Raw genomic sequence first — 57671 nt, 5'->3', positions numbered from 1 at the left:
GGGCGAGCCCAACCTTGTCCAGAATACACCGATGACCATGTCGCAGGTTGTTACTATTTGGTTGTTGATTACACCCTGAGCTCTATCTCCAAGTAGCGGCGCTGCGTGCGTTTCCCATTTCACAGGAAGCAGTACCACATGACTTGTCTCTGCATTGTTGTTATTCCAACGAGAGATGACCTCTGGGATGGCTTCTCGCTCTTCGTCAACATCACCCGGACTTGCAATCAATATTTTAAACACTTTAGCTTCAAAGGACATACTTTCCACTCTCTCAAGACGACGGCCAAACTTCAAATACTTAATCAACAAATATCAAAACGCTCCGCTTGTGGTAACCCACGGAGCGTTATGCACTGACGGAGTGCAAAGCAGCCAAGTGCAAACCTCAAATTAGGAGATCAGCTTAAAGCTTTACCGAAGCCCGTCGAACAGATGCCGAGCTGTCAAAGGAACTCGATCTATTTGACCAGCCTCAAGCACCCTGACAATAGAATGTTCTTCATCACCCTCTACCAGACCGTAGAACAGGTAATAACGATCTCTTTCGAAGGTCTGCCATCTACGGGATTCAAAAATATCCAACTCGCAGTGACCACTAAGTTCATGTTCCGGAGATTTGAAGTTGAAAAAAACTCTGCCGTATGCCCCTTTCACAATAGATGTAGGCTTACCGAAGAACAGGAAACTTTTCCCCAGATAGGGCTTTATATTTCGCTGAGCTTTTTCAATAGAAACGATAAGATCATGCAACCGAATGGCATCCTCCTGACCAAACTGAACAGCAATGTTCAGGTTTACTTGAGCCAGTTGCACCAGTCGTTTAACGGTCTTGAAGCGCCCCGGATTTAAAAGATTTCCGTCTGCATCGAAGTAATTTTCGAACCCTCCTCTACCACTTACCGCAGAGCCGTTCTGAGCCTCTTTCCTTTTTGGCTGGAGATAATCATCGTCGTCATCTTCAGGCTCGTCATCGTCCGCCAAGCTCTTCCAGCCAGCGAATGTGACAAGGTTGATGGCTCTTCTCTGCTTAGCATCACCGTCCTCGCCGCCTCCAGCCCCCCCTTTTTTCCGATGTGGGCACTCGACCATATCGAAGCCTGGCAGGTGGAAGTAAAAGGCAGAAACTCCATCTTTTCTCTTGGGGGTCTTGCGAGGTCGCCTACTGCAGATGACACCGCAGTCTGGGCAGTAGACTCGGCCATGATGCTCATCATCTAAGTAACGCTCCGGAGGAAGCCTAAGCGAATCGGCGAGAGCCGTGGGAGCTACAAATTCTGGCTGCGGATCGAGCGGATGATAAGCAACGTGAGGGATCGATATCTGAGACATACATTCCTTTGCATAACTGAAAACTAGGTCAACAAAGCTGATCACCAATTCATTACCGCGTGCTCACTGCAAGCAACGGAGAGATAAATGAAGCGATGAAGCAATCGCACCATCTTGGCAACGGAACTCTTTAACGATGCCGTCATGCCCATAGTAGCTTATTGCCACATTAAACTTGTCAAGTCAAATAGGTCGCGAACGAAAGACGCTTAAGCTTGGGGCGGGCGATCAGAGAGTAGAATCCAGCACACAGTGCACCGCTCAGGTGTACCTACACGCTGTCAAACTTCGAGTTTTTAACTGAAAAATCGTTGCATAATCAATAAGTTAGAGATAGCAGGCAACCCCACCAGCCACACCCCGGCACACAATGTTCCCGCTGTGGCTGCTCCCTTCCGGGCCTGACCGGGTGGCATGCAAGCATGCTCGGCAATCGTTGCGGGCCTTACGGGGCAAGGGTTTCAGGCTGATCAGGTTGCGAGATATCTACCGTGCGAACTCACTGTACGAACAGTCAAAGGACGAGGTGTGACCAGAATTGTTCCACTCAATTGGTCCACTTTATTGGTCCACTCTGGTGCCCCATCATGGCCTACATCGTCCGTCGCCAGTCCATTTACTACCTCAACCTTCGACTACCGAAGCACTTGTTCCCGAAGCGTCAGACCCTACGCATATGCTTGCGCATTCGAGAACGTCAGGCTGCACTGTTCCTAGCCAGCTCATTGGCCCAGCAGGTGCACAGTCACTTAAACGAGCACCCACTGACAGCTCCTGAGGTACTTCGTGAGTTATGCGTGCAGTGGCGAGATTCAGCCCCCTTACCAACCATCCAAACTGCTCCAAGGAGAGCACCAACGATTACCGTGAAGCCCAGCAAAGATGGCCCCACCCTCGCCACCTTATCGAAGCTATATATAGAAGAAGGAAAACGGGGTGGTACATGGCGTGAGGTCAGCACCTTCGAGGTGGAACGTGCTCTGCGTGATCTGTTCGAGTTGATGGGTGACATGCCCGTTGAAGCATTTGGCGTCCAGCAAGCCCGACTGCTGAAAGATCGTTTGAGTCGTTGCCCGCAATACTTCGGCCTACGCCCGGAGTACGAGGGCAAGACCCTAAAGCAGGTCGTTGAATCTGGTGCCACTTACAAGACCATCACCGCCGTTACCGTTAACAATCGCTTACGCAAACTCTCTGCCTTCCTGAACTGGTGCAAGACAAATGGATATGTAGCGGATAATCCTCTGATGGGCATGAAGGTGATGACTGGATCGGCCAAGGAGGCACGGTTGTCCTTTGATCGACACGATCTGACCACTCTGCTCAATCTGGATGCACTCAAAACAGAAGCCCGAAAGCATCCATGGCGCTACTGGTTGCCGCTCCTAGGGCGAGCCACTGGGGCACGATTGGAAGAACTCTGCCAATTGCGGGTGGATGACTTTATCGAGCAACAGGGCATACAGTGCATCCGCATCGATGACAGCCGTGAAGGCCAGAACCTCAAGAACGCCAGCAGCCGTCGTGTTCTTCCCCTGCACTCTTCTCTGATCGAGCAGGGCTTGTTGCAATACGCTGACTCAGTCAGGGCAAATGGGGATGATCGCCTATTCCCCAAACTGGAAGCAGTGCGAGGAAAGCTCGGGCACGCAGCCTCGAAATGGTTTGGACGCTATAAGGCAAAACTGGGTATCACCGATCCACGCAAAACCTTCCATAGTTTCCGTCATACCTTCATTGATGATCTGCGGGATGCTGGCGTGCAAGACTCACTGATCAAACGAATGGTGGGACATGAAGACAGCTCCGTCACCTTCGGCATCTATGGCAGCAGAATCCCGGTCAAAGCGATGGCCGAGGCGTTGACGCACATTCAATAACCCCGAATAACCGTCGATAAACCCGAGCGTAATCAGCACTGGATTCTTTATGCTTTGAGCAAAAACTGTCGTTCCACCCAGCATTCACAGTTTAAATCGCTGTTAGGACTAAGCGGGACGTTTTCTCTCCCACCGGAAACCAGTTTCTGGTGGACTGGATATAGAGGCGGTAAACCTCGCTAGTGCGACACGCCTACATCATTCCATCGGCATATGCAACAACTAACGCTTGACAAGTTGGGGCAACTTGAGCGACAATTCATAAATCAGACAAACATACCGAACACGTCTTGCATCCATACAGTGCCAGATGATCGGTACAGTGTTGTCTGCGATCTACCAAACTAACCGGCACAACCCGAGAGGATTGCCTATGCACTAAACTTGAACAGGAGAATGAACAATGGCGATCGAACGCCCAGCTTTAACCGCAACATCCTTTCTTCACGTCGATGGACTGTTGATCAGTCCAGCAACCGGCGAAATCTTCGGCTATGACGACAAGCCTTCTGTGTTCAGCGAACGTTCTGATCACTGCCCCGAACTAAGCAAGTGCCGGAGTGCTGACGACCTGTGTGCGTTCCTGAAGCATATTGACCGTCGCAAGTTGCCTGCACATATGCTGCACTCACTGCTCGACACACAAGATATTGCCCATGGCGTTTGGCGCCGTACAGGCGTGGATTGTCGTATCACCCTGCCGATGATGAACACCCTTCGCACGCTGCACGGGTTGGTTCAGTACCATAACGTCATCATCATGCCTCAAGCTGATCTGGCGAATGCACTGAACACGATAGAATCGAATCTGATGAAGAAGCTGAACATGCTGGCCAGTGCCAACATGGTACGGATCAGCACATCGAGAAACGGTGATATTCGCAAGGGCGAGATCAAGCTAGTGCTAAATCCTCGGCTGATCTTCCGGGGTGATAAATACGCGCAGGAACGGTACGTGAAAGACTGGTATTTGAACCCAGCAAGCGACAGGCTGCCTACAGCCAAAGTCACACGAGTTGCCGCATAGCCTCACGTAACTTTTTCGAAAAAATTACGCGATAATCCCGCTGGAAGCCTTGTAATACAAGGGCTTTAGCAAATTCCTATTATTAAATAAAGACCTTTCGACCGGAAAGTCGAACAGCCTCAATCAGAAAGAAGAGGAATACCACCAACAACAAAACAAGGAGCACAACATGTTCATGATTTACGAAACACAAGAAACAGAAATCCTTCCCTCTCGCGGCAAGGGTTCGAAATCACATACCCCAGACTACGCACCGATAGAATTTACGATACCAAAACTAGTCACCGACAATTTGAAAAGTGATTTGTTGTTCGGTGTGGGCATTGACGACTTCACAGACACTTCTGGTGCAGACGACTGGTCATACAATGTTTGGCAGAGAATGTTCGACTGTTGCTACAACGCAAACTCAACAAGGTCTCGTGCAACCTACTCTGATTGCACCGTAGCTCCATGCTGGTATAGATACTCCGACTTTAAGGTCTGGTTTGACCAGAACGCCATCGGCGACTACCAGTTGGACAAAGATATTCTTGTACCGGGTAACAGAATCTACAGCCCTGATACCTGCTGCTTCGTACCTGCGAGCATTAATATGGCAGTGCGATGGAGAAGGAAAACACCTCGATCAGGGTATCCGGGAGTATCCATGTTTGGCGGCGGATTCCAAGCCGATATTATGCACAAGCTATCAAGCCAAATCGGAGAATGGAGAACGGATGCTTTGGAAGCCCACTGCGACTGGCAGAGATTGAAAGCTGATGTGATTGACGATCATCTTCGTGATTACCTGCGAGAGGTTGCACCTGATCTCCGCGTCGTACGAGCACTGATTAAGTACGCTGATCGGCTGCGGTCCAATGCTGACGCGATGACTCCTACATTCCAGTATCAACACTAGTAAGAAAAGGAGCGATAGCCTGTACAGCTTTCAGCTTTCGCTCCCATTCGCGGGCACAACAGATTGGATTTTAGTGAGTTCCAGCCTTACCGCTTGCTCATTAACTGCTTGATCTTTTTGTCGATCTTGCGATTGTGCCAGTCATTCGCACGCATCGTCATACCCCACACGAACACCCCAAAGACCGCACGTCACGACGCACATCAGCAGGTGCAGGATGTGATTGGTTTCTTCTTCTGGGTGCTCAGGTAATAGAGCTTATCGTTCATGATTTGTCCTTGTTCGACTGGAGATCAGAGCGATAGCAGTTCCTCGCACAACTCCCTTGCTGTGCAGAAATCACCGTAACCAACCATTTGCTGTATGAGCAGTCTTGCCACTTGGAAGTTGGACCATTGAAGACTTGTCATTGATGCTGGGTTCGATGACGCTCACCTTGATAGGACTTGAAATCGTTCGGCACTTTCCAGACTCCACCAAACGGGTAGCTGCGTCCCCGTCTTGATCGATTGAAGCCTCCACCATGTCGCTCCAGTCTCCAGCCTTGAAACAAACCATCGAACCAGCCTTCAATGTTCGCTGAGGGTAGGTGTCCGCCATGGCAGCAGATGCGAGAAGGGGCAGCAGGCACAGCAAGCGAGAAACGGTGTTCATCAAGCGATTCCTTTGATGTAAATCCATAGGTCGTAGAACGCCATGATGCCATTGCTTGCGAGAAATGTAACGATTAGTGTGTCTCTAGTTGGTGTGTTCACGATCAGGGCACATGCCACCATCATGCATGGATGCAGATTAACCAGAACCTCAGAAAAGGCTTCGGCCAACGAATCCGGGAGCTACGGAAGGCTCAAGGCTTTAGCCAAGAAGCATTCGCCGACAAATGTGGCTTCATGCGTACCTACATGTCACGCATAGAGACAGGCACTGCCAATCCCAGTCTAGAAGCGGCCAAGGTGCTTGCTGATGGGTTGGGGGTATCGCTATCGGAGCTGCTACAGGGTCTTTGATGGCTACTGCCCAGTAATCCGTCAGAGCTATGCACCATCTCGCTGGGGAGCTTTGGACAAGTACCAACTGGTGGAGAGCTGGGCTAGGATGATTCGATCCCATGGAGCATTCCCATGCACAAGATCGACCTGTACCCGCCCCCTTTTAAATGGTGCCATTCCGTCGTGATCGGAATTGCCATTGCCTTGAGCGGGTGCTCTACATCAGTTGTCAGCTCTAACCCTCGCAACGTGGTTGTCGAGTCGCAGTCTTTGAATGCATCAGAGGCACAGAGATTGGCTGATGCTGAATGCCTGAAGCATAAGCGTTATGCCAAGATGACGATCAAGGGTGACTACTGGGATCGTAATTACACCTTTGAGTGTGTTGAGTGATTGCCATATCCAAGGACGAACAGACATGCCAGACGATCCAGATGCCAATATCGCTACAGCAGATGTGTTAACCCTCCTCCTTCACAACCAGCACGCTTTGGCTGCTGCAATCGAAGAAGTGGCCCTATGGGCAAAAGCCAGTGGTTCAAGCGAAACCCATGAAAACGCCGTCACCGCACTGGAAACTCTCGATGCGAACGCGGCCGCTATCACCGCTGGAATTCTCAAGCTCCGGCAATAATCGCTATCAAAGAACTCTAGTTGTCTGGTAGCGCGATAACCGTCTGTCCACCACTATCAGATAGCTATTCCAGATAGTTAACTGATCGTATTATCATAGGTCTATCGTAAACTACTCTAACGGATAGCCTGCCATGAACGCCCACCTGTACCTGCGAGCCAGCACCAAGGATCAAGACGCCAACCGTGCAAAGACTTCCCTAGAGAAGTTCGCTGGTGATAACGGTTTGACGATTGCAGGCATCTACAGCGAGAACATCAGCGGGACCAAGCTGGAGCGTCCTGAGCTGATGAAGCTGTTGAATATTGCTGAAGCTGGAGACGTGTTGTTGTGCGAATCCGTAGACAGGTTGAGCCGTCTGCCTCAAACAGATTGGGAAACCCTAAAGACCACAATCAAGGCCAAGGGGCTGCGTTTGGTAATCGCTGACCTTCCAACCAGTTGGCAGATGGCTACAAGTGGCATTGCAGGTGAAGTGATGCGCGTCATCAACGATATGCTCATCGAACTCATGGCAACCATGGCCCGCCTCGACCAAGACAAACGTGTTGAACGTATTATGGAAGGTTTGAAGAACAAGCGGATTGCTGAACCACATTGGAAGCCAGCAGGGAAAGGCAAGGACACTACCAAGTGGGCCAAAGTAAAGGAAACCATTGCCAAGCACCCAACCATGTCTGCTGATGACATCGCCAAGGTGGCTGGCTGTGGTGTTGCTACGGTGTACAGGATCAAGCGCGAGATAGCTTGAGGCTTTCCACAGATAGCGTTGTGCTACGTGGCTCTCAGGGGGCCGCAACTTATATCTAAATTACGACAGCTTTTGATTAGGCAGGTCGCACAGCGTCAAGCCCCCCTCGCACAAACCTGCTTTTCCAATTCCCTTTCCAACTTATATTTCCCAGCCAGAAATCAGGACAGCATCAAAATTGCTCACTTCCCGCGGCGCGGGGGATGGGATTCGAGTCAGAAAACGGTCTTCCAAACCTCGACAGCAAAGTACCCCAACAGCAGCAGTCCTGCCCCTATCCCAAATGTGAGGGTGGGCACCAAGAACCACAACCACAGCTTGTTGATCCTGACATTGTGTGAGGATGCAGCGGCATCAATGATCTGCAAGACATTCGGCCCACGCACTGTCTTGAGAATCATTTTGTTGATGCGGTTGAGGTGCACTGTGCCCCACGTCATTTTGATCACTTCCCAAGAGATGAAAAGCAGTAGGGACAGGAGAGCCAGCAGACCGCAGAGAGCGTACAGCCAGTTGGGGAGTCTGGTTACCAGTGTTGACCAGAACGCAAAGTATCCTGCGTACCCTGCCACCAAGATCAGGTTCGTGTAGCTGGTAGCCTGCGTCATCTGCTTTTCAGCCATCTGCATCATCATTGCGATGTCTTTGTCGCGCTCGCAGTCCTGCTGAAACTTCTTAATCTCCTTGATTTCTTCCGCCAAAGAGTTCACTGCATATGCAACTTGTTCGCTCCAATTCCCCTCGCCTTGTCTCATAACGTCCTCCTTTTATCATTTAGGAATCAGTAGATAGGCAAGATAGCTATTTACCAAAGCCCCTACAATAGTTGCCAGCCATGACACTACTGACACACCGTACTTAGAATGGAGAGATTGTTTGCCCTTGCTCATTCTGATAGTGGCATTGGGTATGTACGACATGTGCAACCATTCTATAATCCTTATAGTAATTACAAACACCACCACGAAGCCTGCCCTTTTCCAGAATGACTGGATATCCACAATCACAACCAGCATGGCAAAGAATGCTAGCTGAGTCAGGCTAACGCCATGTTTTTTAAAATTTGTTACCAGATTCCTCTTTCTCTTATTAAGTTCATCCAGCAAAACCCTAGCTTTTCCCTCAACCCAAATCTCACGCACACCTTGAACAACAATCTTGCTTACACCATGCTCAACCAGTTCAACAATGACCATCTTGTTCACACCAAACTCATCTGGTTCCTGTATGAACAACTTTAGATAATTCAGCTCATTAAGACCATCAATTGCAGCTTCAAAATCAGCACCATACTTAGTGACCTCTGATCCACCATTGCGGTATGTGATGATCAACCGCCCACCTGAATTGAAATCTTTCTTCACCAACTCTATCAGTGAAAGCACAGCCTCTCTATCTAAATTCAACGCACCTAAAGTATGGGTGCGTGTATAAAACTGCTCGATTTCTACGTCTGAGGTCGAGGCATTGAGCGTTTTAGACCCACCATGAGGGTGTGCGATAAATGGCCCGCCAGAACCTAATGTAGTAGTCCATTCGCCTTTTAGGCTACCCTCTGGAGTAAGTACTGCGTCAACCGTCAAATCACCAAAAACGACGCCCTCAATTACAGTGGCTGTCTTTCCTGTTATATGAACTCCGTCTTTAAACGTCCCTGTCACGTTGTACACGACGACGCCATACTGCTCATCTTGAAATCGAACTACACCCTCAAGCTCTTCCTCATCCCTAATAAAGGAGATAGCAAGATTTCCTGTGTTCGTGCCAAATGCTCTACCTGCCCAGCTTTTCCCTAAATGTGCCATAGCTCGCCCCCCAGCCTTTATTATTGTTTAACTGTAGCCCTTTCTACCATCTTAGCAACTCTGGCTCTACTCTTATCCGGCGCATCTGTTTTATCTTTCCTTGGCATGCATATAGCCCGCACTGATGAGTTCACACCAACAATCGCACACCGTCCGATGTTCGCTCTCACCGTGTCCTTCTGAGGTTCTAGGAGCTTACAGGGAGCACAGAATTATTAATATTTCGACAGCTTTTCATTAGGTCAGTCGCTTGCGACTAAACAGTGCAGTTACAAACCAAATTTTCCAAACGTTACTCTCTCCGCTCTACTCTTTCAGACTCAGGATCAGACCAGCCTCAAAGTTGCTCACATCTCGCGGCGCTGGTCGGGTTATGGTGTACCTTTCTGGTAGTCTACAAATTTTTTCATATCTTCATAGGGCACTCGCATTTGCCCATGAAAGAATAGTTTCTCTACTGCTTGATAAAATTCCCGAGGGTCTTTAAGGAATTTCTTGATTTTCACTCTGCTTTTCCGAATCATCTGACGGTTGGAATAGCCCGCCTTGGCCACTTCATTATCTATCATCTGATTCATGATCTCTTCCTTGTCTTTCAAACTGTAGTTGTGCGTATAGAAGGAAGCGATTATTGAATAAAACCATTCGCCTGCAATAAAGCGTTGGAATTTACTATCAAGATGTGTGAGTGCCCTGCTCAGCTCTCCGGTTGATATGACCTCTTTATAGAATGGAAGAAGAGAATCATGAATGGCTCCTGCACTAATCTCTTGATTAGGAGCAATCATATATTGGAAAGGGCAAGGCGTTTTGATGTTAACTGATCGCCACAGAGTGAAACCGTGGCAAGTTGCAAGCACTACGGCTACGTTATTCCGGCTGGCAGCGTTAAGAGGAGCAATCAGAGCTGCAAGGTCTGGCCATGGTATGTACTCGTCACTGGCCGCAATCCACAACCCTTTCTCAGCATCCCCGTGACATTCAAAGTGTAAGGCTGGGAGCAGTACGCCAGCTTTGCACTCGCTGTCCATGGCTTTCAAGTAGCCCACCAACATGATCCTGTTTTTGATCACGTAACGTGTGCAGTAGTTCGGACGCCCGATGCCGTTGGCGAAGTCGGTAACGTCTTCATGTAAGCGCCGCCCTGTCTGGCTTTCGTCTTCTCTGAGGGCATCGAAAATGAATAGCTGGTTGTTACGGCATATTGCGGTGTAGGTGAGTTCAACAGCCATTCCCAAGCCCCAAGTGAAGAATGGCAGGATGTTAACAGGCAGCGCCTTCTGCTGGGAGACTGCGAGGAGGTCGAAGCCTCTGATACAATAGCCGTTTGCCATGCTCGGGTTTAGCTGATGGACGTCAAGGGTAGCTTAGGGAAGGTGCGAACGTGGTTCTGGTTAGCTCTGGTTGGCTCAGTAGCTACGGTCTTCCACTATACCCTTGAAAACAGCAAGCCGCCTGACTGGCTCGCATCTTTGATTCAATGGGTCTTCGGTCTGTCTGCTGATGCGTTTGACGCCTTTGCTGCCGTGACGCTTCCTCTATGGTCTGCCGTGTCCTTGGGATTATTGTTGACGCTGTTTTTCAGCGCCCTAATCGGTATGCTCATTGAGAACAATTATCGTGCAAAGAAGAAGCTTGGTCAGGCCACCTTTGCTAATGGCGAGCTAGAGCATCATAACGCTACTTTGAAAGATTCGAATAGCGCCCTAAATCAAAAGCTCTTGGAGCTTTCTAATTCATTGTCGGATTCACAGAAGCTTACCGTTCAGTTGAGAGCAGAGCTGGATACGGCACAAAAAGAGTTGAAGCAAGTTAAAATCAACGCCAAAACAGTCCCCTTTACCATGGACGCATTGATTGGGGCTAACGCTTTTCTTCCGCCAAGATACCCAAGCTCTCATCCCAAGACAGCTAGGCGTTTATCTCCTCACGAAATTGCTTCTCGAACTAAGACGGAGATTCTTAAAGCGGTTATGTTATGCGGAAAAGCTGACGAATATGCTCGAATTGATAGTATCCACGAGCTGGTTAGTGTGGGCAAAAGTGAGCTTGAAGCTTTGTTGGAATCGCTTTCGTATGATGGATATGTGACTAAGGTTAAGTATGGGTATAATTCAACTTATCAGCTAACTCCTAAGTCTAAAATGCATTTCAAGTCCATTGAGAATAATGTTCCCTCTGAGTTGAAATTTAGCTGATCATTTGAGCGGAGTTTGCCATGGGGGATTTCACCAAGCGCTTAACCGAGCGACGCATGCACACTGAGATTGCCCAAGGCTACTGCTTGATTTGCGGCAACTACGGCAGGCTCAGTTGGGATCATGTTCCGCCACAGGGAAGCATCAAAATTAGCAAGGTTGAACAAGTGCATCTAACTGAAGTGATGGGCGTTGACCCGATCCCAGTTAAAGGCGTGAAGTCACCTAATGGCAGTAAATTCAAGACCATTTGCAAAGCCTGCAATAGTAATCATCTGGGTGCAAATGACCAAGAGGTGGCGAGGGTTTATAAGGAACTCACCACGCTTGTAGCTAATCACTTTGCTTATGCCAGTAATCATCTCAATTACGTCTCGCTACCTTTCGATGCTGTGAGATTCTGTCGTGCAATAATAGGACACATACTGTCAGCTACGTCTGTCGACGAGTGTAAACGCGAGCCAGTAGAGACGCCGTATTTCACACCGCTACAGAACTTTGTAATGGGTGACAATTCCGCCATAGGTAATACTCACGATTTGTATTGTTGGTTCTATCCTCATCGTCATCATCTGAGTGCAAAGATGTTTGCATTCAAAAATCGTAGAAACATTTGCACCATCAGTGTGCTTTCATTCTTCCCCTTGGCATTTTCTATTACTGAAAAAGGCAAAGGAATCTACCCCTCTGGAGCAACTAAGGTAGAACTTACTGATGACCGACTTTATGTAAATTTATCATCGGGACATTTCCCATATTCTGGATTCCCTTTTACTGGCTTGTCAGATGATCAGATGATTTTGATGTCAACTGCTCAGGCGATCGTGAGCTACCCAATCAAAGATTAGTAGGCTTGTATGATGCGGGTAGAAGTCCTGAACTGCTGGCTGAACTCCAACAAGCCTTTCTGCCAGAGGATGCTCAGCTGGTTGTTAGCTCCTGTCAGTACGTCGATAGCGTCGTACAGGACGCCATAAAGGCGGGATCATCTATGAGGTATGGATGACCCAGAAGCCTTCACAGAGGCTGCAAACGCCCTTCAATTCGCATTAGATGCTGCACAGCTACCTGCCGACAGACATGCGAAGAAATAAGCGTCTCGAGACCGTAAGCTTCATAATTTGAGTAGTACAACGGAGTAGTACAATCCCAAAACAAAAAAAACCGCAGACCTTGATCTACGGGGCTTTTCTATTGTATGGCGGAGAGATAGGGATTCGAATCCTAGGTACCGGTGAACATACAACGGATTTCGAATCCGTCTCATTCGACCACTCTGGCATCTCTCCAACGGCGCGGACGATGGGAAATACCACAGAAACCTTGAGTAAGTTACGGTTATGTAGCTAGGTTTCAAGTAGCTCCAGCTTCTGCTGGCTCGAAGCCATGCGTATCTCTGTGCCATTGAAAGTACTTCTTCGTTTTTTGGCTCCAAGCAGGTACGACATTACCCAACACACCATCAATGTAACTCGATATAGCCGCAGGCGCTTCGAGGGATGGATGCCTAACAACCGCCCCGTTCTTTACCGAAATGTATCCGAACTCAAAAAGTGGGTCACACCCCATACGGCACATAGGGGCCGCGATATTTTCGATATCCAGCTTTTCCTTCCTGTCGCAGGATGCCCGTTTTTTGATGTGTGCAGCAACCAGCATGTTGCGAGGATAGTCGTTTAAGCAGATGCAGCATGTACCAGTGGCCAAGCCTTTAAAGAGATGTTTCACGATGAAGCGGTGCTCGTTTCTAGTCTGTATCGTAGCAGAACCATCCGTTTCCATCTGGAGACTAATTTCAACGCGAGCCTCTTCGAGACTTATAGGCTCATCAGCAAGCTCGTACAGTAGCTTCTCGTAGCGATCAATAATCGCTGCACTGTCTGCTTCGGAGAAGCGATTGAAAGACATACGAGGCTGGCTTTCGGTGCAGAGCAGGATGTCAGGATATGGAATAGACACATGGCGTACATCCGAAACGAAGTAAACGTTCTCCCAAGTGATCCCCTCACTGACGTCTTTAAAACCCCACAGATGAAGAGCAAGGGCTCGATTACGGGTGCGATGAGTAAACCTCGACGCAACTGTAACCACTCCTTTGACGTTGAAGATGACCACGTCGTTTCGAGCCATTCTCAGCCAAGCAGCTTCGGTATTGCTGGGCGATAGCCCCCAGATATAAAGCTTGCCCGAGGGATTCTCTGCTCGCAGTATCGCACCAAGCGCAGGATCAAGAAGGTGCACGATATCGTCAAGAAAGATGGGGTTGAGTATGGTGTTCTGAAGGTTTTGCCTCGCAACCGGATCAGAGCAAGGCTGGTACACAACTGCGACAGTCATTTCTCTCTCCTTGAGTACTTCACAGCATTGCCCTTGGACTTATCAACGGGATACTTCTCTGCATTTAGCTTGATTTTGGCTTGGGCCGCCGCTGCAACGTCGATCTGTAGCCTATCTCCCAGTCTGAGCAGGTAAAGCAGAACATCGGCCATCTCTTCTTCAACGGCCTTTACTGCCTCATCGCTAAGGACAGCACGCTCACTCTGTTCAGCAGTGAGCCACTGAAAGAGCTCTGTAAGCTCCCCCACCTCACCGGACAATGCCATCACTAGATTCTTGGGGGTATGGAACTGATCCCAGTCCCTCTCGTTAGCAAACGCAGCCAGATCGGACTGCAGTTGTTTCAGTACGTCCATTCCGATTCCATGCACCATGATCAAGATAGCGTGGACGCTAACGACTCCGACAAAGCCTGTCTAGCCGTCAACACCTCACACGCTCACCAAGACCAAAATGTAGAAGAATCACAGCTCAGAACATGTCTTCTAGGCGTTCACATTGCTCGGTGTGAACGAAGCCTATATTTTGTGAACGCTCTGCAAGAAATCCGAGACAACAAAAAAGGGCTCACCTTTCGGTGAGCCCTTCCAGACCGCCCAGCAGAGCGGATTTTGTTTGGTAGGCGCGATTGGACTCGAACCAACGACCCCCACCATGTCAAGGTGGTGCTCTAACCAACTGAGCTACGTGCCTGCTGTGAGGCGGCATTCTACGGAATTCCGGAGGGGTGTCAACACCTTTTTTTCACCTAACCCTATGAATATGCAAAATATTTAATTTCGGCTCAGCAAAGAACATTTTCCGGTGGCTGGCGGAGGTTTTTCAACTCGGGTAGGATCGGCGCACTCGTAAAATATATTAAACAGAGGCGGCAGGATGGCGAACACCCAATACCCAGAGTCTTATTACGCTGCGTCGGCCAATGCCGTGCCGCCACGTCCTGTGCTGCAGGATGATGTGGAGACGGACGTCTGTGTGATCGGTGCCGGGTATACCGGGCTGTCCTCCGCTTTGTTTCTGCTGGAGAACGGTTTTCGCGTAACGGTACTGGAAGCGGCCAAGGTCGGTTTTGGTGCGTCGGGGCGCAATGGTGGGCAGATCGTCAATAGCTATAGCCGCGACATTGATGTAATCGAACGCACCGTGGGGCCCAAACAAGCGCGACTGCTGGGTGAAATGGCCTTTGAAGGCGGCCGCATCATTCGCGAGCGCGTTGCCAAATACGATATACAGTGCGACCTGAAAGACGGTGGCGTGTTCGCCGCCCTTTCCGCCAAACAAATGGGTCACCTTGAATCGCAGAAACGGCTGTGGGAACGCTTTGGCCACACGCAACTGGAGCTCATGGACGAGCGGCGCATCCGTGAAGTCGTTGGCTGCGAACAATACGTCGGTGGCATGCTCGATATGAGCGGCGGCCATATCCATCCGCTGAATCTGGCGCTCGGTGAAGCGGCGGCAGTCGAGTCTCTCGGCGGCACCCTCTACGAGCAATCACCTGCCGTGCGCATCGAGCGCGGCGCCAATCCGGTTGTGCATACACCGCAAGGCAAGGTCAGGGCCAAGTTCATCATCGTCGCCGGCAATGCCTATCTCGGCAATCTGGTACCGGAACTGGCGGCCAAGTCGATGCCGTGTGGCACTCAAGTGATCACCACCGAGCCAATGGGCGATGAGCTGGCGAAGGCGTTATTGCCGCAGGATTACTGCGTGGAGGACTGCAACTATCTCCTCGACTACTACCGCCTGACCGCCGACAAGCGCTTGATCTTCGGCGGCGGCGTGGTTTATGGCGCGCGCGATCCGGCGAACATCGAAGCGATCATCCGCCCGAAGATGCTTAAAGCCTTCCCGCAACTCAAGGATGTGAAGATCGACTACGCCTGGACCGGCAACTTCCTGCTGACTCTGTCGCGGTTACCGCAGGTCGGGCGCCTGGGCGACAACATCTATTACTCGCAGGGCTGCAGCGGTCACGGCGTCACCTACACGCACTTGGCGGGCAAGGTCCTCGCCGAAGCGTTGCGAGGTCAGGCAGAGCGTTTCGATGCCTTTGCCGACCTGCCGCACTACCCCTTCCCCGGCGGGCAGTTGCTGCGCACACCGTTCGCCGCGCTGGGCGCCTGGTATTACGGCCTGCGCGATAAATTCGGGATGTAAAAAAGGGCCGCAAGTAGCGGCCCTTTTCATTTTACGTACACACTTCAAAGCTGATCCCGAGCGATCCCGCTGCGAATCCGCAGGATATCTGCCAGCACCGCCAGCGCAATTTCCGCCGGCGTCTTGCTGCCGAGATTGAGACCGATCGGCGCATGAATCCGCGCCAGCTCAGCCTCACTCAATCCACCAATGCGCTTTAAGCGCTCGAAACGTTTTTGCGACGTCTGCTGCGATCCCATCACACCGATGTAAAACGCCTCGGTGCGCACCGCCTCCATCATCGCCAGATCGTCGATACGCGGATCGTGGGTCAGCGCCACCACGGCTGTATCGCGATGGCAACCACCGTCGGCAATGAACACCGAAGGCAACTGCCGACGGATTTCCACGCCATTGAGCACCACACCTTCGAGGACTTCATCGCGCGGATCGCAGAGAATCACTTCGAAGCCGAGCCCAACTGCGAACTCGGCACACGCCTGCGCCACACTGGAGTAGCCGGCCAACAACAAACGCTGCGCTGCGCCAATACGAATGCGCACCCGGTCGATCTCACGCTTGATCCGTGCGCCCTGCTCGCGATCAGCAAAAATAGCGCGCGCACCGCTGGCCAAACCGACCTCGCGAATCACACGACGCTGCCCCTGCAGCGCCGACTCCAGTTCACGCAGATGCGCCTGCACCTCGCAGTCGGCGTCAAGTTTCTCCACCAGCACGTCGAGAATGCCACCGCAAGGCAAACTGACCCGCGAGCGCGGATCATCGCCTTCGCCGTAACGCACAACGCAGATCGTTTCGAGGAACACACCTTCGGCGACGCGCTCAAGAAAATCCTCCTCGACGCAACCGCCCGACAGCGAACCGATCCACTGCCCGCCCTCGTTTACCGCCAGCAGCGAACCCGGCGCGCGCGGTGCCGAGCCATAGGTGCTCAGCACCGTGCACAGCCAGATGCGCTGTCCCGCTACTGACCACTGCAGCGCCCGGCGCACCACTTGCAGATCGAGATACTGCATATCAGTGGGCCTTGTGCTCGGCGCTCGGCGCGTCGGCTTGCAGCTTCTGCACGTCACTCACCGCCAGCTCAGCACTCTGGCCACCCCAACCCTGACGCAGGTAGTTGAGCAGATCAGTCAATTGCTCAGGACTGAGCTTGTCGGCGAAACCCGGCATCGGTTGCATGCGCTCGAACCCGGAGAATTTCTGTTCGCCGATGCCGTCTTCGATCACTCGCAACAGGTTGCGTGGATCTTCCAGGCGCAACGTGGTGTTGCCGCGCATGGCCACGGCGATGTGCGGCTTGCCTTCACCGCCAGCGGCGTGGCAACCGGCGCAGACGTTCAGGTATTCCTGGCGGCCGCGCTGAGCGCTTGCGCTGAGCTTGTCCAAGGACACCTCGACGAGCTCCTTGGCTGGCGGCGGTTGCTCGCCGAGCAGGAACGTCGCCATGGCCGCCAGATCAGCATCGCTCAGACCTTGAGTGCTGTTGTGAAACACCGGGAACATTTCGTTGAACATCGTCCCTTGCGCGCTCATGCCATGCTTCAGAAACGTGCTCAAATCCTGCTGATTCCAGCCGCGCGCGGCCAGGTCGGTGGCCAGCAGGCTCGGCGCCAGATAACCATTGAGGATGCCGCCGGTCATCCGCTTGTCCATCTGCATCGCGCCCGGCAGGCCGCGTGGCGTATGGCATTCGCCGCAGTGACCGAGGACGTCGACCATGTATTGGCCGCGCTTCCACGCCTCACTTTTGCCCTCGGCGGGTTCCAGCTTGACGTCTTTGCCGTAGAGCATGTTCCAGCCGGTCAGGCCCAGACGCACGTTGAACGGAAAGCTCAGGCTGGTCACCGGCGCGGCGCGTTCGATCGGCTCGATGGTTTTCAGATACGTGTGAATCGCATCGGAATCAGCGCGCGGCATCAGGTGATACGAGGTGTACGGCATCGCCGGGTACAAATTCGCACCGTCGCGCCGTTTGCCTTCGGTCAACGCAGCAAAGAACTCGTCATCGCTGTACAGGCCGATGCCATGCTCTTTGCTCGGGGTGATGTTCGTGCCGTAGATCGTGCCGAATGGCGAGACGATCGGCAGGCCGCCGGCATACGGCGCGCCACCCGGTGCGGTGTGGCAGGCCATGCAGTCGGCGGCGCGGGCGAGGTATTCGCCGCGCTTGACCTGATCGTCGGCGTGCGCCCCCAACAGCGGCGCAGCCATTGCGACAGCAAAAGCCAGGCGGGTCAGTAAATGCTTCATGCTCAATCCTCCTTGACCAGGCCGAGATCGGTCAGCACGTTGCGCGTCGCGTTGTAATAACGCACGTAGCCGGTGCAGCGGCAGACGTGATGGCCAAGACTGTCCTCGATGACTTGCTCCAGCTGACTTTTGACGATCGGCTGACGCTGCAGCTTCTCGACCAGCACGGTCGCAGCGTTGACGAAACCCGGTGCGCAGTAGCTGCACTGGAAGGCAAACTCGTCGACGAAGCGCTGCTGGATCGGGTTCAGCTCGGTGACCTGGCCTTGCTCGTCGCGAGTGGCGTGACCTTCGATGGTGCGGACTTTCTTGCCCTCGAAGTAATGCGCGCCGGTAATGCAGGTGCGCACCTCCTCGCTGGTGCCGTCCGGGTTGTCGACGATCACTACGCAGGCGTGGCAGATGCCCTGGCCACAGCCCAGACGCGAGCCGGTGAGGTTTTTGTATTCGTGCAGGTAGTCGATCATCGGCAGGTCATCAGGGATGTCCACTGGGCCGACGGATTGACCGTTGAGGGTCAGTTGAAGCGGACGGTTAGCCATTGAGGGCCTCCTTGATGCGCGCAGCAGTGATGGGCAGATCGCGAACACGTTTACCGATGGCGTGCGCCACGGCGTTTCCAATGGCGCCGACAATCGGGATCATCACCACTTCGGCGATGCCTTTGGACGGATCGCTCGGTGACAGCGGCGGCAGAATTTCCGCGGTCTGCTTCCACACCGCAACGTGACGGGCCATCGGCAAGCGATAACGGTTGAAGTTCCAGTCACCCTCCCCCGGCCCGCCTTCATAAAGCGGCATCTCTTCCATCAGCGCGTGACCGATACCCATGGCGATGCCACCTTCGAGCTGGCCCTTGACCAGCTCTTCAACCAGCACACGACCGCACTCGATCCATGAGTGGTGGTTGAGCACCTGAACTTCCGCCGAACCCTTGTTGACCTTCAGCTCGACCAGGGTGGCGACAGGGCTGTAATAGGTCACCGCTGCGTTGTTCAACTGCACAACCGGGTAACTGACGTTCTGCCGATCAAGCAAATGGAAGCCTGCGCTGTTCATTTGCGCTTTCTTGGCTTGCGGCGCGCCATCGCCGTATTTCACTGCCAGACCGTCGAGCGGCAGGCGCTCGCGCACGCCGTCGATGCTGTACTCGGCCTCGGCCCAGCTCCAGCGGTTAAAACCGTGCACCGTGGCGCCGGTCACCAGACCGCGCTCGTGGGCGCGCTTGGCCAACTCTTCGAAGCTCAGCGGTTGCATACCGTTGGCAGTGAGTTTGCCATCGACCCAATGCGCATCTTCGCGACGGACCACATAAGGGTTGGCCTGGCCGCCATACGGGCCCTGACGCCAGATCTCCAACGCCGCCGGCCACAGACCGTGATTGAACAGCACACGCGCCGCTTCACGGGTCGCATGGCTGAAGTAATAGGCGGAGTTGGTCGCCGACGAGGCCGAAGCCAGCTTGCCCACCCAGCGCGGATTGCGCAGCAGATTGTCCTGCTCGGACTGGCTCATGATGTACGGGTTGCCGCTGGTGATCAGCTGCATTTCCTTCCATTCGGTTTCGCCAGTCTTCACATCATGCGCCGGGCTGCCGAGAAAATCGGCGACGACCAAGGCTTGCGAGGTGGACATGCCGGTGCCAATTTCGATGCCGATGTGACGCAGGGTGATACGGCCGTCAGCGGTGAATTGGATGCTGGCCATCGGCGCTTCGGAACCGGTGCCGAAGTCTTTCTGGCAGATGGCGAAACCAACGCCGTACCAGTTATCCGGATCTGCCGCTTCACGTTGCTGCTTGATCGCGTCGCGGTTTTTCCAGACCTCATGCACCGAGGCCTTGTCGAGAATTTCGTGCAGGCGCAGTGCACCGGCCGGGATCGCGCCCTGGGTATTTTTCATCCCCGAACGCAAGGCGTTCCGACGGCGCAAATCGATGGCGTCGACACCCAGGCGATTGGCGATCTCGTCGACCATCATTTCGGTCGCTGCCATGCTTTGCAGGGTGCCGTAACCGCGCATCGAACCCGCCTCGACCGCGCGCGAGTGATACGCCGTAACCTGCAGATCGTTCTGCGGCATGTAGTAGATCGACTGCGCCGCAGTGGCACCAACTGCTGCCACAGATGGGCTGTAGTTGACCCGACCGCCACCGTCGACGCTCATTTCAGCGCGGAAAATCTTGAAGGTGTAATCGTTCTTGTCCACCGCCAACTGGTAGCGGATATCGAACGGGTGACGCTTGATGCCGCTCTGGAACTGCTCGTAGCGGTCGTTGGCCAGACGCACCGGCACACCGGCGCCGTACAGCGCGGCCAAGGCTGCGTAGTAGACAAAGATGTTGTGGTCTTTGGAGCCGTACCCGACGGTGTAGCCCGGGTGCATGTTCAGATTGGCCAGGCCAAAACGCGACGGCCCGATCATCTTCGCGGTTTCGATCGCGACTTCTAGCGGGCACTGGGTCGCCACAACGAAATGCAGTGTCTTGGTCTTCGGGTCGTACCAGCCGTTGCCGTTGTCCGGCTCGAGGGCAGCCGGTTCGATCGACGGGGTTTTGTAGCGCTCGTCGAACACCAGCCAGTTGTCCGGCGGCGTGTCGATTTCCTGCTTCATGCGGTCGGCGTAAAACAGCCCGCGCTCGGTGAGATTACCGTGCAGGTTCGGCGATGCATTCCACACCGGACGGCGGTTCTTCAGCATCGGGAACAGGATCGAGTCCTTGAGACTGGCGAACTCGTCCTCATCCGCAGAAGTCGCACCGCCGACGCGCACGTAGCGGAAACTGCCGTAGGGATCACCTTCGTAAAACGGCACCTTGGCACCGTAACGAATCGCTTTGTCGTTGAATTTGAGTTGATTCTTGGCCTGACGGAAACGCTCGAAATCGTTCCAGATCAGAATCGCCACCGGGTGACCGATGAACATCGGCACTTTGCCTTGCGGCAGCAATGGATCGGGAGCGTGCTCTTCAGGAAAGACGATACCGTCCTTGTCCAGGTCGGCAGCGGTGACGACGCGGTCCGGCTGCAGATCAGCGCCGAGCCACGACAAGTCGTAGCCTGCGTAAATGCGGTCGGCCTTGATGGTTTTCAGCAGCATGGCGTGGCCTTGTTGCTCAGGCCAGCCGGGCATGTCCTTGGCGCGGATGTCGCGAGCGAAGACTTTGCTCCCGCAGACCTTGGAAAGGGCGTCGTTGCGTTGACGCGCCTTGCCGTTATTGCCGAGCCATTTCTCGGACGGCACGGTGACGCTGTTTTCCATCAAGGCAGCCAGCGCCTGACTGCTGAGCGGCGTAAGCGTAACGCTCACACCCGCCACCAGCCCGCCCTGAAGGAACGAGCGCCGGGATATTTCACGGTTGGACATGGATCATCCTCTGGACGGTTATAGGTCCGCCCTTGTGGTTATGTACTGGGGATCTCGAGTCGTGCAGAAGCTCTTTCTGGCGAAGCAAAGAGCTGTGTTGACAGTGCAAAGCTGACCGAAAGGTTAACTTTAAAGCTTTCTGCGTCCGCAGCAAACAACCAGTTACAAAAACCTGACTAATTAATCAAAAAAATCAATGCGACGTGGTAGCGCAGAAGGCTTGCCGAGATTCTTGTAGGAGCTGTCGAGTGAAACGAGGCTGCGGTCTTTTGATCTTGCTTTTTTTAACCAAGATTAAAAGATCGCAGCGTACCGCAGCTCCTACAGGGCGATGTGCGCAGGAGTTAGGGAGAGGATTAGCCAGATTTCAGACACAAAAAACCCCGGTCTTTCGACCAGGGTCTTTGCTATCGATCCGATTCAGCCGGTGGCTGGTTTCGGCGCTTCAAGGCGTTCAGTGGTCCTTGAAGCAGATATGGCGCAGCGGACGGGACTCGAACCCGCGACCCCCGGCGTGACAGGCCGGTATTCTAACCGACTGAACTACCGCTGCGTATCGCTTTGAGCTTGCACTCAAGTAACTCGTTTTGATTGCAGGCTTCGGTGCCTTGCAATCGCGAACCAGATAAATCTGACTCGTAAAATATGGCGCAGCGGACGGGACTCGAACCCGCGACCCCCGGCGTGACAGGCCGGTATTCTAACCGACTGAACTACCGCTGCGCGTCGGTGCAGGCACTTTCAGCCTACTCTCTTGCTTGCGCAAGCTTCTCGGGAGTGGTGGGTGATGACGGGATCGAACCGCCGACATTCTGCTTGTAAGGCAGACGCTCTCCCAGCTGAGCTAATCACCCGTTTGCATCTCCGAGGCCGCGAAATTTACGCAGGTGGCGAAGCTAAGTCAATAGCAGGATTGGAGTTTTTCTGAAAAAGACGAAATTGCTTCATTCCTGAACAAGCCATCGACCGATGGACCGCATTCGCGAGCAGGCTCGCTCCTACAGAACGCGGCTTCGCTTGTTATTCGGTGTAGATCATCTTCTTGGTCATGCCGCCATCGACAACGAATTCCTGCCCGGTGACAAACCCGGCGTTGCGCGACAGCAACCACGCCACCATCGCCGCCACGTCCTCGACCGTGCCCACCCTGCCCGCCGGATGCTGGGTGTGATCGGCATCGGCCAAAGGTTCAGCGCGACGCACCGAGGGATCACGCGCATCGATCCAGCCTGGACTGACGGCGTTGACCCGGATTTCCGGCCCCAGACTGATCGCCAGCGCATGGGTCAGCGCCAACAACCCGCCCTTGCTTGCGGCGTAAGCCTCGGTATCCGGTTCCGACTGCCCGGCGCGAGTCGAAGCCAGGTTGACGATCGAGCCGTTATGCGCACGCAGGTACGGGGCACAGTGCTTGGCCAGCAACATCGGCCCGCTCAGATTCACTGCCAGCACCCGATTCCAATAAGCCAGATCGAGGCTTTCCAGGGTGATGTTGTGCGGATCGGCCACCGCCGCGTTGCAGACCAGCGCATCGAGGCGACCAAACTGCCCCAACACCTCGGCCACGCCCAACGCGACCTGATTTTCATCGGCGACGTCCATGGCGATGAACCAGGCATTCTCGCCCAGCACTTTGGCCACTTTCGATCCGCGCACCCGATCGAGATCGGTGAGCACTACCTGCCAGCCTTCGCTGATCAACCAGGCCGCAATGCCCAGACCGATACCGCGTGCGGCGCCGGTGACCAGCGCCACGCGACCATGGGTATTGGCCACCGGTGTGGACAATTCGATCACAATGCCGCCAGACCGCGCGTCAGGTCAGCTTGCAGGTCAGCCACATCTTCCAGACCGACCGCCACGCGGATCAGGCTGTCACGAATGCCTGCCGCTTCACGCTCCTGCGGCGCCAGACGGCCATGGGAGGTGGTGCTCGGATGGGTGATCGTGGTTTTGCTGTCACCGAGGTTGGCGGTGATCGAAATCAACCGTGTGGCATCGATAAAGCGCCAGGCGCCCTCTTTGCCGCCCTTGACCTCGAAGCTGACTACCGCACCGAAGCCCTTCTGCTGACGCTGAGCCAACTCGTGCTGTGGATGGCTCTTGAGGCCGGCGTAATGGACTTTCTCGATTCCGTCCTGCTGCTCCAGCCATTCGGCCAGCGCCTGGGCATTGGCACAATGCGCCTTCATGCGCAGGTTGAGGGTCTCGAGGCCTTTGAGGAAGATCCACGCATTGAACGGGCTGAGGGTCGGCCCGGCGGTACGCAGGAAACCCACAACCTCCTTCATTTGTTCGCCGCGACCGGCAACAACGCCACCCATGCAGCGGCCCTGACCGTCGATGAATTTGGTCGCCGAATGCACGACAATGTCCGCGCCGAGCTTCAGCGGCTGTTGCAGCGCCGGGGTGCAGAAGCAATTGTCGACCACCAGCTGCGCGCCCTTGGCGTGGGCGATTTCTGCCAGCTCGGCGATGTCCACCAGTTCGGCCAACGGATTGGACGGCGATTCGACAAAAAGCAGCTTGGTGCTGGATTTGATCGCCGCGTTCCAGGCCGACAGATCGGCGAGCGGCACGTAATCGACTTCAACGCCGAAGCGCTTGAAGTATTTCTCGAACAGGCTGATGGTCGAGCCGAACACGCTACGCGACACCAGCACATGATCGCCGGCACTGCAAAGGCTCATCACCACGGCCATGATTGCAGCCATGCCGGTTGCCGTGGCGACGGCCTGCTCCGCGCCTTCCAGCGCGGCAATACGCTCTTCGAACGCACGCACGGTCGGGTTGGTGTAGCGCGAATAGACGTTGCCTGGCACTTCGCCGGCAAACCGTGCCGCAGCGTCGGCAGCGGTGCGGAACACGTAGCTGGAGGTGAAGAACATCGGATCACCGTGTTCACCTTCCGGCGTGCGGTGCTGACCCGCACGAACGGCCAGGGTATCGAACGCTACGCCTTCGAGGTCGCTGTCCAGCCGACCGGCATCCCATTCCTGACTCATGCTGTCTCTCCTTGCTGTGTTCTTGAAAAAATGTCAGATACAAAACCGGCCCCTCAGGGCCGGTGGAAACTCAGTTGTTGTACAGATCGATGATCGCACTGACCGCCTGGGTCTTGACCTTCGAGGCATCGTTGCGCGCCTGTTCGATCTTGTCCAGATAAGCCTCGTCGACGTCACCGGTCACGTACTTGCCATCGAAGACGGCACAATCGAAGTTTTCGATTTTGATCTTGCCGCCGCCGACTGCTTCGATCAAGTCAGGCAGGTCCTGATAGATCAGCCAGTCAGCGCCGATCAGATCAGCTACGTCCTGGGTCGAACGGTTGTGTGCGATCAGTTCGTGAGCGCTCGGCATGTCGATGCCGTATACGTTCGGGAAGCGCACCGCAGGGGCCGCCGAGCAGAAGTAGACGTTTTTCGCGCCAGCTTCGCGGGCCATCTGGATGATCTGCTTGCAGGTGGTGCCACGCACGATCGAGTCATCGACCAACATGACGTTCTTGCCGCGGAACTCCAGCTCAATGGCGTTGAGCTTCTGGCGTACCGACTTTTTGCGCGCCGCCTGGCCCGGCATGATGAAAGTGCGGCCGATGTAACGGTTCTTGACGAAGCCTTCGCGAAACTTCACTCCAAGGTGATTCGCCAGCTCCAGCGCTGCGGTGCGGCTGGTGTCCGGAATCGGGATGACCACATCGATATCGTGCTCAGGGCGCTCGCGCAGGATCTTCTCGGCGAGCTTCTCACCCATGCGCAGACGCGCCTTGTACACCGACACACCGTCGATGATCGAGTCCGGCCGCGCCAGGTAGACGTGCTCGAAAATGCACGGCGTCAGCGACGGATTGATTGCGCACTGACGGGTGTGCAGCTTGCCGTCTTCAGTGATATAGACCGCTTCGCCCGGCGCGAGGTCGCGAATCAGGGTGAAACCCAGCACGTCCAGCGAAACGCTTTCCGAAGCGATCATGTACTCGACGCCTTCGTCGGTGTGACGCTGGCCAAACACGATCGGGCGGATGCCGTGCGGATCGCGGAAACCGACGATGCCGTAACCCGTGATCATCGCCACAACAGCGTAACCACCGACGCAGCGGTTATGCACGTCGGTCACGGCGGCGAACACGTCTTCTTCGGTTGGCTGCAGCTTGCCGCGCTGAGCCAACTCGTGGGCGAACACGTTGAGCAGCACTTCCGAGTCGGAACTGGTGTTGACGTGACGCAGATCGGATTCGTAGATCTCTTTGGCCAACTGTTCAACGTTGGTCAGGTTACCGTTGTGCGCCAGGGTGATGCCGTATGGCGAGTTGACGTAGAACGGCTGGGCTTCGGCCGACGTCGAGCTGCCGGCAGTCGGGTAACGGACGTGGCCGATCCCCATGTGGCCGACCAGACGCTGCATGTGACGCTGCTGAAACACGTCACGTACCAGGCCATTATCCTTGCGCAGGAATAACCGGCCATCATGGCTGGTCACGATACCGGCAGCGTCCTGGCCGCGGTGCTGGAGCACGGTTAGCGCGTCATACAGCGCCTGATTGACGTTCGACTTACCGACGATACCGACGATGCCACACATGCGACGCAACCCCTACTTAATGGATCTGAACTGAACAACACTCACTGAGGCGTTTTCGCCGTCGGCAAGAGTTGCTCCTTGAACGGAATCTCAGCGGGTACGCTGATTCCGCTGGCAAGCCACTGACTGCTCCACCCGAGTATCAGGTTTTTGGACCAGTCGGCAACCAATAGAAACTTGGGCACGAGCTGTGATTCTTTCCACCACCCGTCCTGCTGTACCGGCCCCAGGCTCAACAGCCCGACCGCCACGACCACCAGCAACACGCCACGCGCTGCGCCGAAGGCCATGCCGAGGAATCGATCGGTCCCGGACAACCCGGTGACGCGAACCAACTCGCCGATAAGATAATTGATCATTGCGCCCACGATCAGTGTGGCGACAAACATGATGGCACAGCCCGCGATGACGCGAGCCGATGGGGTTTCGATGTATCCGGCGAGGTACTCGGACAGTGAGCCACCAAACATCCAGGCAACCGCTCCTGCGATGATCCAGGTCAGCAGCGATAACGCTTCCTTTACGAAGCCGCGGCTCAGACTGATCAAAGCGGAGATGGCGATGATTGCAACGATCGCCCAGTCAACCCAGGTAAATGGCACAGTGCAGCCTACAGACGGATAAGGCGGCGCATTTTAGCAGAGCGCATGGCTGTCGGTAAGCTGCGATTGTCAGTGCTTTTCAATCGAGGTGATAGATTTCAGCCACGTTCAGGCTGGAAACGGACAACAAAGCCCTTGAGGTTCTGCTGTCGGCTCAGCAGATCGCGCAGACGATCGGCTTCGGCGCGCTCGATCAGCGGCCCGACGAACACCCGATTCTTGCCATCGGCCGAGCGAATGTAGGCGTTATAGCCTTGGCTGCGCAGGTTTTTCTGCAGGCTTTCGGCGCTGGCACGACTCGACAGGCTGGCCAGTTGCACCGACCAGCTCACCGACAGACCGTTGGCATCGACGCGGCTTTGCGTAGCGTCAGGCTTGTTCGCGGCTGAGGTGATCGGCTGGGCCGGCGCAGGTATAGGCTTGGCCACTGGCGGCGGCGTTGCCGGCCGGGCAATTTGAGCAGGGATGGTCGGCGCCGGAGCAGCCGGAGCAGCAGGCGCCGCTTCTTCAGCGACTTCTTCGTCAGTCGGCACAGGCTCTTGCGGCAAAGCCTGCGGCTCAGGAACGGCAACCGGGTCCATTTGCACTTGGGGCATGGCCGAAGGCTGAGGCGCAGCCGGGGCCTCGACGGTCACCTGACGCTGCTCGTCCTGACGGGAAAACAGCATCGGCAGGAAGATCACCGCCAGCGCCACCAGCACCAGCGCACCAACCATGCGCTGCTTGTACGCTTTATCCAGCAAAGCCATTTGCCGCTTCCTCCGTGGAGCACCGAGCCAGCCATTCAAGGGCTTCGGCGACACAATAAAATGATCCGAACAAAAGAATCTCGTCGTCGCTGGTAGCTACCGCACACTGCCCTTCCAGAGCCGCCGCGACGCTGTCGTAAGACGCAACCGAAGCACCAAGGTTCTGCAGCGCTGCCTCAAGCTCAGCCACGGGGCGCGCGCGTGGCGAATCCAGCGGCGCGACAGCCCAGTGCGCGACACTAGCATTCAACTCGCCAACAACACCATCGAGATCCTTGTCCGCCAGTAGCCCGAACACCGCCAGGCGCCTGCCAGCTGGCGGCCGCGCCGCCAGACGCCGAGCGAGGTATTCAGCGGCGTGCGGGTTGTGGCCAACATCCAGCAGGATATTCAGGCGCTTGCCGTGCCATTCGAACGAACGACGATCGAGGCGCCCGACCACGCGAGTCGCCTGCAACGCCGCGACAATCTGTTCGGCATTCCAGGGCAAACCTGTCAGCAGATAGGCCTGCAACGCCAGCGCGGCGTTCTCCATCGGCAGATCAAGCAGTGGCAAATCACGCAATTCGACCGCCTTGCCCTGCGCGTCGGTACCGCGCCACTGCCAGTGCCGCTCGGTGATGCCGAGGTCGAAATCGCGCCCACGCAGGAAAAACGGACACGCCAGTTCACGTGCCTTGTCGAGCAATGGTTGCGGCGGGTTCAGGTCGCCACACAGAGCAGGCTTGCCCTGGCGGAAAATTCCAGCCTTCTCGTAGGCTACGGATTCGCGGGTATCGCCCAGGTAATCGGCATGATCGACGCCAATACTGGTGACCAGCGCGATATCGGCATCAACCACATTGACCGTGTCCAGGCGCCCGCCCAGACCAACCTCAAGCACCACAGCGTCCAGCGCAGACTGCTGAAACAGCCAGAACGCCGCCAGGGTGCCCATTTCGAAATAAGTCAGGGAAGTGTCGCCACGGCCAGCCTCAACCGCAGCAAAGGCTTCACACAGCTGGGAGTCAGTGGCTTCGACGCCATTGAGCTGCACCCGCTCGTTGTAACGCAGCAGGTGCGGAGAATTGTAGACACCAACGCTCAGGCCCTGCGCACGCAGCAAAGAAGCCACGAAAGCGCAGGTTGACCCCTTGCCGTTGGTGCCGGTGACCGTGATCACCCGAGGCGCCGGCTGGCCCAGCCCCATGCGGGACGCTACCTGTTGCGAACGCTCCAGGCCCATGTCGATGGCCGACGGATGCAACTGCTCGAGGTAGGCGAGCCATTCACCAAGGGTGCGCTGGGTCATACGTTGGCAGGCACCGGCGGCACCACGATCGGCTCGATTGGCGCGGCGACGAATTTCGGCGTCGGTTTGCCGGTCATCTGTGCCAGCAGGTTACCCAGACGCGGGCGCAGCTCCTGACGGTGAATGATCATGTCGATCGCGCCGTGCTCCAGAAGGAACTCGCTACGCTGGAAGCCTTCCGGCAGTTTTTCGCGCACGGTCTGCTCAATGACACGCGGACCGGCGAAGCCGATCAGGGCTTTCGGCTCGCCGACGATGACGTCGCCGAGCATCGCCAGACTGGCGGAAACACCGCCGTATACCGGATCGGTCAGCACGGAAATGAACGGAATGCCTTCTTCACGCAGACGTGCCAGCACTGCCGAAGTCTTGGCCATCTGCATCAGCGAGATCAGCGCTTCCTGCATGCGCGCGCCACCGGAAGCGGCGAAGCAGATCATCGGGCAGCGGTTTTCCAGCGCGTAGTTGGCAGCACGAACGAAGCGCTCACCGACGATGGCACCCATGGAACCGCCCATGAAATTGAATTCGAACGCCGAAACCACTACAGGCATGCCCAGCAACGTACCGCTCACCGAGATCAGCGCGTCTTTTTCGCCGGTCTGCTTTTGCGCGGCAACCAGGCGATCCTTGTACTTCTTGCCGTCGCGGAATTTCAGACGGTCAACCGGTTCCAGGTCAGCACCCAGTTCGTTGCGGCCTTCCGGGTCGAGGAAGATGTCGATGCGCGCACGTGCGCCGATACGCATGTGATGGTTGCACTTGGGGCAAACGTCCAGGGTCTTTTCCAGCTCCGGCCGGTACAACACCGCCTCGCAGGATGGGCATTTGTGCCATAGACCTTCAGGCACCGAGCTCTTCTTGACCTCCGAGCGCATGATCGAAGGGATCAGTTTGTCTACTAACCAGTTGCTCATGCTTTCTTTCTCCAGTACCGGCGGCCCGAACGCTCTGGTTCGCAGCCCCGTGTATGCCCTTGAGCTAAATTCATGTGTTGGCGATGGTTGATAAAGGGTCGCGGTCAGCGCGAAACATGACCTGCGTACGCTTCAGCAACCCTCAGCCGCGCCTGCTTTGTGCAAGTGCATTGATGGACGGCGGCAGACTGCCAGCCGTCACATCGGCGATGTATTGCCGCGCACCGCGTTGATGAATGCGCGAATCTTGTGGTGATCCTTGATGCCTTTGCTCGCCTCTACCCCGCCGCTGACATCCACTGCGTAAGGCTTGACCCGCGCTACCGCGTCGGCAACGTTCTCCGGGGTCAGACCACCGGCCAGAATCAGCGGCTTGCTCAGGTGTTGCGGAATCAGTGACCAGTCAAACGCCTCGCCGGTTCCGCCGGGCACCCCTTCGACAAACGTGTCGAGCAGCACGCCACTGGCGCCGGGAAAGGCATCGCAGGCAGCGGCAATGTCATCACCCGCTTTCACACGCAGCGCTTTGATGTAGGGACGGTGCCAGCCTTCGCACTCCTGCGCGCTTTCGTCGCCATGGAACTGCAGCAGATCCAGCGGCACGGCATCGAGAATTTCTCCAAGCTCACAACGACTGGCATTGACGAACAATCCCACGGTGGTGACGAACGGCGGCAACGCCTTGATGATCGCCCGCGCCTGCTGCACATTCACCGCTCGCGGGCTCTTGGCGTAAAACACCAGACCGATCGCATCGGCACCGGCTTCGACGGCGGCCAGCGCATCTTCGATGCGGGTAATGCCGCAGATCTTGCTGCGAACGGCTGACATGTCAGGAAAACCTCAAGGCAAAATCGAAAACGTCCCGGATGGTAACAAAAGCGTTCAAGGGCGTCAGCCGTCAAGTTCGGAGAAACCCGTAAGGAAATGTGGCCCGATAAAACGCTCGGGCAACGGGAATTCGTCGTGGTACTCGACCTGCACCAGATACAGCCCGTATGGATGCGCAGTCACCCCGCCGGAGCGGCGCTCGCGACTTTCAAGCACTTCCTTCATCCACTCCACCGGTCGCTCACCGGCACCGATGGTCATCAGCACACCGGCAATATTGCGCACCATGTGGTGAAGGAAAGCATTGGCACGGATGTCGAGCACGATCATCTTGCCGTGACGAGTCACACGCAGGTGATGCATCTTCTTGATCGGCGACTTGGCCTGGCACTGACCGGCCCGGAACGCGCTGAAGTCGTGGGTACCGATCAGGTACTGCGCGGCCTCGGCCATGCGCGCAGCGTCGAGCGGACGGTGATTCCAGGTGATTTCTTCGTTGAGGTGCGCCGGGCGAATCTGATCGTTATAGATCACATAGCGATAACGCCGGGCGATGGCTTTGAAGCGGGCGTGAAAATGTGCCGGCATGACCCTGGCCCAACTGACACTGATGTCGTGGGGCAGATTGATGTTGGCGCCCATGACCCAGGCTTTCAGCGAGCGATCGACCAAGGTGTCGAAGTGCACCACTTGACCGCACGCATGCACGCCAGCGTCGGTACGCCCGGCGCACTGCAGCGAAACCGGCGAATTGGCGACTTTGGACAAGGCCTTTTCAAGCTCTTCCTGCACCGTCGCCACGCCGGTCAGTTGGCGCTGCCAGCCGCTGTAACGCGAGCCTTTATACTCAACGCCCAGCGCGACGCGGTAAAAGCCGTCGGGCGCCATTTCGGCGACCGGGTTATCTATGTTTGCCAAGGTGGGCCAGCCTGCTGATTTTGCAAAGGCGGGCATTATAAGGCGGTGGGCCGGGGATGCCAGTTTCAGATCAAAAGATCGCAGCCTTCGGCAGCTCCTGCACGGGAATGCGCCCTCTGCAGGAGCTGCCGAAGGCTGCGATTTTCTGATTCCAGTGACTCAAACAAAAACGGCAGCCCCACCGGGCTGCCGCTTGTTGTTTACCGCTGAACTTACGCCAGACTGGACAGCATTTCCTTGGCCTCGCCCCGCTGCTTCTCGTCACCCTCGGTCAAGACTTCGTTGAGAATGTCGCGCGCACCGTCGGCATCGCCCATGTCGATATAAGCCTGGGCCAGATCGAGTTTGGTCGCCGCTTCGTCAGTGCCGGCGAGGAAGTCGAAATCGTCCTCGCCCAAATCATCACCCAACGCTGCGTCCGCTTCAGTGAAGCTCGGTTCGGCCATGCTTTGCGACAGGCGATCCAGCTCGGCGTTGACGTCGTCCAGCTCGGCCGCAAAGGCATCCGGCTCGGCGGCTGGGTTGCTGTCCATTTCGTCGGCCAGCGACAAGTCGAAATCGGCAGGCAACTCCAGATCGTCCTGAGGCACGTCAGCAACTACCGGCGTCTCGACCGGTGGCAAGTCCTTCACGCCGTCATCCAGATCCAGCAGGAAGTCATCTTCAGCCAGCGTAGTTGGCGATGGCTCGGCGCCGAGATCCATGTCCAGATCGAAGTCCGACAGATCGTCGAGATTCTCTTTCATCTCGGTCTGTTCTTGCAGCACCGAGGCGAAACTCAGATCGTCTTCCGCCGGAAATGCATCCAGCTCGACCGGCGCTTCTGGCTCAACCACTGGCGCAGGGTCGACCGGGGTGATGTTGTCGAGATCGTCCAGGCTCAAATCGAACGCGGTGTCCAGATCATCAGCCGCAGGCTCAGGCGTTTGCGGCTCGTCCTGCAGCAGTTCCTTGACGTATTGCGCATCGAGCTCTGCGGCGACGGCGGCAGCCGCAAGCCCACCGGCAGCGACTACGGCCATGGCCGGGAAGCGGCTTTTCAGCGCTTCGACCTTGGCAAAGTTGTCGCCATTGGCGACCAGCTGACGCTCTTGCGCGACGAACGCATCGCGATCGCCCTGCTGGCCGTAGACTTCCATCAGTTTCAGGCGCAGATCACTGCGTTCCGGCTCGAGGCTGACACCTTCTTCCAGCAGCGCGGCGGCCTGGTTCAGGCGACCGGCATTGATGTGCGATTGCGCCTTGTCGAGCACGTCGTCCGAGCGCTCACCCGCCGGAGCCACCAGAGGCGCGGCGATCGGAGTGGTCATCACCACCGGAGCAACGACCGGTGCAGGAGCAGGAGCAGGAGCTGGCGTATTGAGCTTGACGCTGGCTGCCGGAGTTTCCAGGCCCGAAAAACTGCTTTCCGGCAGATCCTGCTCAGCGGAGAACTCCTGCTCTTCAGCCAGAGCGCGGGCCATGCGCAGGTGCTTTTCGGCTTCCTGCTGAGCTTTGCGGCGACGCGCCAGCAGCAATAGCAGGAGCAGCAGAACCACCGCACCGCCGCCGATCAGGCCGAGCAGGATCGGATTGGTCAGCAGTTCGTTGAAAGCCTTGTCATCGTCAGCAGCAGCCGGTGTGGTTTCGACCACTGGCTCGACAACCGGCTCAACCGGTGTTTCCGCTGGTGGCGCAATGGCCGATTCCGGGGTGGGTGAAGCCGCTGCAGCGTCGGCCGGGGTGGCTGGCGGAGTCGCGGCCAGTTCGGCAGTAATCGCCGGTACCGGCGGCACGGCAGCATTGGCGCCAGGCGCAGCGCCCGCGCCGTCAGCCTGCATCTTCGCCAGTTGATTGTTCTTCAGCTCGATGAGCTTTTGCAGCTTGTCCAGTTGGCTCTGCAGATCAGCCATGCGGCTTTTCAGTTCCTCGTTGTCACGACGGGTCGTGTCGAGGTTTTCCTGAGTGATCGCCAGTTTGTTGCTCAGCGCCTTGGCGTCGCCCGCCGGGCCTTTCGCGCCGGGCTTGGCGCTTTCGGCCGAGACCAGGCTCAGGTTGTCCTGAGTGTTCGACGCCGCACCAGCATTGCCACGGCCGCGATTGGTCGCATCCAGCTGCTGCTGACCGGTGCCAGGCTTGGCCACGTAGCGACGGCCCTGACGCCAGGCTTCGTTCTGCGCTGCCACTTCAGCGATGGCGGCCGATTGCGGCAGCGCCGTGCTTTGCACCGGATCCGGCAGACGCAGCACTTGGCCGGTCTTCAGACGGTTGATGTTGCCGTCGATGAATGCATCTGGATTGAGTGCCTGGATCGCCAGCATGGTCTGCTGCACCGAGCCGCCGTTGCGCGCTTTCGCGGCGATTTCCCACAGGGTGTCGCGCGGGGTGGTGGTGTACTGATTGCGATGGGTAGCGCCAGTGGTCGGCGCAGTGATGGTCTGCGACGGTGCCGGTTGCGCGGCGGCATCAGCGGCCTGCGGCGAGAACTTCGACGGATCGAGCAATACGCTGTAGTCACGCAGCAAGCGGCCATTGGGCCACATCACCTGCACAAGAAACTTCACCATCGGTTCCGACAGCGGCTGGCTCGACGTCACGCGCAACACGCTTTTGCCGTTGGCGTTGAGCACCGGAGTGAACGTCAGATCATTGAGAAAGGCCTGACGATCAACGCCTGCCTTGGCGAAGTCTTCAGGTGAAGCCAGGCTCGGCACCACCTCGGCGGCGGTGAGATCCTTGACGTCGAGCAGCTCGATTTCAGCCACCAACGGCTGGTTCAGGGTCGACTTCAGGGTCAGCTCCCCGAGCCCGAGGGCATGCGCCATACCGGAGGACAGCGCCGAGGCGGCCGCTATTGCTAACACCAGTTTGCGAACTTGAACCATAGCCTCATCCTTTGTTTGAACGTTCCTCGGCCAGCGAGAAGCTTTTGAATACCGCTGCCGTAAGGCATTGCACGCGACGACGGAAGTCGCCGCGCGCGATCATTTCTGTGCTGCCCCGGAAAGTCCCGGAGGGTGACTCGTCATCGACGCGCTCCGGGCAAGCATAGCGCTCACCTAGAATCAGTCGACAAATTGTTGCCAAGTATCTTTTACAGCAGGCCTTTTATCAACAACTCAGCCAGTTGCACGGCATTGAGGGCCGCGCCTTTGCGTACGTTATCTGACGTCAGCCAAAGATTTAGTTCCGCCGGGTCGTCGACGCCGCTGCGCACGCGGCCGACATAAACCACGTCCTGCCCCACCGCATCGCCGACAGCGGTCGGATAATCGCCAGCCTCAACCAGTTCGATACCCGGTGCGGCCTCGAGCGCTGCGTTGACCTTTTCCAGGTCAACAGCGCTGCCCGACTGCAAGGTCACGCTAAAGCTATCGCCAAAAAACACCGGGGCTTGAACGCAAGTGGCGGAAATCTTCAATAAAGGTTTCGCCAGGACCTGGCGCAGCTCGCGCACCAGACGTTTTTCCAACAGCGTATGGCCCTGCGCATCCGGCGTGCCGACCTGCGCCAGCAGGTTGAAAGCCATTTGCCGATCGAAGAAGGTCGGTTCCAGCGGGCGCATGTTCAGCAGTTCGGCGGTCTGTCGCGCGAGCTCGGTTACCGCCTCGCGACCTTGCGCAGAAACGGCCAGATTGGCGGTGACGTTGACGTATTGCAGATCGAGCAGATCAAGCAGCGGCGCCAGCACCACGGCAAGCGCAGTGGCCGACGGGCTTGGGCTGCTGACCTGGAATGGGCTTTTCAGACTGGCGAGAATATCGGCATTGGCCTCCGGCACCACCTGCGGCGCCTGATCGGCCGGCAAGGCGCCGGACAAGTCGATCAACGAGCAGCCGCCGGCATGGGCGCGCGCCGCATAGCTCAGCGACACCGCAGCGCCGGCGGCGAAGAACGCCAGTCTGACTTTGCTGAAATCGAACTCGTCGACCTCGCGCACGCGCACATTCTTGTTGCGGAACAGCACCGAGCTGCCGGCCGATTCACTGCTGGCCAAGAGGTGCAGATTGCCGACCGGAAAGTCGCGCTCTTCGAGAATCTGTACGAGGGTTTCGCCGACAGTACCGGTGGCGCCGATAACGGCGATATCGAAAGTCTGGGTCATGGAGCTACCTCTGGCAAAACGGGGGGAGCGGCACTTTACCGGGTGGGTGGCGCACAGGCAATTTCTGCGGGATTTGCGGTGGCCGTTCGGACGCCTTCGCGAGCAAGCCCGCCCCCATACTTCAATTGCATTCCCATGTGGGAGCGGGCTTGCTCGCGAAGAGGCCGGCACACTCACCCGACAAATTTCGGGCATAAAAAACCCGCGCCTTTCTCAAGGCACGGGTTTTTCATTGCTTAAAGCGATCAACGCTCCAGCAGAATCCGCAGCATGCGGCGCAGCGGTTCGGCCGCGCCCCACAGCAGCTGGTCGCCAACGGTAAAGGCACCGACGAATTGCGACCCCATGTTCAGCTTGCGCAGACGACCGACCGGGACATTCAGAGTGCCGGTGACCTTGGTCGGGCTCAGCTCCTGCATGCTGATGTCGCGGTTGTTCGGCACCAGTTTGACCCACGGATTGTGCTGGCTGATCAGCCCTTCGATATCGGCGATCGGTACGTCTTTGTTCAGCTTGATGGTCAGCGCCTGGCTGTGGCAGCGCATGGCACCGATGCGCACGCAGATGCCGTCGACCGGGATCGGGCTTTTGAAGCGACCGAGGATCTTGTTGGTCTCGGCCTGAGCCTTCCACTCCTCGCGGCTCTGACCGTTCGGCAGTTCCTTGTCGATCCATGGGATCAGGCTGCCAGCCAGCGGTACGCCGAAGTTTTCGGTTGGGTACGCTTCGCTGCGCATGGCGTCGGCCACGCGACGATCGATGTCGAGGATCGCACTGGCCGGGTCGGCCAGTTGGTCGGCGACAGCGGCGTGAGTCGCGCCCATCTGCTTGATCAGTTCACGCATGTTCTGCGCGCCGGCACCGGAAGCCGCCTGATACGTCATGGCGCTCATCCACTCGACCAGACCGGCTTCGAACAGACCGCCCAGGCCCATCAGCATCAGGCTGACGGTGCAATTGCCGCCGATGTAGTTCTTGGTGCCCGCATCCAGTTGCTGGTCGATGACCTTGCGGTTGACCGGGTCGAGAATGATCACCGCGTCGTCGTTCATGCGCAGGCTCGACGCCGCGTCGATCCAGTAACCCTGCCAGCCGGCTTCGCGCAGCTTGGGGAATACTTCGCTGGTGTAGTCGCCGCCCTGGCAGGTCAGGATCACGTCGAGGGTCTTCAGCTCGTCAATGCTGTAGGCATCCTTGAGCGGAGCAATGTCCTTGCCCACGGATGGGCCTTGGCCACCGACATTGGACGTGGTGAAAAACACCGGCTCGATAAGATCGAAATCCTGCTCTTCCAGCATCCGCTGCATGAGCACGGAACCGACCATCCCGCGCCAACCGATCAGACCTACACGTTTCATCGCAACTACACCTTCTTGAAAAGTGGGCCGCTGCTTTGTATTGAATTTCGCAGCGGGCCCGAGAGATTACAGATTCCGCAGCGCGGCGACTACTGCGTCGCCCATTTGCTGCGTACCGACTTTGGTACAACCGGCCGAATGGATATCGCCGGTGCGCAAGCCCTGATCGAGCACAACGCTGACGGCTTTCTCGATGGCATCGGCGGCGTCGTGCAGATTGAAGCTGTAACGCAGCATCATCGACACCGAAAGGATGGTCGCCAACGGGTTGGCAATGCCTTGGCCTGCGATGTCCGGAGCGGAGCCGTGGCAAGGCTCGTACATGCCCTTGTTGTTGGAGTCCAGCGAGGCCGACGGCAGCATGCCGATGGAGCCAGTGAGCATCGACGCTTCGTCGGAGAGAATGTCGCCGAACATATTGTCGGTGACGATCACGTCGAACTGCTTCGGTGCACGCACCAGTTGCATGGCGGCGTTGTCGACGTACATGTGGCTCAGCTCGACCTCTGGATAGTCTTTGGCTACTTGCTCGACCACTTCACGCCACAGTTGGCTGGATGCCAGCACGTTGGCCTTGTCCACCGAGCAGAGCTTCTTGCCACGAACCAGGGCCATGTCGAAACCGACACGGGCAATGCGGCGGATTTCGCTTTCGCTGTACGGCAGGGTGTCGTAGGACTGACGCTCGCCGTTGTCCAGCGTACGGGTGCCGCGCGGCGCACCGAAGTAAATACCGCCGGTCAGCTCACGGACGATGAGGATGTCCAGGCCGGCAACGATTTCCGGCTTCAGGCTCGACGCGTCGGCCAGTTGCGGATAGAGGATCGCCGGGCGCAGGTTGCCGAACAGGCCCAGTTGCGCGCGGATTTTCAGCAGACCGCGCTCAGGACGGATGTCACGCTCGATGGTGTCCCATTTCGGGCCACCGACAGCGCCCAGCAGCACGGCATCGGCGGCGCGAGCGCGCTCCAGGGTTTCGTCGGCCAGCGGCACGCCGTGCTTATCGATGGCCGCGCCACCGATCACATCGTGGCTCAGCTCGAAGCCCAGGCTGTACTTGTCATTGGCCAACTCCAGCACCTTGACCGCTTCGGCCATGATTTCCGGACCGATACCGTCACCCGGGAGAATCAGAATCTGCTTGCTCATGCTTTCCTCGTGTCTTCAAGCGGTGCGCCTTCACCGGCGCGCCCGGAATAATGCTTATCGCTCAGCCATCAGTACGATTACATCGGTACTGAACGAGCCATCGGCATCAATTTCAAAATACTCGCGCACTTCGTTGCCCATCGACTGCTGCAACTGGCGGATCGCTGCGCGCATGACATCGGGCGTACGCATGCGCTCGACCCAACTGCTGTACTCCAGACGCAGGCGCTGACGCGTGGTGCTGCGCACATGCAGACCGGCCTCGCTGACCTGGCGCAGCCACTCGGCGGCGCAGTAGTCGCGGACATGACTGGTGTCTCGCAGCACTTCAACGCTTTGCAGGTAAGTGTCGAACAACGGGCTGCCCGGTGACAACACATCAACGAACGCTGCCACCCCGCCCGGTTTGAGCACCCGGCGCACTTCGCGCAAGGCCAGGCCGAGGTCGCTCCAGTGATGTGCCGAATACCGGCTGAACACAAAATCGAACTCGCCATCGGCAAACGGCAAGCGCTCGGCTGCGCCGTTGACAGTAACGATGTTGCTCAAGCCGCGATCGACGGCGGCGCCGGCAACCACATCAAGCATTTGCTGCGACAGATCGTACGCCACCACTTCCCTGACCAGCGGTGCCACATGAAAACTCACATGCCCGGCACCGCACCCCAGATCGAGCACGCGCGCCCCGCCCTGCCCGGCCAGCTCAGCCTGCAGCAGCGCGAATTCACTGCCTAGGGCGTGAACGGCGCTGCTCAGGTAAGCGGCGGCCTGTTCGCCGAATTGCTTCTGGACGACCTGGGTGTGTTGGGCGGTGCTGGTCATGGTCACATCCTGTATTTGCGTTGTTTGAGCTACCGCCTTCGCGAGCAGGTCGAATCGTCGCACCGTCGCTCCCACCTTTGAAATGCATTCCCCTGTGGGAGCGGGCTTGCTCGCGAAGAGGTCAGCCCTGACTGCATCAATCTGAAATCTTGCTTATGCGTCGCGAAACAACCACGGCTGGCTGACCCGATGCTTGGCCTCGAATGTCGCGATCGCATCGCCGTCCTGCAGGGTCAGGCCGATATCGTCCAGACCATTGAGCAGGCAGTGCTTGCGGAACGCATCAATCTCAAAGCTGTAGACCTTGCCATCCGGACGGGTCACGGTCTGCGCTTGCAGGTCGACGTGCAATTGATAACCCGGCTCGGCTTCAACCTGCTTGAACAGTTCATCAACTTGCGCATCGCTGAGGATGATCGGCAGCAGGCCGTTCTTGAAGCTGTTGTTGAAGAAGATGTCGGCGTAGCTCGGCGCGATGATGCTACGGAAACCGTACTCTTCCAGCGCCCACGGCGCGTGTTCACGGCTCGAACCGCAGCCGAAGTTCTCGCGGGCGAGCAACACGCTGGCGCCTTGATAACGCTCGGCGTTGAGCACGAAATCCTTGTTCAACGGGCGCTTGGAGTTGTCCTGATACGGCTGGCCGACATCCAGATAACGCCACTCGTCGAACAGGTTCGGACCGAAGCCAGTGCGTTTGATCGATTTCAGGAACTGCTTGGGAATGATCTGATCGGTGTCGACGTTGGCACGATCCAGAGGCGCGACAAGACCAGTGTGCTGGGTAAAAGCTTTCATGCTGCGCTCCTTTAGATCAATTCACGAACGTCGATGAAACGGCCGTTCACCGCTGCTGCCGCCGCCATGGCCGGGCTGACCAGGTGAGTGCGGCCACCAGCGCCCTGACGGCCTTCGAAGTTGCGGTTGGACGTCGAGGCGCAATGCTCGCCGGACTCCAAACGGTCCGGGTTCATCGCCAGGCACATCGAGCAACCCGGCTCACGCCATTCGAAACCGGCTTCGAGGAAAATCTTGTCCAGACCTTCGGCTTCAGCCTGCGCTTTCACCAGACCCGAGCCCGGCACGACGATCGCCTGCTTGATGGTCGAGGCCACCTTGCGGCCCTTGGCGATCACCGCCGCGGCGCGCAAGTCTTCGATCCGCGAGTTGGTGCAGGAACCGATGAACACGCGATCGAGCTGAATGTCGGTAATCGCCTGATTGGCGGTCAAGCCCATGTATTTCAGGGCGCGGACGATCGAGTCGCGCTTGACCAGATCCATCTCTTTAGCCGGATCAGGCACGTTCTGATCAACGGCCAAAACCATCTCCGGGGAAGTGCCCCAGCTGACTTGCGGTTTGATCTGCGTGGCGTCGAGCTCGACCACGGTGTCGAATTTGGCGTCGGCGTCGGAGACCAGATCTTTCCAGGCTTCGACGGCCATGTCCCACTGCTCGCCCTTCGGCGCGAATGGACGACCTTTGACGTAGTCGATGGTCTTCTGATCCGCTGCCACCAACCCCACGCGGGCGCCGGCCTCGATGGACATGTTGCAGATGGTCATGCGGCCTTCGACTGACAGATCACGGATCGCGCTGCCGGCGAACTCGATGGCATGGCCGTTACCGCCGGCGGTGCCGATCTTGCCGATCACCGCAAGGACGATGTCCTTGGCAGTCACGCCGAACGGCAATTGGCCTTCGACGCGCACCAGCATGTTTTTCATTTTCTTGGCGACCAGGCACTGAGTAGCGAGCACATGCTCGACCTCGGAGGTGCCGATGCCGTGTGCCAATGCACCGAATGCACCATGGGTGGAGGTGTGCGAGTCGCCGCAGACCACAGTCATGCCCGGCAAGGTCGCGCCCTGCTCCGGGCTGATCACGTGGACGATGCCCTGGCGAACGTCGTTCATCTTGAACTCGACGATGCCGTATTCATCGCAGTTGTCGTCGAGCGTCTGCACCTGCAAACGCGAAACCTGATCGGCAATGGCTTCAATGCCGCCCTTGCGCTCCGGCGTAGTCGGTACGTTGTGGTCCGGGGTCGCGATATTGGCATCGATGCGCCACGGCTTGCGCCCGGCCAGACGCAGGCCTTCGAAGGCTTGCGGCGAGGTCACTTCGTGAATGATGTGACGGTCGATGTAGATCAGCGCAGAGCCATCGTCGCGCTGCTTGACCAAATGCGAATCCCAGAGCTTGTCGTACAGCGTTTTGCCGGCCATCAGACGGTTCCTCATCAGCTTGTTTCTATGCCCTGGGCTTATCAATAACCCTTTGGCTTGTGAGGCCGATCCTATGGGGTTAGATTAAATAACTCAAATTCATATTTTTTATGCTTTGGATAACCAACTGGAATGCGACATGGATCTGGCTAACCTGAACGCTTTTATCGCCATCGCCGAGACTGGCAGCTTCTCGGGCGCTGGCGAACGCCTGCACCTGACCCAACCGGCAATCAGCAAACGCATCGCCGGGCTTGAGCAACAATTAAAGGTGCGCCTGTTCGACCGACTGGGCCGCGAAGTTGGCCTGACCGAGGCCGGCCGCGCCCTGTTGCCAAGGGCTTATCAGATTCTCAACGTGCTTGACGACACCCGCCGGGCCCTGACCAACCTCACCGGCGAAGTCAGCGGTCGCCTGACCCTGGCCACCAGTCACCACATCGGCCTGCATCGCTTGCCGCCCTTATTAAGGGAGTTCACCCGCCGCTACCCACAGGTCGCGCTGGATATTCAGTTCCTCGATTCGGAAGTGGCCTACGAGGAAATTCTCCACGGCCGCGCCGAACTGGCAGTTATCACGCTGGCGCCGGAGCCGCACACGCTGGTCAAAGCCACCCCGGTTTGGGACGACCCGCTGGATTTTGTCGTGGCGCCGGAGCACTCGCTGATCAACAACGGCGCCGTCAGTCTGGCCGACATTGCCGGCCATCCGGCGGTTTTCCCCGGCGGTAACACCTTTACCCACCACATCGTCCAGCGTTTGTTCGAAGCCCAAGGCCTGACGCCGAACATCGCCATGAGCACCAACTACCTGGAAACCATCAAGATGATGGTCTCCATCGGCCTGGCCTGGAGCGTGCTGCCGCGCACCATGCTCGACGAACAAGTGGCAAGCATCGCATTGCCGGGCATACAGCTCACTCGCCAGCTAGGCTATATCTTGCACACCGAACGGACGCTATCGAACGCAGCAAGAGCCTTCATGGCCCTGCTGGACGCACAAATCGATCGGCCAGGGACCCCGGCCTGACTTGTGCTACTCCTATAGAGCCGCTCCTGTGCCTCACGCCACTCAGCTCAAGGCCCGCTGACAATGCCGAAATCTGTTGACCGAATTCCGCCGATGCCGCGAATCCAGGCTGTTGATCCGCGCCATTCCGAGCAGAGCTGGGAAAGCGCGCCGCAATTGCTCGCCGCGCTCAACGGCGCGCGGCTCGGTGCCTGGTATTGGGACATCGAGCGCGGGCAGATCAGTTGGTCGCGCGGCACGCAGGCGTTGTTCGGTTTCGATCCACGGCAGCCGCTTCCGGCAGACCTTGAATACCTCGACCTGTTGCCGCCGGAAGACCGCGCGAAAACCGTGCGCGCCTTCCACGCGGTAATCGCCGGCGCACCGCTGGAGCAGGCGATGCACCACCGCATCCGCTGGCCCGACGGCAGCCTGCATTGGCTGGAGATCAGCGGCAGCCTGCTGCCGGACAAAAACGGCCGGCCCCGAATGATCGGGGTGATTCGCGAAATCACCCACCAACGCCAACGCGAGCAAGCCCTCAGCAGCTCGGAGAAACGTTTCGCTACACTTTTCCATCTATGCCCGAACATGGTTCTGCTCACCCGTCAGGAGGACGGTCTGATCAGCGAGGCCAATCAGTATTTCGAAAGCCTGTTCGGCTGGCCGGTGCAAAGCGCCATCGGCCGCACCACGCTGGAACTTGGCTTGTGGGTGCACCCGGAACAACGCGCCGAACTGGTGAAGAAAACCAAGGCCAAGGGTGAACTGATCAGCATGGAAGTGCAGTTCCGTGCCAGCAACGGCCAGGTCCACGATGGCATCCTCAGCGCGCAAAAGGTCGAGCTCGAAGGCCAGCCCTATCTGCTCAGCACGTTCCTCGACACTACCGAGCGCAAAGCCGCCGAACTGGCCTTGAAGGACAGCCAGGAACGCCTCGACCTGGCGCTGGATTCAGCGCAACTCGGCACCTGGGACTGGCACATCCCCAGCGGCATGCTTTACGGCTCGGCGCGCGCCGCGCAATTGCACGGGCTGGAACCGATTCCGTTTCACGAGTCATTCGAGGAGTTTTTCGAAGGCGTACCGGGCGAGGAGCGCGACACCATGCGCGATGCCTACCGAAGCCTGCGCGAAGGCCCGGCGGGCAATTATCAACTGACCTATCGCGTGCAATTGCCCGACGGCAGCTCGCGCTATCTGGAAAGCCGCGCGCGCCTCTATCGTGACGAAAACGGCGCGCCGCTGCGCATGGCCGGCACGCTGTTGGACATCACCGATCAGGTCGAGCGCGAGCAGCGGCTGGTGGCCTCGGAAGAGAAATTCGCCACGTTGTTTCAGGTCAGCCCCGATCCGATTTGCGTAACGCGTCAGGAAACCGGGGAATTCATCGAGATCAACTCCAGCTTCAGCCAGACCTTTGGCTGGAGCGCCGCCGATGTGATCGGCCACACCGCTGAAGAAATCGGCCTGTGGGACGCCTCGGCAAAAAGCCTGCAACGCATCGAACGGGTCATTCGTGAACAAGGCCTGAGCAACGTGGCCATTCTCGTCCAGCACAAGGACGGCCAGTCGCTGACCTGCGTGATTTCCAGCCGGCAGATCAGCGTGGGTGATCAGCCGTGCATCGTCACCACCTTGCGCGACATCACCCAGCAACAACGCTCGGAAGCGGCACTGAAGGCCAGCGAGGAAAAATTCGCCAAGGCGTTTCACTCCAGTCCCGACGCCATCACCATCACCGAGCGCGACACCGGGCGATATCTGGAGGTCAACGACGGCTTCTGTCGCCTCACCGGTTACCGCGCCGACGAAGTGGTGGGCAAAACCGTTTACCAGGTGGGCATCTGGGCCGAAGAAAAACAGCGCTCGACGCTACTCGCCGAACTGCAGATCAAGGGCCGCGTGCATCATCAGGAAATGCTGGGGCGCAACAAGCGCGGCGAACTGCTCACGGTGGAAGTCTCGGTCGAGCCGATCACCCTTAACGAAACCGCGTGCCTGCTGCTGACCGCGCGCGACGTCAGCCTGTTGAAAAACGCCGAAGCGCAGATCCGTCACCTGGCCTATCACGACCCGCTGACCAACCTGCCCAACCGCGCCCTGCTGATGGATCGCCTGAGCCAGCAGATCGCCCTGCTCAAGCGCCATAATCTGCGCGGCGCCTTGCTGTTTCTCGACCTCGACCACTTCAAGCACATCAACGATTCCCTCGGTCACCCGGTCGGCGACACCGTGCTGAAAATCATCACCGCGCGGCTCGAAGCCAGCGTGCGCATGGAAGACACGGTAGCGCGCCTCGGTGGCGATGAGTTCGTGGTGTTGCTTAGTGGGCTTGAGGGTTCACGCAGTGAAGTCAGCGAACAAGTGCGCGCGCTGGCCGACACCATTCGCGAACTGCTTTCGGAGCCGATGTTCCTCGACGGTCAGCGCCTGCAAGTAACGCCGAGCATTGGCGTGGCGCTGATTCCCGATCATGGTTCGACCCCGACCGACCTGCTCAAACGCGCCGACATCGCCCTGTACCGGGCCAAGGATTCCGGGCGCAACACCACGCAGATGTATCACAACACCATGCAGAAAGCGGCCAGCGAGCGCCTGCGCATGGAGACGGACCTGCGTCTGGCGCTGTCTCGCGGCGAGTTCAACGTGCACTTTCAACCGCAGGTCGATGCCCGCGACAATCGCATCATCGGCGCCGAAGCGCTGGTGCGCTGGAATCACCCCGAACTCGGCGCGCAATCGCCCACCGAATTCATCAAAGTGCTGGAAGACAGCGGCCTGATTCTCGAAGTCGGCACCTGGATCCTCGATGAAGCCTGCAACGCCTTCAAACAACTGATCGCGTTGAAACGGGTCGACCCGCTCAACTTCAGCCTGTGCGTGAACATCAGCCCACGGCAGTTCCGGCAGAACGATTTCGTCGAACGCATCGAACACAGCCTGAGCAGTCACGGCCTGCCCTGCTCGCTGCTGAAACTGGAAATCACCGAAGGCATCGTCATTCAGAACCTGGAAGACACCATCAGCAAAATGCGCCGTTTGAAAAAGCTCGGAGTGAGTTTCGCCATGGACGATTTCGGCACCGGTTATTCATCGCTGACCTATCTGAAACGCCTGCCGGTAGACACGTTGAAAATCGACCAGTCGTTCATCCGCGACTCGACCACCGACTCGAACGTCGCGGAGATCATTCGGGCAATCGTCGCAATGGCCCGCAGCCTTGAGCTGGAAGTCATTGCCGAAGGCGTGGAGACGCCGGCGCAACTGGCGTTTTTGCAAGAATTGGACTGCCACTTGTATCAGGGCTATCTGCATAGCCGGCCGGTGGCGCTCAAGGATCTGAAAAAAATGCTGCCCTGAATCGGCGGTTGCACAGCCTGGCAACAGAGCAACAATTGCCACAGTTTGCGGCAGCCTGTAGGGTCGCGGTTTTTGCGCCGTTTCGAGAGCAACCATGCAGGATGCAACCCTTCTCCGCCCGGCCTTGCTGGGCATCGACCTTGGTACCACCAACAGCCTGATCGCCGTCTGGCGTGAGGGCCGCGCTGAACTGATCGCCAACGCCCTCGGCGACGTACTGACACCGTCGGTGGTCAGTCTCGATGAAGACGATACGATTCTGGTCGGCAAAGCCGCCCGCGCCCGCCTGACCACGCACCCGGAACGCACCACTGCCGCGTTCAAGCGTTTCATGGGCAGCGACCGGCAAATCCAGCTCGGCACACGCCGGTTCAGCCCGGAAGAATTGTCGGCGCTGGTGCTTGGCTCACTCAAGCAGGACGCGGAAGCGTTTCTAGGCCAACCGGTTACAGAAGCGGTCATTTCCGTACCGGCGTATTTCAGTGACGAACAGCGCAAGCGCACCTTGTTCGCCGCCGAACTGGCCGGGCTGTCCGTGACGCGCCTGATCAATGAGCCGACCGCTGCCGCCATGGCGTACGGCCTGCACGAGCAGAAATTCGAACGCACGCTGATTTTCGACCTCGGCGGCGGCACATTCGACGTCACCGTGCTCGAATACGCGCTGCCGTTGATCGAAGTGCATGCCTCCACTGGCGACAACTTTCTCGGCGGCGAGGATTTCACTGCCGCCCTGCTGCAGGCCTGCCTGAAACACTGGCAACTCACACCTTCATCGATCGATGCGCAAGCCATGGCCAGTCTCGGTGATGCGCTGGAACAGCTGAAATGCAAACTCGGTGAAGGCGCGCAGCAGTTGAGCTGGCGCCACGCCGAGCGAACGTTCGAATGGGAACTGGATGAAGCCGCTGCGGTGAAGATCTGGGAGCCGTTGCTGGCCCGCTTGCGCGCACCCATCGAACAGGCCTTGCGCGATGCCCGACTGAAACCACGCGACCTCGACAGCCTCGTGCTGGTCGGTGGCGCCACGCGCATGCCGGCGGTGCAGCAGATGGTCGCCACGCTGTTCGGACGCCTGCCTTATCGGCATCTCGACCCGGACACCATTGTGGCGCTGGGCGCGGCGACGCAGGCGGCATGCAAGGCGCGGGACGGTGCGGTTGAAGAACTGATCCTGACGGATGTCTGCCCCTATACGCTGGGGATTGAAACCATGCGCGGCAAGGATATCGACGGAGCATTTTCGCCAATCATTGAGCGCAACACTATTATTCCAACCTCCAGAGTCGAGCGTTACTACACCACTCATCCTCGACAAACGGTGATCCGGATTGCGGTTTATCAGGGGGAAAGACCATGGGTGCGTGACAACATTCTGATCGATACTTTCGATGTCACCTTGACGCCCAGCGAAGAGATACAAGCGTTGGACGTGCGCTTCAGCTATGACATTAACGGCCTGCTTGAAGTCGACGTAACCCTGCTCAATACCGGCGAACGCCACAGCCATAGCATCGATCGCAGTCCCACTGGGCTGGACGAGCAGGCTCGGCAGGCCAGCCACAACCGTCTTTCGACATTGAAGGTGCATCCGCGCGACGCCCTGCCCAACCGTACCTTGCTGGCACGACTGGAACGGGCCTGGATGCAGAGTCTGGGCAGCCAGCGCGAGCAAATTGCCGAATGGCTGGACAGCTTCACTACCGTGCTCGGCGGCCAGCAATCTGCAGAGATCGCCAGCCACCGCTCAGCGCTGAACAATGCACTGGATCAACTGCGTCTTTAGCCGTTCAGTCGCCGTAAAGCGGCCTGCAGGCCGCCGGACAATACGTGTTCCCCGCTGTCCGGCGGCACGCCATAGCGATTGGGCAACTTGTCTCCAGCGAAACCGAACAACACCAGCGGCAGGAATGGCAGAAACGGCGTCAGCCCAAGCATTATCAGCAGCGTGGGAATGCCACGGCCCATATCATGCAATCGCCGTAGAACCGCCGCAAACAACAGCAGCGCGCCGAGCAACATGATGACGATCCCGCCAATCGTTGTGCCCGTTATCAGCCCGGCGATTGGCGTTAGCACGACACACCCCAAGACCTGTGCGATAAAAGCCTTGCGCCCCAACCGTGTTCCGAGGCGCCAGAAAGCCCTGGCCGGTACTGGCTGAACATCACCGCTGGCCAACAATAAACGCTCCGACCATGACAGCAACGCGCACAATGCCAAGCGCAAGCCGACGCTGTTCTGCACGTCATCCTTACCCTGCTGCAGTTGCCGTAACACTCGCGTTTTCGGTACACCGGCGGCGCCGTAACGAATCAAACCCTTGAGCGCATCCAGCGCTTCATAAGCCAACAGTTTGTCGACACCGAAATCCGTCAACACTTTGCGCGGTGGCCACACCGGTTCGCCCTTGATCAGACCGTCGCGAAAGCCTTCAAACCAGTCATCCTCACAGCTGACCGCTGCAATCGATTGCAATAACGTCCGGTGTTGCTCGGCGCTCAGGCCTGGATCGTGGTAAAGCACGCTCCAAAACATCAACAAGCCCAGCAGATCGTCGCCGCACGCCGCTCGGTCACTTTCGACGCAGGTGTAAAGCAGTGTATTGGCGGGCAGCCTGGCGCTGTCGAGGGCCTGTTCGACACTGAAGAGTTGTTGCACCAGCAAACCGTGTACCGGATCGTCGCCCTGCAACCAGCCCAGCAAACCGGCGCAATTACCCTGCTCACGCAGCAAGCGCCGCAATAGCGGCTGCAGCCGACTCAAGGGATGCGCAGGATTGAACGACAAGCGTTCCAGGCACTGCGCATCAATCAATTGCAACCAGCGCTCCGGTTGCTCCAGCAATGCCAGCAAAAACGCGGTTTGAGCGTGCCAATCCCAGATCGCCGCGCCTAACCCGATCGGCGGTAACCCCGTCGCGCGACGACTCAGTTGGAGCATCAGATCGAGCTCTGTCAGGTCATTGCCGTCTTTGACTGCACGCAGTTCGAACGCGTCCGCAATGCGCGCGAGCGCGGTATCGCTGTAGGGTCGCAAGCGCTGCAACCACAGCCGACAAACCTTGTGCAGTTCGCCTTCGGACAACGCCGACGGCCATTGCGGTGAGAGTGCCCGCGAGTCAGTGAAAGCGCTCATGGCCTGCGCTACAGGCGCACTGTCCAACCAGCGCAGATGTTGCCGAGCCTGATACTTGAACTCGCTCAACACCAGGCGTTCCAGCGCGTCAACAGGGAACGGTTCGTCGACAAGCTGCTGCAACAAGGCCGAATCACCGCGGTGCAGCGCCCAGGCGTGCCGGTACAGACGCAGCAAACGGCTGTCGTGGTGCTCGCCGAGTAATTGCGCGAGCAATGGCAGCTCATCGCCCACCATCCGCCAATCAACAAAGCTACGCGCCAGTCCATCAAGCGTGAGCCGCCCGACACCCAACCAGCGAGTCAACGTCTCGGGGCGTTGTGACGGACTGCCAAACACCTGGCACTCACCGCCCAGATCATCCGACCAACCGGGGCAGTCTTCCAGACGGTCGAAGGCCTGAATCAGCAACGGTAGAAAGGTCGGCTGACGCTTGGCGCACAGCTCCAGCAAACGATTTTCGGCCATGGGATGACGATGTTCGCTCCAAAGCCGAATCCAGCATGTAAACGCTTGATCGTCGCGTCCCGACAAGCTGTATTGACACGCCAGCAGGTACAGCCAGTCGACGTTATCCGGCGCGGCATCGTGTTGTTCGACACAACTGTGCAAGAACGTCGGGGTGCCAATCCCCGCTTGGGTGAACTGCACCAGCAAACGCTTGAGATAGGCGGCATCATTGGGCAACGGCACGCACGTGTGCCGCGTGACAAAATCGGCAAACTCATGCAGGGGTCGGTGGGTGAAGATGTAGTCAAGGCTGCGGGCATACCACAGCGATTCGGTCTGTGCTGGCTCTGGCCATGTAGTCATCAGATCCGTATCAAACGGGTCAGGCGTCTTGATGCGCTGCAAAAAGGTTTCTACCGCTTGCGCGTCATGGAATCCCAGAGCCAGCAGTTGCTGGTCCCAGGCCATGCGTTGCGCCAACAGATTCGCGCAACGGTAGGACAACGGACCGGCGTCGGCCATTCGGTGATACAAGCCCCAACTCAGATCATCGAGCACTTCCAGCGACAAGTCGTCGAGGCTGCGGACGAATGTTTCCCATGCCGCGAAGTGGAACCGGCGAGCGGGATCATCCAGCAACGCACAGAAATCCACGAACGCCCGCGGAACCTCAACAACACTGGCTTGTGCAGCGTCAATCTCGTCTTCGGCCTCTTCCTCCTCCCCTTCACGCGCCAGACGCAGGGCGTTTTCATAGGCCATGCGTAGCGCCTGAAACCCTTCCGGGTCGCTTTCCGGATGGTGCGCCGGCAGACGGGCGCGGTAGGCGGTGCGAATCAGGGTTTCGTCGGTAGTCGGCTCTATGCCCAGTCGAATCCAGCAACTCATGACCAGTCGAACTCCCCAAGCGATGCCGGACGAGGCGGCGCATCAATGTCCATGTGCCAAGGCAGATCGGCGAGAAAGTGTGGAATGTTCTGCGCAAGCCCACGAGCAATCCTGGTGTTGAAAGCGCTGGCACCCTCGCGACTCATCTCGACCGCCAGTTCATCATCGCTTTTGCTCAAGCAGCACCAGAAGGTTCGCCCTATCAGAAAGCCGCTGAAATAAGCCATCCAGTTGCCGTAATGAAACTGTGCCCTCAATGCCAATCGACTGTGCAACCAGTTGCTCTCGGTCAGATCGATCCATTGATTACGCACTGCGCAGCGCAGCAGAAATCCCATGCGGCCATAATCCCAGGACAGGATACCGCCGGGACCACAGCTGGCGAAGGTACGACTGGCAAACTCATGGAGGACACGTTCACGCGGACTGAGATCTTCGAGCAACGCTTGCCATTCACTCGGCAAACAACGCTGCCATGCCCAATAGGCCGAACTGAGGTGTTTGGCATGACCGTCGTCAGTCATCCGCTCGAGCATGTCGAACAATTGCTGCCGATCATCGATTCCCCAACTCTCTTTGAGGTCGATATAACGGTCGTCGCAGAACGCAGGGTCGTCATACCCGGCGCCGGTGTTGAGCGCGGCCATCGGTGCGGACAAGGCGCACAGCCAGCGCTGTTTGATTTCGTCCATGAACAAAGGCTCCAGGCCGACTGCCGGAAAATGTGGGTCGGCAAAATTGTGCAGATTGTAAAGAGCCCCGACAGCAGCAGCAAACGCCGCATCGCTTTTTCTGCGCACACAAAAAAGGCCCCGACGTTTCGGGGCCTTTCGTTCAACGGCTTATCGTCAGTTCAGACGATTGTGTGTCAGCACGTGAATCAATGCTGCAACGCCGGCTGCTGCGCTCCATTGATCGGGATGCGCTTGGCTTTCGCTTCTTCCGGGATCACACGCAGCAGATCGATGCTCAGCAGGCCGTTGCGCAGTGCAGCGTCTTTGATCTCGATGTGGTCGGCCAGACGGAACGACAGTTTGAAGGCTCGCTGAGCGATGCCCTGGTGCAAGAACGTGACGCTCTCGTCAGTGTCGCGCTTGCCGCCACTGATGGTCAGCACACCCTTTTCGACTTGCAGATCCAGGTCTTCTTCCTGGAAGCCGGCGGCCGCAACGACGATACGGTATTGGTCATCACCGTGTTTTTCGACGTTGTAGGGCGGGTAGCTGCTGCCTGGCTCGTTACGCAGCGCAGTTTCGAACAAATCGTTGAAACGGTCGAAACCTACTGAGGAACGGAACAGTGGCGCGAGAGAAAATGCAGTACTCATGATTCAAATCTCCTGAAAACAATCAGCAAGGTTTTGTGTCTCCGCGACCCGAATTCGGCATCGCGTACCCCTTAGATAGGGACCGCTGTTTTGATTTCAAGAGATTAATTTCAGATTTTTTACGCGGCCTCGACGAGCGGCAATCCGAGCAAACGGGAGACCTGATCAGGCTCGGTTTCGCGCCGCAGAACGGTGAACAGCTCGGCGGCTTCGGAGTAGTTGCGCGTCAACATGGCCAGCCATTGCTTGAGGCGGCCGGGCGATTGGCGCGCGGTCATCTGCGCTTTGGCCTGCAGCCAGAAATCCTGGATCAAAGGCATCAGTTCGGCCCAGGTCATCTCGACGACCTCTTCACCAGCGCGAGCGGCGGCGATCTGCCGGGCCAGATCCGGGCGGGAAACCAGACCGCGGCCGAGCATGATGTCTTCTACGCCGCTGATTTCCCGGCAACGGCGCCAGTCTTCAACGCTCCAGATGTCACCGTTGGCGAACACCGGCACCTTGACCACGTCCTGTACGCGCGGGATCCACTCCCAATGGGCCGGCGGCTTGTAGCCGTCAACTTTGGTTCGGGCGTGAACAACAATGTGCTCGGCGCCGCCCTCGGCCAGCGCCGTGGCGCAGACCAGCGAACCGTCGGGGCTGTCGAAACCCAGGCGCATTTTCGCGGTGACCGGGATATGCGCCGGTACGGCGCGACGGACGTGCTCGACGATCCGGTTGAGCAGCTCCGGCTCCTTGAGCAGCACGGCACCACCACGGGATTTGTTGACGGTCTTGGCCGGGCAGCCGAAGTTGAGGTCAATCACTTCAGAACCGAGTTCGCAAGCCAGCGCGGCGTTTTCCGCCAGGCACACCGGATCGGAACCGAGCAACTGCACGCGCAGCGGCACACCAGACGCAGTGCGGGCGCCGTTGAGCAGCTCGGGGCCGAATTTGTGAAAGTACGCCGGGGTGAGCAACTGGTCGTTGACCCGAATGAATTCGGTCACGCACCAGTCAATGCCGCCAACGCGGGTCAGCACGTCGCGCAGGATGTCGTCGACCAACCCCTCCATGGGCGCCAAAGCAATTTGCATGTGAAAGACTACTTGAGGAAAAAACGTCCGGCAGTTTACTGGATATCGCAGAAAACCGCAGATCCCCTGTAAGAGCTGCCGAAGGCCGCGATCTTTGGTCTAGATCTGCAAAAAGCAAAATCAAAAGATCGCAGCCTTCGGCAGCTCCTACCGGACCGGGTCAGGCTGGAGCCAGATCGCCGGGCCATAGCCGTCGATAAACTCGGCCGGCATGCGCTTGGGCTTGCCTGTCGACAGTTCGATGCAGACAAAGGTGGTCTGGGCGCGCAACAGGGTGGCATTGTCACTGGGGCGCTTGAGCTGGAAATGCCGGGTCATTTTCAGGCGCTGATCCCAATCGACGATCCAGGTCGCCAACTGCAACTCATCGCCCTCATAAGCCGCGGCCAGATAATCGATTTCATGGCGAACAACGGCCATCGCCCGATCCAGCCGCCGATACTCGACCAGGTCCAGCCCCAGGCGTTGCGAGTGGCGCCAGGCGCAGCGCTCGAGCCAAGTCACGTACACCGCGTTATTGGCGTGCCCGAGCCCGTCGATGTCCTCAGCGCCTACTTGCAGATCAATGGTAAACGGCGTTGCCCGATCCCAGCCCATGCCCCACTCCCGGTCAAAGTTTTCAACCGGGGCAGTGTAACGGAGCTCAGGCCGATTGGCGCGCCTGAAGGCTGCGCCCGGCCAGCAGTGATAACACGCCATCAATCACTCGAGGGTCGGCCAGCACGCGTTGATGACCGCCACTCTCCAAACGCAGCAGGCGGCTGTCGAACCAGGCTTCGTGAATCAGCTGCGATTCCTTGACCGAGACGAAATTGTCGTCCTCGGCATGCACGATCAAGCCCGGCATGTCCAGCTGATACTGCGCCACATCGAGGGTCGCGGCGCGCATGCCGACGTCCTGTTCGACCTGACGAATGAACGCGGATCGCGCTCGCGGCGGCATGCCGACCATGCGCGCGAAACCGCGCAGCACGCCGAGAATGCGCGACGGAGCGGCAATGCTCACCAGGGTTTCGGTGCGCAGGCCCAGTTGCACGGCGAGCATCGCACTGGCACCGCCCATGGAATGGCCGATAACCGCTTGCAGCGGCGGCAATTCGGCAGCGGCTTCAAGCATGGCGCGGGCGAACAGCACCACATTGGCTTCGCGCCCGGGTGAGCGACCATGGGCCGGGCCGTCGAGTGCGACGACGGTATAGCCGGCTTCGACCAGAGCATTGATCAGCGAGGCGAATTGCGTGGGCCGTCCTTCCCAACCGTGCATCAGCAACACCGTAGGGCCCTGGCCCCAGCGCAGCGCCGACAGGCCGAAGCGCAAAGTGATGCGCTCGGAGCTCGCCAGCAATGGCAGCTCCCAGTCCCGCAGCGGCAGCGCGCGAGGCGTCATGAATGCCAGACGCATTTTGCTCGCCACCTGTTTCGGTGCAATCCAGCCCAAGGTGCCGTTAACGCCACGAACCCACTTCAACGCGTTCATCGCTATCTCCTCAGGCTTGTTGCCTTCAGGTCAACGCACAGCCGACTTGGCAGCGCGCAGCAATCGATCGGATAACTCTCCCGGACCCAGCGCTCTTGCCAGGGCCAGACCACCCACCATCAGCGCGACATCGGCCAAAGCCTTGTCGGTGTCTTCAGGACTGGCTGCCAGTTGCGCCACCATCAACTCCAAATGCTCGTTCAGCGCGATGCGGAACGACTCGGGCAGACGGCCAAGTTCGCCAATCGACGCCGGAATCGGGCACGCGGCTTCGCTGGAATCCCGGTGTTTGCGTGACAGATAGAACGCAGCCACCAAGGCGCGACGTTCTTCGCCAGTCAGATCGGCATCCATGTCGGCAATCAGGTCGCGACGCCGGCCCAGCAATTGCCTGAACGCTTCAAGCATCATCGCGTCCTTGCTTTCGAAGTGCGCATAGAAGCCGCCGACGGTCAGGCCGGCTGCGCCCATCACTTCACCCACGCTCGGGTCTGCCGGGCCGCGTTGAATCAGTGCGGCGCTGGCTGCCTTGAGGATACGTTCGCGGGTTTGAGCTTTTTTATCGTTCATCGTCGCCTCCGAATATTACGACTAGAATATTATTCGCATAATAATATTCCGCAAGTCATGAATATGACCGCTGGTCTGAAGCACAGTGTAAGGAAAATGGAGAATTGGCCAAACGCCAGACAAACAAAAGGGCCATTCAATAATTGAATGACCCTTATAAATCCCGCAGAGCGGGTAATCGTGGCGTCCCCTAGGGGACTCGAACCCCTGTTACCGCCGTGAAAGGGCGGTGTCCTAGGCCACTAGACGAAGGGGACACAAACCCTTCTATACAACTGATCAGTGCTGAGAGCTGATCGATTCAAGGCCGGTGTGGCCAGACCTTGAACTGTAAAATTGGTGGAGCTAAGCGGGATCGAACCGCTGACCTCCTGCATGCCATGCAGGCGCTCTCCCAGCTGAGCTATAGCCCCGGATTTTTCGCCTCGCGGCGGAGTGATCTCTTGCAACATCACTTCTGTAAAACTGGCGTCCCCTAGGGGACTCGAACCCCTGTTACCGCCGTGAAAGGGCGGTGTCCTAGGCCACTAGACGAAGGGGACGCAAACCCTTCCATACAACTGATCAACGCTGAGTGTTGATCGCTTCAAGGCCGATGTGGCCAGACCTTGAAGTGTAAATTGGTGGAGCTAGACGGGATCGAACCGTCGACCTCTTGCATGCCATGCAAGCGCTCTCCCAGCTGAGCTATAGCCCCTCATCGCTGAGGACGGGGCGAATCTTAAGGGCGTATCGAAAGCCTGTCAAACTTATTTTTGAAAAATTTCAAAATTTTCTGTCGGGATAACAATCACTTACCGCCCTCCCCCGTAAACTCGGGAGAAACGCCGAAGGCAGGATCAAAAGATCGCAGCCTTCGGCAGCTCCTACAGCGCCCAGGCGATGGCGCCGAGCAGCTTTTCCCACTCTTTGTTTTCTTTCTTCGACACGCCGCCCAGCAGGTCGATTGCCTGGCGCAGGCGATAACGGGTGAGGTCCGGCCCGAGAATTTCCATCGCATCAAGCACTGACACCGAACTGGCCTGCCCGGTGATCGCCGCAAACATCAACGGCATCGCGTCGCGCAGTTTCAACTCGAGGGATTCGACCACCGCCTGAATCGTCGCGGTGATGCTGTCCTTCTCCCACTGCCGCAGGCTTTCCAGTTTCCACAGGATCAACTGCATCAACTGACGAACCTGATCGCCGGAGAGCTTTTTCGACTCAAACAGCTTGGCGTCCGGGTTAACGCCGCCAGCGAAAAAGAACCCTGCCAGCGGTGCGACCTGGCTGAATGTTTCGACGCGGCCCTGCACATGCGGCGCGATCTTCATCATGTATTCAGAGTTGAGCGCCCACTTCTGCACGCGCGCGGCGAACTCTTCCACCGGCAGATCGCGCAGCCACTGGCCATTGAGCCACGACAGCTTTTCAATGTCGAAGATCGGCCCGCCGAGGGATACGCGCTTGAGGTCAAAATTGTCGACCATTTCCTGCAGCGAGAACTTCTCGCGCTCATCCGGCATCGACCAGCCCATGCGCCCGAGGTAGTTGAGCATGGCTTCCGGCATGAAGCCCATGCGCTCGTAGAACGTCACCGAAGTCGGGTTCTTGCGCTTGGACAGCTTGCTCTTGTCCGGGTTACGCAGCAGCGGCATGTAGCACAGCTCTGGTTGTTCCCAGCCGAAGTACTCGTAAAGCAGGATCAGTTTCGGTGCCGATGGCAGCCATTCTTCGCCACGCAGGACGTGGGTGATACCCATCAGGTGATCGTCGACGACGTTGGCGAGGAAGTACGTCGGCAGGCCGTCGGTCTTCATCAGCACCTGCATGTCCATGCGATCCCACGGGATCTCGACATCGCCACGCAGCATGTCCGGGACCACGCAAACGCCTTCGCTCGGCACTTTCATGCGGATGACGTGCGGTTCACCAGCGGCCAGGCGCGCGGCGACTTCTTCCTTCGATAACAGCAGCGCGCGGCCGTCATAACGCGGAGTTTCGCCACGGGCCATTTGCTCGGCGCGCATCTGATCAAGCTCTTCAGCGGTGCAGAAGCACGGGAACGCATGGCCCATGTCGACCAGTTGCTGGCAATACTTCTGATAGATATCGCCACGCTCGCTCTGCCGGTAAGGGCCATGCGGGCCGCCGACATCCGGGCCTTCGCTCCAGTCGATGCCGAGCCAGCGCAGGGCGTCGAAGATCTGCTGTTCGGACTCGCGGGTCGAACGCAACTGATCGGTGTCTTCGATGCGCAGGATGAACTCACCGCCGTGCTGCTTGGCAAAGCAGTAATTGAACAATGCGATGTAAGCGGTACCTACGTGGGGATCCCCGGTAGGCGATGGCGCGATGCGAGTGCGGACGGTGGTCATGGCATGTCTCGAAAAGAATGAAAAGCAAAACAATCAAGCGGCGAATGGTAACAGGCGACACCCGCCCCGCTCCAGCGGGCAGGGTATTTAAGCCGGAACCGGGACTCGCTTATACCGAGTCGCCCCCATTCGCGAGCAAGCTCGCTCCCACAGGGATACACAATGATCGTTCCCACGCTCTGCGTGGAAAGCATCCTGTGACGCTCTGCGTCACGCGAGCGATGGGACGCAGAGCGTCCCGGGCGGCATTCCCACGCAGAGCGTGGGAACGATCCCTTAAACCGTAAGCAATCGTTCGCGCAGTTTGGCAATCTCGTCGCGCATCTGCGCCGCCGCTTCAAACTCCAGATCCCGCGCCAGTTGGTACATTTTCTCTTCCAGCGCGCGGATGCGTTTGGTGATTTCGCTTGGCGAGCGCAGTTCGGCTTCGTACTTGGCGTTCTCTTCGGCAGCCTTGGCCATGCCTTTGCGCTTCTTGCTGCGCGAACCGGGCACGGTGGCGCCTTCCATGATGTCGGCGACGTCCTTGATCACGCCTTTTGGGGTAATGCCGTGTTCAAGGTTGTAGGCGATCTGCTTCTCGCGACGACGCTCGGTCTCGCCGATGGCCCGCTCCATCGAACCGGTCATGCGATCGGCATACAGAATGGCCCGGCCATTGAGGTTGCGCGCCGCGCGGCCGATGGTCTGGATCAGCGAGCGCTCGGAACGCAGGAAGCCTTCCTTGTCGGCGTCGAGAATCGCCACCAGCGACACTTCCGGCATGTCGAGACCTTCACGCAACAAGTTGATGCCGACCAGCACATCGAACACGCCGAGGCGCAAGTCGCGGATAATCTCGACGCGCTCA

General features: G+C 57.6%; 50 protein-coding genes and 9 tRNA genes (2 of these 59 running past the window's edge). 13 read left to right on the top strand and 46 right to left on the bottom strand.

Annotated features, from left to right (window positions below):
* Window positions 1-261, bottom strand: the 5' portion of a protein-coding gene (locus ACP7D9_RS25995) for a hypothetical protein (protein WP_426160026.1). 510 nt of this gene lie to the left of the window's left edge; only the first 261 of its 771 coding nucleotides appear in the window; its start codon is at window positions 259-261; its stop codon lies off the left edge, out of view.
* A gap of 153 nt (window positions 262-414) precedes the next feature.
* Window positions 415-1332, bottom strand: coding sequence for a hypothetical protein (locus tag ACP7D9_RS25990; protein WP_426160025.1), 918 nt, complete (start codon window positions 1330-1332; stop codon window positions 415-417).
* A 587-nt stretch (window positions 1333-1919) separates the two neighbouring features.
* On the opposite strand from ACP7D9_RS25990, the gene ACP7D9_RS25985 reads away from it, so the two are divergent.
* The 3 genes from ACP7D9_RS25985 (at window position 1920) to ACP7D9_RS25975 (ending at window position 5140) form a co-directional block, all read left to right on the top strand.
* A complete protein-coding gene (locus ACP7D9_RS25985) occupies window positions 1920-3212 on the top strand; it encodes a site-specific integrase (RefSeq protein ID WP_426160024.1) in 1293 nt (430 codons plus the stop codon).
* 403 nt (window positions 3213-3615) lie between these two features.
* Window positions 3616-4239, top strand: a complete 624-nt coding sequence (locus ACP7D9_RS25980) for a hypothetical protein (RefSeq protein ID WP_426160023.1) — start codon at window positions 3616-3618, stop codon at window positions 4237-4239.
* A 169-nt stretch (window positions 4240-4408) separates the two neighbouring features.
* Window positions 4409-5140 (top strand): hypothetical protein, encoded by a 732-nt coding sequence (locus tag ACP7D9_RS25975; RefSeq protein WP_426160022.1) that lies wholly within the window; start codon window positions 4409-4411, stop codon window positions 5138-5140.
* A gap of 339 nt (window positions 5141-5479) precedes the next feature.
* On the opposite strand, the gene ACP7D9_RS25970 is transcribed toward ACP7D9_RS25975, so the two are convergent.
* Window positions 5480-5794 (bottom strand): hypothetical protein, encoded by a 315-nt coding sequence (locus tag ACP7D9_RS25970; protein ID WP_426160021.1) that lies wholly within the window; start codon window positions 5792-5794, stop codon window positions 5480-5482.
* A gap of 131 nt (window positions 5795-5925) precedes the next feature.
* On the opposite strand from ACP7D9_RS25970, the gene ACP7D9_RS25965 reads away from it, so the two are divergent.
* The 4 genes from ACP7D9_RS25965 to ACP7D9_RS25950 all read left to right on the top strand — a co-directional run bounded on the left by ACP7D9_RS25965 (window position 5926) and on the right by ACP7D9_RS25950 (window position 7514).
* Entirely contained in the window at window positions 5926-6147 is a 222-nt protein-coding gene (locus tag ACP7D9_RS25965) for a helix-turn-helix domain-containing protein (protein WP_426160020.1), read from the top strand.
* Between the two features lie 114 nt (window positions 6148-6261).
* Window positions 6262-6522 carry a hypothetical protein gene (locus ACP7D9_RS25960; protein ID WP_426160019.1) on the top strand — a complete coding sequence of 87 codons (261 nt, stop codon included), beginning with the start codon at window positions 6262-6264 and terminating at the stop codon, window positions 6520-6522.
* A 25-nt stretch (window positions 6523-6547) separates the two neighbouring features.
* A complete protein-coding gene (locus tag ACP7D9_RS25955) occupies window positions 6548-6763 on the top strand; it encodes a hypothetical protein (protein ID WP_426160018.1) in 216 nt (71 codons plus the stop codon).
* Window positions 6764-6896: 133 nt separating this feature from the next.
* On the top strand, window positions 6897-7514 hold the full coding sequence (locus ACP7D9_RS25950; protein ID WP_426160017.1) for a recombinase family protein: 618 nt from the start codon (window positions 6897-6899) through the stop codon (window positions 7512-7514).
* Window positions 7515-7729: 215 nt separating this feature from the next.
* Here ACP7D9_RS25950 and ACP7D9_RS25945 read toward each other — a convergent pair whose 3' ends face one another.
* The 3 genes from ACP7D9_RS25945 to ACP7D9_RS25935 form a co-directional block, all read right to left on the bottom strand.
* Window positions 7730-8269, bottom strand: coding sequence for a hypothetical protein (locus ACP7D9_RS25945; RefSeq protein ID WP_426160016.1), 540 nt, complete (start codon window positions 8267-8269; stop codon window positions 7730-7732).
* Between the two features lie 15 nt (window positions 8270-8284).
* The gene (locus ACP7D9_RS25940; RefSeq protein WP_426160015.1) at window positions 8285-9319 is read right to left on the bottom strand and encodes a hypothetical protein; all 1035 of its coding nucleotides are present in this window, start codon (window positions 9317-9319) and stop codon (window positions 8285-8287) included.
* Window positions 9320-9690: 371 nt separating this feature from the next.
* Window positions 9691-10653: a hypothetical protein gene (locus ACP7D9_RS25935; RefSeq protein WP_426160014.1), complete on the bottom strand. Its 963-nt coding sequence runs from the start codon at window positions 10651-10653 to the stop codon at window positions 9691-9693.
* Window positions 10654-10668: 15 nt separating this feature from the next.
* On the opposite strand from ACP7D9_RS25935, the gene ACP7D9_RS25930 reads away from it, so the two are divergent.
* Complete coding sequence (locus tag ACP7D9_RS25930) at window positions 10669-11517, top strand: hypothetical protein (RefSeq protein WP_426160013.1); 849 nt, start codon at window positions 10669-10671, stop codon at window positions 11515-11517.
* Window positions 11518-11537: 20 nt separating this feature from the next.
* Window positions 11538-12365, top strand: coding sequence for a metal-binding protein (locus ACP7D9_RS25925; RefSeq protein WP_426160012.1), 828 nt, complete (start codon window positions 11538-11540; stop codon window positions 12363-12365).
* Between the two features lie 351 nt (window positions 12366-12716).
* Here ACP7D9_RS25925 and ACP7D9_RS25920 read toward each other — a convergent pair.
* The 4 genes from ACP7D9_RS25920 to ACP7D9_RS25905 form a co-directional block, all read right to left on the bottom strand.
* Window positions 12717-12806, bottom strand: a tRNA-Ser gene (locus ACP7D9_RS25920).
* 64 nt (window positions 12807-12870) lie between these two features.
* Complete coding sequence (locus ACP7D9_RS25915) at window positions 12871-13854, bottom strand: hypothetical protein (RefSeq protein WP_426160011.1); 984 nt, start codon at window positions 13852-13854, stop codon at window positions 12871-12873.
* A complete protein-coding gene (locus ACP7D9_RS25910; RefSeq protein ID WP_426160010.1) occupies window positions 13851-14210 on the bottom strand; it encodes a nucleotide pyrophosphohydrolase in 360 nt (119 codons plus the stop codon). The genes ACP7D9_RS25915 and ACP7D9_RS25910 overlap by 4 nt, the downstream gene beginning before the upstream one ends.
* A 260-nt stretch (window positions 14211-14470) precedes the next feature.
* A tRNA-Val gene (locus ACP7D9_RS25905) sits at window positions 14471-14547 on the bottom strand.
* A gap of 183 nt (window positions 14548-14730) precedes the next feature.
* On the opposite strand from ACP7D9_RS25905, the gene ACP7D9_RS25900 reads away from it, so the two are divergent.
* Entirely contained in the window at window positions 14731-16014 is a 1284-nt protein-coding gene (locus ACP7D9_RS25900) for an NAD(P)/FAD-dependent oxidoreductase (protein WP_426160009.1), read from the top strand.
* A gap of 44 nt (window positions 16015-16058) precedes the next feature.
* Here ACP7D9_RS25900 and ACP7D9_RS25895 read toward each other — a convergent pair whose 3' ends face one another.
* From ACP7D9_RS25895 to leuC, 23 genes are all read right to left on the bottom strand, one after another.
* Window positions 16059-17030: an XdhC family protein gene (locus ACP7D9_RS25895; RefSeq protein WP_426160008.1), complete on the bottom strand. Its 972-nt coding sequence runs from the start codon at window positions 17028-17030 to the stop codon at window positions 16059-16061.
* Between the two features lies 1 nt (window position 17031).
* Window positions 17032-18267, bottom strand: coding sequence for a c-type cytochrome (locus tag ACP7D9_RS25890; protein ID WP_426160007.1), 1236 nt, complete (start codon window positions 18265-18267; stop codon window positions 17032-17034).
* 2 nt (window positions 18268-18269) lie between these two features.
* A complete protein-coding gene (locus tag ACP7D9_RS25885) occupies window positions 18270-18809 on the bottom strand; it encodes a (2Fe-2S)-binding protein (RefSeq protein WP_426160006.1) in 540 nt (179 codons plus the stop codon).
* On the bottom strand, window positions 18802-21633 hold the full coding sequence (locus tag ACP7D9_RS25880) for a xanthine dehydrogenase family protein molybdopterin-binding subunit (protein ID WP_426160005.1): 2832 nt from the start codon (window positions 21631-21633) through the stop codon (window positions 18802-18804). Before ACP7D9_RS25880 ends, ACP7D9_RS25885 begins: the two co-directional genes overlap by 8 nt.
* Window positions 21634-22109: 476 nt before the next feature.
* Window positions 22110-22186, bottom strand: a tRNA-Asp gene (locus ACP7D9_RS25875).
* 93 nt (window positions 22187-22279) lie between these two features.
* Window positions 22280-22356 (bottom strand) — tRNA-Asp (locus ACP7D9_RS25870).
* Window positions 22357-22411: 55 nt separating this feature from the next.
* Window positions 22412-22487: transfer RNA gene (locus ACP7D9_RS25865), tRNA-Val, on the bottom strand.
* A 166-nt stretch (window positions 22488-22653) separates the two neighbouring features.
* Window positions 22654-23430 carry an SDR family oxidoreductase gene (locus ACP7D9_RS25860; protein WP_426160004.1) on the bottom strand — a complete coding sequence of 259 codons (777 nt, stop codon included), beginning with the start codon at window positions 23428-23430 and terminating at the stop codon, window positions 22654-22656.
* Window positions 23427-24638, bottom strand: a complete 1212-nt coding sequence (locus ACP7D9_RS25855; RefSeq protein WP_313006196.1) for an O-succinylhomoserine sulfhydrylase — start codon at window positions 24636-24638, stop codon at window positions 23427-23429. Before ACP7D9_RS25855 ends, ACP7D9_RS25860 begins: the two co-directional genes overlap by 4 nt.
* 70 nt (window positions 24639-24708) lie before the next feature.
* Window positions 24709-26214: an amidophosphoribosyltransferase gene (gene purF, locus ACP7D9_RS25850; protein WP_426160003.1), complete on the bottom strand. Its 1506-nt coding sequence runs from the start codon at window positions 26212-26214 to the stop codon at window positions 24709-24711.
* Between the two features lie 41 nt (window positions 26215-26255).
* Window positions 26256-26816, bottom strand: coding sequence for a CvpA family protein (locus ACP7D9_RS25845; protein WP_016773942.1), 561 nt, complete (start codon window positions 26814-26816; stop codon window positions 26256-26258).
* Between the two features lie 98 nt (window positions 26817-26914).
* Complete coding sequence (locus ACP7D9_RS25840; protein WP_101159996.1) at window positions 26915-27565, bottom strand: SPOR domain-containing protein; 651 nt, start codon at window positions 27563-27565, stop codon at window positions 26915-26917.
* Complete coding sequence (gene folC, locus ACP7D9_RS25835; protein ID WP_426160002.1) at window positions 27549-28856, bottom strand: bifunctional tetrahydrofolate synthase/dihydrofolate synthase; 1308 nt, start codon at window positions 28854-28856, stop codon at window positions 27549-27551. The genes ACP7D9_RS25840 and folC overlap by 17 nt, the downstream gene beginning before the upstream one ends.
* Entirely contained in the window at window positions 28853-29773 is a 921-nt protein-coding gene (gene accD, locus ACP7D9_RS25830; protein WP_016773939.1) for an acetyl-CoA carboxylase, carboxyltransferase subunit beta, read from the bottom strand. Before accD ends, folC begins: the two co-directional genes overlap by 4 nt.
* Before the next feature lie 198 nt (window positions 29774-29971).
* Window positions 29972-30604, bottom strand: coding sequence for a phosphoribosylanthranilate isomerase (locus ACP7D9_RS25825; protein ID WP_426160001.1), 633 nt, complete (start codon window positions 30602-30604; stop codon window positions 29972-29974).
* A 63-nt stretch (window positions 30605-30667) separates the two neighbouring features.
* The gene (gene truA, locus ACP7D9_RS25820) at window positions 30668-31492 is read right to left on the bottom strand and encodes a tRNA pseudouridine(38-40) synthase TruA (RefSeq protein WP_178081218.1); all 825 of its coding nucleotides are present in this window, start codon (window positions 31490-31492) and stop codon (window positions 30668-30670) included.
* A gap of 242 nt (window positions 31493-31734) precedes the next feature.
* Window positions 31735-34386, bottom strand: coding sequence for a FimV/HubP family polar landmark protein (locus ACP7D9_RS25815; protein WP_426160000.1), 2652 nt, complete (start codon window positions 34384-34386; stop codon window positions 31735-31737).
* 209 nt (window positions 34387-34595) lie between these two features.
* Complete coding sequence (locus tag ACP7D9_RS25810) at window positions 34596-35606, bottom strand: aspartate-semialdehyde dehydrogenase (protein ID WP_426159999.1); 1011 nt, start codon at window positions 35604-35606, stop codon at window positions 34596-34598.
* 245 nt (window positions 35607-35851) lie between these two features.
* Window positions 35852-36964 carry an aspartate-semialdehyde dehydrogenase gene (gene asd / locus ACP7D9_RS25805; RefSeq protein ID WP_201147092.1) on the bottom strand — a complete coding sequence of 371 codons (1113 nt, stop codon included), beginning with the start codon at window positions 36962-36964 and terminating at the stop codon, window positions 35852-35854.
* Between the two features lie 66 nt (window positions 36965-37030).
* Entirely contained in the window at window positions 37031-38113 is a 1083-nt protein-coding gene (gene leuB / locus ACP7D9_RS25800; protein ID WP_426159998.1) for a 3-isopropylmalate dehydrogenase, read from the bottom strand.
* Between the two features lie 54 nt (window positions 38114-38167).
* Window positions 38168-38935 carry a class I SAM-dependent methyltransferase gene (locus tag ACP7D9_RS25795; protein WP_426159997.1) on the bottom strand — a complete coding sequence of 256 codons (768 nt, stop codon included), beginning with the start codon at window positions 38933-38935 and terminating at the stop codon, window positions 38168-38170.
* A gap of 153 nt (window positions 38936-39088) precedes the next feature.
* Window positions 39089-39733 (bottom strand): 3-isopropylmalate dehydratase small subunit, encoded by a 645-nt coding sequence (leuD, locus tag ACP7D9_RS25790; RefSeq protein WP_313006167.1) that lies wholly within the window; start codon window positions 39731-39733, stop codon window positions 39089-39091.
* Between the two features lie 11 nt (window positions 39734-39744).
* Window positions 39745-41163, bottom strand: coding sequence for a 3-isopropylmalate dehydratase large subunit (leuC, locus tag ACP7D9_RS25785; protein WP_313006169.1), 1419 nt, complete (start codon window positions 41161-41163; stop codon window positions 39745-39747).
* 139 nt (window positions 41164-41302) lie between these two features.
* Between leuC and ACP7D9_RS25780 the strand changes: the two genes are divergently transcribed.
* The 3 genes from ACP7D9_RS25780 to ACP7D9_RS25770 all read left to right on the top strand — a co-directional run bounded on the left by ACP7D9_RS25780 (window position 41303) and on the right by ACP7D9_RS25770 (window position 47321).
* Window positions 41303-42193 carry a LysR family transcriptional regulator gene (locus ACP7D9_RS25780; RefSeq protein WP_042609424.1) on the top strand — a complete coding sequence of 297 codons (891 nt, stop codon included), beginning with the start codon at window positions 41303-41305 and terminating at the stop codon, window positions 42191-42193.
* Between the two features lie 63 nt (window positions 42194-42256).
* On the top strand, window positions 42257-45535 hold the full coding sequence (locus ACP7D9_RS25775) for a PAS domain S-box protein (protein WP_426159996.1): 3279 nt from the start codon (window positions 42257-42259) through the stop codon (window positions 45533-45535).
* A gap of 94 nt (window positions 45536-45629) precedes the next feature.
* Entirely contained in the window at window positions 45630-47321 is a 1692-nt protein-coding gene (locus tag ACP7D9_RS25770) for a molecular chaperone HscC (RefSeq protein ID WP_101160015.1), read from the top strand.
* Here the strand turns inward: ACP7D9_RS25770 and ACP7D9_RS25765 are convergent.
* The 13 genes from ACP7D9_RS25765 to uvrB all read right to left on the bottom strand — a co-directional run.
* A complete protein-coding gene (locus ACP7D9_RS25765; RefSeq protein ID WP_426159995.1) occupies window positions 47318-50011 on the bottom strand; it encodes a DUF805 domain-containing protein in 2694 nt (897 codons plus the stop codon). The two genes, ACP7D9_RS25770 and ACP7D9_RS25765, sit on opposite strands and share 4 nt — an antisense overlap.
* Window positions 50008-50703, bottom strand: coding sequence for a DUF1266 domain-containing protein (locus tag ACP7D9_RS25760; RefSeq protein ID WP_426159994.1), 696 nt, complete (start codon window positions 50701-50703; stop codon window positions 50008-50010). The genes ACP7D9_RS25765 and ACP7D9_RS25760 overlap by 4 nt, the downstream gene beginning before the upstream one ends.
* 188 nt (window positions 50704-50891) lie before the next feature.
* On the bottom strand, window positions 50892-51338 hold the full coding sequence (locus tag ACP7D9_RS25755) for an Hsp20 family protein (RefSeq protein WP_016773925.1): 447 nt from the start codon (window positions 51336-51338) through the stop codon (window positions 50892-50894).
* 119 nt (window positions 51339-51457) lie between these two features.
* Window positions 51458-52417, bottom strand: a complete 960-nt coding sequence (locus tag ACP7D9_RS25750; RefSeq protein ID WP_426159993.1) for a tRNA dihydrouridine synthase — start codon at window positions 52415-52417, stop codon at window positions 51458-51460.
* Between the two features lie 147 nt (window positions 52418-52564).
* A complete protein-coding gene (locus tag ACP7D9_RS25745; RefSeq protein ID WP_313006182.1) occupies window positions 52565-53014 on the bottom strand; it encodes an acyl-CoA thioesterase in 450 nt (149 codons plus the stop codon).
* A gap of 46 nt (window positions 53015-53060) precedes the next feature.
* Entirely contained in the window at window positions 53061-53894 is an 834-nt protein-coding gene (locus tag ACP7D9_RS25740) for an alpha/beta fold hydrolase (RefSeq protein WP_101160032.1), read from the bottom strand.
* 30 nt (window positions 53895-53924) lie between these two features.
* Window positions 53925-54464, bottom strand: coding sequence for a TetR/AcrR family transcriptional regulator (locus tag ACP7D9_RS25735; RefSeq protein ID WP_101160035.1), 540 nt, complete (start codon window positions 54462-54464; stop codon window positions 53925-53927).
* A 181-nt stretch (window positions 54465-54645) separates the two neighbouring features.
* Window positions 54646-54721 (bottom strand) — tRNA-Glu (locus ACP7D9_RS25730).
* An 80-nt stretch (window positions 54722-54801) separates the two neighbouring features.
* Window positions 54802-54877 (bottom strand) — tRNA-Ala (locus ACP7D9_RS25725).
* A gap of 53 nt (window positions 54878-54930) precedes the next feature.
* Window positions 54931-55006, bottom strand: a tRNA-Glu gene (locus ACP7D9_RS25720).
* 79 nt (window positions 55007-55085) lie between these two features.
* Window positions 55086-55161, bottom strand: a tRNA-Ala gene (locus ACP7D9_RS25715).
* Window positions 55162-55330: 169 nt separating this feature from the next.
* On the bottom strand, window positions 55331-56821 hold the full coding sequence (gene gltX / locus ACP7D9_RS25710; protein ID WP_426159992.1) for a glutamate--tRNA ligase: 1491 nt from the start codon (window positions 56819-56821) through the stop codon (window positions 55331-55333).
* Between the two features lie 276 nt (window positions 56822-57097).
* A protein-coding gene (gene uvrB, locus ACP7D9_RS25705) for an excinuclease ABC subunit UvrB (protein ID WP_101160040.1) crosses the window boundary here: on the bottom strand, window positions 57098-57671 show its 3' portion. 1442 nt of this gene lie beyond the right edge of the window; the window shows 574 of its 2016 coding nt (coding positions 1443-2016); the start codon falls outside the window, past its right edge; it ends in the stop codon at window positions 57098-57100.

This window comes from Pseudomonas sp. TSRC2-2 (assembly GCF_049897785.1).
Lineage (GTDB): Bacteria > Pseudomonadota > Gammaproteobacteria > Pseudomonadales > Pseudomonadaceae > Aquipseudomonas.
The sequence above is the reverse complement of the archived record's forward strand: the minus strand, read 5'-3'. Positions and strand labels throughout refer to the sequence as shown.

Excerpts from the sequence above, each read along its gene's own strand:
- ACP7D9_RS25795 (WP_426159997.1), bottom strand. The coding sequence starts at position 38,935 with ATGACCAGCACCGCCCAACACACCCAGGTCGTCCAGAAGCAATTCGGC.
- ACP7D9_RS25925 (WP_426160012.1), top strand. The coding sequence starts at position 11,538 with ATGGGGGATTTCACCAAGCGCTTAACCGAGCGACGCATGCACACTGAG.
- ACP7D9_RS25880 (WP_426160005.1), bottom strand. The coding sequence starts at position 21,633 with ATGTCCAACCGTGAAATATCCCGGCGCTCGTTCCTTCAGGGCGGGCTG.
- ACP7D9_RS25970 (WP_426160021.1), bottom strand. The coding sequence starts at position 5,794 with ATGAACACCGTTTCTCGCTTGCTGTGCCTGCTGCCCCTTCTCGCATCT.
- ACP7D9_RS25855 (WP_313006196.1), bottom strand. The coding sequence starts at position 24,638 with ATGAGTCAGGAATGGGATGCCGGTCGGCTGGACAGCGACCTCGAAGGC.
- leuD (WP_313006167.1), bottom strand. The coding sequence starts at position 39,733 with ATGAAAGCTTTTACCCAGCACACTGGTCTTGTCGCGCCTCTGGATCGT.
- ACP7D9_RS25825 (WP_426160001.1), bottom strand. The coding sequence starts at position 30,604 with ATGTCAGCCGTTCGCAGCAAGATCTGCGGCATTACCCGCATCGAAGAT.
- leuC (WP_313006169.1), bottom strand. The coding sequence starts at position 41,163 with ATGGCCGGCAAAACGCTGTACGACAAGCTCTGGGATTCGCATTTGGTC.
- ACP7D9_RS25755 (WP_016773925.1), bottom strand. The coding sequence starts at position 51,338 with ATGAGTACTGCATTTTCTCTCGCGCCACTGTTCCGTTCCTCAGTAGGT.
- truA (WP_178081218.1), bottom strand. The coding sequence starts at position 31,492 with ATGGCGCCCGACGGCTTTTACCGCGTCGCGCTGGGCGTTGAGTATAAA.
- ACP7D9_RS25990 (WP_426160025.1), bottom strand. The coding sequence starts at position 1,332 with ATGTCTCAGATATCGATCCCTCACGTTGCTTATCATCCGCTCGATCCG.
- ACP7D9_RS25940 (WP_426160015.1), bottom strand. The coding sequence starts at position 9,319 with ATGGCACATTTAGGGAAAAGCTGGGCAGGTAGAGCATTTGGCACGAAC.
- ACP7D9_RS25760 (WP_426159994.1), bottom strand. The coding sequence starts at position 50,703 with ATGGACGAAATCAAACAGCGCTGGCTGTGCGCCTTGTCCGCACCGATG.
- ACP7D9_RS25770 (WP_101160015.1), top strand. The coding sequence starts at position 45,630 with ATGCAGGATGCAACCCTTCTCCGCCCGGCCTTGCTGGGCATCGACCTT.
- ACP7D9_RS25955 (WP_426160018.1), top strand. The coding sequence starts at position 6,548 with ATGCCAGACGATCCAGATGCCAATATCGCTACAGCAGATGTGTTAACC.
- ACP7D9_RS25885 (WP_426160006.1), bottom strand. The coding sequence starts at position 18,809 with ATGGCTAACCGTCCGCTTCAACTGACCCTCAACGGTCAATCCGTCGGC.
- ACP7D9_RS25890 (WP_426160007.1), bottom strand. The coding sequence starts at position 18,267 with ATGAAGCATTTACTGACCCGCCTGGCTTTTGCTGTCGCAATGGCTGCG.
- ACP7D9_RS25935 (WP_426160014.1), bottom strand. The coding sequence starts at position 10,653 with ATGGCAAACGGCTATTGTATCAGAGGCTTCGACCTCCTCGCAGTCTCC.
- ACP7D9_RS25735 (WP_101160035.1), bottom strand. The coding sequence starts at position 54,464 with ATGAACGATAAAAAAGCTCAAACCCGCGAACGTATCCTCAAGGCAGCC.
- ACP7D9_RS25945 (WP_426160016.1), bottom strand. The coding sequence starts at position 8,269 with ATGAGACAAGGCGAGGGGAATTGGAGCGAACAAGTTGCATATGCAGTG.
- ACP7D9_RS25780 (WP_042609424.1), top strand. The coding sequence starts at position 41,303 with ATGGATCTGGCTAACCTGAACGCTTTTATCGCCATCGCCGAGACTGGC.
- ACP7D9_RS25895 (WP_426160008.1), bottom strand. The coding sequence starts at position 17,030 with ATGCAGTATCTCGATCTGCAAGTGGTGCGCCGGGCGCTGCAGTGGTCA.
- ACP7D9_RS25960 (WP_426160019.1), top strand. The coding sequence starts at position 6,262 with ATGCACAAGATCGACCTGTACCCGCCCCCTTTTAAATGGTGCCATTCC.
- ACP7D9_RS25775 (WP_426159996.1), top strand. The coding sequence starts at position 42,257 with ATGCCGAAATCTGTTGACCGAATTCCGCCGATGCCGCGAATCCAGGCT.
- ACP7D9_RS25840 (WP_101159996.1), bottom strand. The coding sequence starts at position 27,565 with ATGGCTTTGCTGGATAAAGCGTACAAGCAGCGCATGGTTGGTGCGCTG.
- ACP7D9_RS25745 (WP_313006182.1), bottom strand. The coding sequence starts at position 53,014 with ATGGGCTGGGATCGGGCAACGCCGTTTACCATTGATCTGCAAGTAGGC.
- ACP7D9_RS25975 (WP_426160022.1), top strand. The coding sequence starts at position 4,409 with ATGTTCATGATTTACGAAACACAAGAAACAGAAATCCTTCCCTCTCGC.
- ACP7D9_RS25900 (WP_426160009.1), top strand. The coding sequence starts at position 14,731 with ATGGCGAACACCCAATACCCAGAGTCTTATTACGCTGCGTCGGCCAAT.
- ACP7D9_RS25985 (WP_426160024.1), top strand. The coding sequence starts at position 1,920 with ATGGCCTACATCGTCCGTCGCCAGTCCATTTACTACCTCAACCTTCGA.
- ACP7D9_RS25915 (WP_426160011.1), bottom strand. The coding sequence starts at position 13,854 with ATGACTGTCGCAGTTGTGTACCAGCCTTGCTCTGATCCGGTTGCGAGG.
- accD (WP_016773939.1), bottom strand. The coding sequence starts at position 29,773 with ATGAGCAACTGGTTAGTAGACAAACTGATCCCTTCGATCATGCGCTCG.
- ACP7D9_RS25930 (WP_426160013.1), top strand. The coding sequence starts at position 10,669 with ATGGACGTCAAGGGTAGCTTAGGGAAGGTGCGAACGTGGTTCTGGTTA.
- ACP7D9_RS25765 (WP_426159995.1), bottom strand. The coding sequence starts at position 50,011 with ATGAGTTGCTGGATTCGACTGGGCATAGAGCCGACTACCGACGAAACC.
- ACP7D9_RS25810 (WP_426159999.1), bottom strand. The coding sequence starts at position 35,606 with ATGACCCAGACTTTCGATATCGCCGTTATCGGCGCCACCGGTACTGTC.
- asd (WP_201147092.1), bottom strand. The coding sequence starts at position 36,964 with ATGAAACGTGTAGGTCTGATCGGTTGGCGCGGGATGGTCGGTTCCGTG.
- leuB (WP_426159998.1), bottom strand. The coding sequence starts at position 38,113 with ATGAGCAAGCAGATTCTGATTCTCCCGGGTGACGGTATCGGTCCGGAA.
- ACP7D9_RS25980 (WP_426160023.1), top strand. The coding sequence starts at position 3,616 with ATGGCGATCGAACGCCCAGCTTTAACCGCAACATCCTTTCTTCACGTC.
- folC (WP_426160002.1), bottom strand. The coding sequence starts at position 28,856 with ATGACCCAGCGCACCCTTGGTGAATGGCTCGCCTACCTCGAGCAGTTG.
- ACP7D9_RS25740 (WP_101160032.1), bottom strand. The coding sequence starts at position 53,894 with ATGAACGCGTTGAAGTGGGTTCGTGGCGTTAACGGCACCTTGGGCTGG.
- ACP7D9_RS25815 (WP_426160000.1), bottom strand. The coding sequence starts at position 34,386 with ATGGTTCAAGTTCGCAAACTGGTGTTAGCAATAGCGGCCGCCTCGGCG.
- ACP7D9_RS25950 (WP_426160017.1), top strand. The coding sequence starts at position 6,897 with ATGAACGCCCACCTGTACCTGCGAGCCAGCACCAAGGATCAAGACGCC.
- gltX (WP_426159992.1), bottom strand. The coding sequence starts at position 56,821 with ATGACCACCGTCCGCACTCGCATCGCGCCATCGCCTACCGGGGATCCC.
- purF (WP_426160003.1), bottom strand. The coding sequence starts at position 26,214 with ATGTGTGGCATCGTCGGTATCGTCGGTAAGTCGAACGTCAATCAGGCG.
- ACP7D9_RS25965 (WP_426160020.1), top strand. The coding sequence starts at position 5,926 with ATGCAGATTAACCAGAACCTCAGAAAAGGCTTCGGCCAACGAATCCGG.
- ACP7D9_RS25750 (WP_426159993.1), bottom strand. The coding sequence starts at position 52,417 with ATGCAAATTGCTTTGGCGCCCATGGAGGGGTTGGTCGACGACATCCTG.
- ACP7D9_RS25910 (WP_426160010.1), bottom strand. The coding sequence starts at position 14,210 with ATGGACGTACTGAAACAACTGCAGTCCGATCTGGCTGCGTTTGCTAAC.